The 57,671-nt window shown below is 44.7% G+C and carries 50 protein-coding genes (2 of these 50 running past the window's edge); 23 read left to right on the top strand and 27 right to left on the bottom strand.

All coding sequences use genetic code 11. The features are described from left to right. The 4 genes in view from ACVA53_RS10815 to ACVA53_RS10800 are tightly spaced (at most 38 nt apart) and all read right to left on the bottom strand, a layout consistent with a single transcriptional unit that may run on beyond the window. A protein-coding gene (locus ACVA53_RS10815; RefSeq protein ID WP_255043718.1) for an enoyl-CoA hydratase-related protein crosses the window boundary here: on the bottom strand, positions 1-568 show its 5' portion. 275 nt of this gene lie to the left of the window's left edge; the window shows 568 of its 843 coding nt (coding positions 1-568); its start codon is at positions 566-568; its stop codon lies off the left edge, out of view. Between the two features lie 33 nt (positions 569-601). Next, entirely contained in the window at positions 602-2,206 is a 1,605-nt protein-coding gene (locus ACVA53_RS10810) for a carboxyl transferase domain-containing protein (protein ID WP_255043717.1), read from the bottom strand. 9 nt (positions 2,207-2,215) lie between these two features. After that, positions 2,216-3,385, bottom strand: coding sequence for an isovaleryl-CoA dehydrogenase (locus ACVA53_RS10805; protein ID WP_446505096.1), 1,170 nt, complete (start codon positions 3,383-3,385; stop codon positions 2,216-2,218). A 38-nt stretch (positions 3,386-3,423) separates the two neighbouring features. Continuing rightward, positions 3,424-3,816, bottom strand: coding sequence for a MerR family transcriptional regulator (locus tag ACVA53_RS10800; protein WP_255043715.1), 393 nt, complete (start codon positions 3,814-3,816; stop codon positions 3,424-3,426). A 167-nt stretch (positions 3,817-3,983) separates the two neighbouring features. Between ACVA53_RS10800 and ACVA53_RS10795 the strand changes: the two genes are divergently transcribed. From ACVA53_RS10795 to ACVA53_RS10765, 7 genes are read left to right on the top strand one after another with little or no spacing between them, the layout of a single operon-like run. Continuing rightward, entirely contained in the window at positions 3,984-5,186 is a 1,203-nt protein-coding gene (locus ACVA53_RS10795; RefSeq protein ID WP_255043714.1) for a thiolase family protein, read from the top strand. Positions 5,187-5,199: 13 nt separating this feature from the next. Then, on the top strand, positions 5,200-6,708 hold the full coding sequence (locus tag ACVA53_RS10790; RefSeq protein WP_255043713.1) for a CoA-acylating methylmalonate-semialdehyde dehydrogenase: 1,509 nt from the start codon (positions 5,200-5,202) through the stop codon (positions 6,706-6,708). Between the two features lie 31 nt (positions 6,709-6,739). Further along, positions 6,740-7,900 carry an acyl-CoA dehydrogenase family protein gene (locus ACVA53_RS10785; protein WP_255043712.1) on the top strand — a complete coding sequence of 387 codons (1,161 nt, stop codon included), beginning with the start codon at positions 6,740-6,742 and terminating at the stop codon, positions 7,898-7,900. Positions 7,901-7,925: 25 nt separating this feature from the next. Next, positions 7,926-8,708, top strand: a complete 783-nt coding sequence (locus ACVA53_RS10780; RefSeq protein ID WP_255043711.1) for an enoyl-CoA hydratase — start codon at positions 7,926-7,928, stop codon at positions 8,706-8,708. Between the two features lie 43 nt (positions 8,709-8,751). Next, the gene (locus ACVA53_RS10775) at positions 8,752-9,930 is read left to right on the top strand and encodes an enoyl-CoA hydratase/isomerase family protein (RefSeq protein WP_255043709.1); all 1,179 of its coding nucleotides are present in this window, start codon (positions 8,752-8,754) and stop codon (positions 9,928-9,930) included. Then, positions 9,930-10,835 carry a 3-hydroxyisobutyrate dehydrogenase gene (mmsB, locus tag ACVA53_RS10770; RefSeq protein WP_446505095.1) on the top strand — a complete coding sequence of 302 codons (906 nt, stop codon included), beginning with the start codon at positions 9,930-9,932 and terminating at the stop codon, positions 10,833-10,835. Before ACVA53_RS10775 ends, mmsB begins: the two co-directional genes overlap by 1 nt. A 39-nt stretch (positions 10,836-10,874) precedes the next feature. After that, a complete protein-coding gene (locus tag ACVA53_RS10765; protein WP_255043706.1) occupies positions 10,875-11,633 on the top strand; it encodes an SDR family oxidoreductase in 759 nt (252 codons plus the stop codon). Positions 11,634-11,880: 247 nt separating this feature from the next. Here the strand turns inward: ACVA53_RS10765 and ACVA53_RS10760 are convergent, their stop codons facing one another. Together ACVA53_RS10760 and ACVA53_RS10755 are read right to left on the bottom strand one after the other, a co-directional pair. After that, positions 11,881-12,405 carry an NUDIX hydrolase gene (locus tag ACVA53_RS10760; RefSeq protein WP_255043724.1) on the bottom strand — a complete coding sequence of 175 codons (525 nt, stop codon included), beginning with the start codon at positions 12,403-12,405 and terminating at the stop codon, positions 11,881-11,883. Positions 12,406-12,429: 24 nt separating this feature from the next. Then, positions 12,430-13,455 (bottom strand): alpha/beta fold hydrolase, encoded by a 1,026-nt coding sequence (locus ACVA53_RS10755; RefSeq protein WP_255043705.1) that lies wholly within the window; start codon positions 13,453-13,455, stop codon positions 12,430-12,432. Between the two features lie 101 nt (positions 13,456-13,556). On the opposite strand from ACVA53_RS10755, the gene galE reads away from it, so the two are divergent. Next, complete coding sequence (galE, locus tag ACVA53_RS10750; protein ID WP_255043704.1) at positions 13,557-14,573, top strand: UDP-glucose 4-epimerase GalE; 1,017 nt, start codon at positions 13,557-13,559, stop codon at positions 14,571-14,573. A gap of 75 nt (positions 14,574-14,648) precedes the next feature. On the opposite strand, the gene ACVA53_RS10745 is transcribed toward galE, so the two are convergent. Beyond that, a complete protein-coding gene (locus ACVA53_RS10745; protein WP_446505094.1) occupies positions 14,649-15,260 on the bottom strand; it encodes a DUF2238 domain-containing protein in 612 nt (203 codons plus the stop codon). Between the two features lie 134 nt (positions 15,261-15,394). Beyond that, complete coding sequence (locus ACVA53_RS10740) at positions 15,395-15,697, bottom strand: hypothetical protein (protein ID WP_255043702.1); 303 nt, start codon at positions 15,695-15,697, stop codon at positions 15,395-15,397. 495 nt (positions 15,698-16,192) lie between these two features. Between ACVA53_RS10740 and ACVA53_RS10735 the strand changes: the two genes are divergently transcribed. Then, complete coding sequence (locus ACVA53_RS10735) at positions 16,193-17,533, top strand: DEAD/DEAH box helicase (RefSeq protein WP_255043701.1); 1,341 nt, start codon at positions 16,193-16,195, stop codon at positions 17,531-17,533. Positions 17,534-17,615: 82 nt separating this feature from the next. Here the strand turns inward: ACVA53_RS10735 and ACVA53_RS10730 are convergent, their stop codons facing one another. Genes ACVA53_RS10730 through pdhA form a run of 3 tightly spaced genes read right to left on the bottom strand, consistent with a single transcriptional unit; the run spans position 17,616 to position 20,825 of the window. Next, the gene (locus ACVA53_RS10730; protein ID WP_255043699.1) at positions 17,616-18,764 is read right to left on the bottom strand and encodes a dihydrolipoamide acetyltransferase family protein; all 1,149 of its coding nucleotides are present in this window, start codon (positions 18,762-18,764) and stop codon (positions 17,616-17,618) included. Then, positions 18,761-19,744: an alpha-ketoacid dehydrogenase subunit beta gene (locus ACVA53_RS10725; RefSeq protein WP_255043697.1), complete on the bottom strand. Its 984-nt coding sequence runs from the start codon at positions 19,742-19,744 to the stop codon at positions 18,761-18,763. The genes ACVA53_RS10730 and ACVA53_RS10725 overlap by 4 nt, the downstream gene beginning before the upstream one ends. Beyond that, positions 19,737-20,825, bottom strand: a complete 1,089-nt coding sequence (gene pdhA, locus ACVA53_RS10720; RefSeq protein WP_255043696.1) for a pyruvate dehydrogenase (acetyl-transferring) E1 component subunit alpha — start codon at positions 20,823-20,825, stop codon at positions 19,737-19,739. Before pdhA ends, ACVA53_RS10725 begins: the two co-directional genes overlap by 8 nt. Before the next feature lie 373 nt (positions 20,826-21,198). Between pdhA and ACVA53_RS10715 the strand changes: the two genes are divergently transcribed. Continuing rightward, positions 21,199-21,651, top strand: coding sequence for a hypothetical protein (locus ACVA53_RS10715; RefSeq protein WP_255043694.1), 453 nt, complete (start codon positions 21,199-21,201; stop codon positions 21,649-21,651). Between the two features lie 346 nt (positions 21,652-21,997). After that, positions 21,998-22,912 (top strand): cation diffusion facilitator family transporter, encoded by a 915-nt coding sequence (locus ACVA53_RS10710; protein WP_255043693.1) that lies wholly within the window; start codon positions 21,998-22,000, stop codon positions 22,910-22,912. Positions 22,913-23,723: 811 nt separating this feature from the next. Here the strand turns inward: ACVA53_RS10710 and nagZ are convergent. Continuing rightward, positions 23,724-24,728: a beta-N-acetylhexosaminidase gene (gene nagZ, locus ACVA53_RS10705; RefSeq protein WP_255040585.1), complete on the bottom strand. Its 1,005-nt coding sequence runs from the start codon at positions 24,726-24,728 to the stop codon at positions 23,724-23,726. Between the two features lie 376 nt (positions 24,729-25,104). Between nagZ and ACVA53_RS10700 the strand changes: the two genes are divergently transcribed. Continuing rightward, the gene (locus tag ACVA53_RS10700; protein ID WP_255040584.1) at positions 25,105-25,584 is read left to right on the top strand and encodes a DUF1097 domain-containing protein; all 480 of its coding nucleotides are present in this window, start codon (positions 25,105-25,107) and stop codon (positions 25,582-25,584) included. Between the two features lie 216 nt (positions 25,585-25,800). On the opposite strand, the gene ACVA53_RS10695 is transcribed toward ACVA53_RS10700, so the two are convergent. After that, entirely contained in the window at positions 25,801-26,742 is a 942-nt protein-coding gene (locus ACVA53_RS10695) for a precorrin-2 dehydrogenase/sirohydrochlorin ferrochelatase family protein (protein WP_255040583.1), read from the bottom strand. Positions 26,743-27,079: 337 nt separating this feature from the next. On the opposite strand from ACVA53_RS10695, the gene ACVA53_RS10690 reads away from it, so the two are divergent. Both ACVA53_RS10690 and ACVA53_RS10685 read left to right on the top strand, forming a co-directional pair. After that, positions 27,080-28,201 carry an efflux RND transporter periplasmic adaptor subunit gene (locus ACVA53_RS10690; RefSeq protein WP_255040582.1) on the top strand — a complete coding sequence of 374 codons (1,122 nt, stop codon included), beginning with the start codon at positions 27,080-27,082 and terminating at the stop codon, positions 28,199-28,201. A gap of 2 nt (positions 28,202-28,203) precedes the next feature. Further along, positions 28,204-31,356: an efflux RND transporter permease subunit gene (locus ACVA53_RS10685; protein ID WP_446505093.1), complete on the top strand. Its 3,153-nt coding sequence runs from the start codon at positions 28,204-28,206 to the stop codon at positions 31,354-31,356. 229 nt (positions 31,357-31,585) lie between these two features. On the opposite strand, the gene ACVA53_RS10680 is transcribed toward ACVA53_RS10685, so the two are convergent. Continuing rightward, positions 31,586-32,716 (bottom strand): S1 family peptidase, encoded by a 1,131-nt coding sequence (locus tag ACVA53_RS10680; protein ID WP_255040580.1) that lies wholly within the window; start codon positions 32,714-32,716, stop codon positions 31,586-31,588. A 331-nt stretch (positions 32,717-33,047) separates the two neighbouring features. Here ACVA53_RS10680 and ACVA53_RS10675 point away from each other — a divergent pair, with 331 nt between their 5' ends. Next, complete coding sequence (locus ACVA53_RS10675) at positions 33,048-33,872, top strand: DUF5718 family protein (protein ID WP_255040579.1); 825 nt, start codon at positions 33,048-33,050, stop codon at positions 33,870-33,872. Between the two features lie 89 nt (positions 33,873-33,961). On the opposite strand, the gene ACVA53_RS10670 is transcribed toward ACVA53_RS10675, so the two are convergent. After that, complete coding sequence (locus ACVA53_RS10670) at positions 33,962-34,954, bottom strand: lipid A deacylase LpxR family protein (protein ID WP_446505092.1); 993 nt, start codon at positions 34,952-34,954, stop codon at positions 33,962-33,964. A 215-nt stretch (positions 34,955-35,169) separates the two neighbouring features. On the opposite strand from ACVA53_RS10670, the gene ACVA53_RS10665 reads away from it, so the two are divergent. Next, positions 35,170-36,018, top strand: coding sequence for a sulfurtransferase (locus tag ACVA53_RS10665; protein ID WP_446505091.1), 849 nt, complete (start codon positions 35,170-35,172; stop codon positions 36,016-36,018). Positions 36,019-36,109: 91 nt separating this feature from the next. Here the strand turns inward: ACVA53_RS10665 and ACVA53_RS10660 are convergent, their stop codons facing one another. The 3 genes from ACVA53_RS10660 to ACVA53_RS10650 form a co-directional block, all read right to left on the bottom strand. Then, the gene (locus ACVA53_RS10660) at positions 36,110-36,928 is read right to left on the bottom strand and encodes a phosphate ABC transporter substrate-binding protein (RefSeq protein WP_255040576.1); all 819 of its coding nucleotides are present in this window, start codon (positions 36,926-36,928) and stop codon (positions 36,110-36,112) included. 713 nt (positions 36,929-37,641) lie between these two features. After that, positions 37,642-38,100, bottom strand: coding sequence for a hypothetical protein (locus tag ACVA53_RS10655; RefSeq protein WP_446505090.1), 459 nt, complete (start codon positions 38,098-38,100; stop codon positions 37,642-37,644). A 9-nt stretch (positions 38,101-38,109) separates the two neighbouring features. Further along, the gene (locus tag ACVA53_RS10650; protein ID WP_255040574.1) at positions 38,110-38,472 is read right to left on the bottom strand and encodes a DUF6152 family protein; all 363 of its coding nucleotides are present in this window, start codon (positions 38,470-38,472) and stop codon (positions 38,110-38,112) included. Between the two features lie 421 nt (positions 38,473-38,893). Here ACVA53_RS10650 and ACVA53_RS10645 point away from each other — a divergent pair, with 421 nt between their 5' ends. The 3 genes from ACVA53_RS10645 to ACVA53_RS10635 all read left to right on the top strand — a co-directional run bounded on the left by ACVA53_RS10645 (position 38,894) and on the right by ACVA53_RS10635 (position 40,229). Then, entirely contained in the window at positions 38,894-39,247 is a 354-nt protein-coding gene (locus ACVA53_RS10645) for a hypothetical protein (protein ID WP_446505089.1), read from the top strand. Positions 39,248-39,285: 38 nt separating this feature from the next. After that, entirely contained in the window at positions 39,286-39,645 is a 360-nt protein-coding gene (locus ACVA53_RS10640) for a hypothetical protein (protein WP_446505088.1), read from the top strand. A 152-nt stretch (positions 39,646-39,797) separates the two neighbouring features. Beyond that, a complete protein-coding gene (locus ACVA53_RS10635) occupies positions 39,798-40,229 on the top strand; it encodes a GNAT family N-acetyltransferase (RefSeq protein ID WP_446505087.1) in 432 nt (143 codons plus the stop codon). A gap of 137 nt (positions 40,230-40,366) precedes the next feature. Here ACVA53_RS10635 and ACVA53_RS10630 read toward each other — a convergent pair whose 3' ends face one another. Both ACVA53_RS10630 and ACVA53_RS10625 read right to left on the bottom strand, forming a co-directional pair. Further along, positions 40,367-41,671: a sulfatase-like hydrolase/transferase gene (locus ACVA53_RS10630; protein WP_446505086.1), complete on the bottom strand. Its 1,305-nt coding sequence runs from the start codon at positions 41,669-41,671 to the stop codon at positions 40,367-40,369. A 62-nt stretch (positions 41,672-41,733) separates the two neighbouring features. Continuing rightward, a complete protein-coding gene (locus ACVA53_RS10625) occupies positions 41,734-42,501 on the bottom strand; it encodes a hypothetical protein (RefSeq protein WP_446505085.1) in 768 nt (255 codons plus the stop codon). Between the two features lie 472 nt (positions 42,502-42,973). Between ACVA53_RS10625 and ACVA53_RS10620 the strand changes: the two genes are divergently transcribed. Both ACVA53_RS10620 and viaA read left to right on the top strand, forming a co-directional pair. Beyond that, positions 42,974-44,629 (top strand): ATPase RavA domain-containing protein, encoded by a 1,656-nt coding sequence (locus tag ACVA53_RS10620; RefSeq protein WP_255040573.1) that lies wholly within the window; start codon positions 42,974-42,976, stop codon positions 44,627-44,629. 13 nt (positions 44,630-44,642) lie between these two features. Continuing rightward, positions 44,643-46,091 (top strand): ATPase RavA stimulator ViaA, encoded by a 1,449-nt coding sequence (gene viaA, locus ACVA53_RS10615; protein WP_255040572.1) that lies wholly within the window; start codon positions 44,643-44,645, stop codon positions 46,089-46,091. A gap of 120 nt (positions 46,092-46,211) precedes the next feature. On the opposite strand, the gene ACVA53_RS10610 is transcribed toward viaA, so the two are convergent. After that, a complete protein-coding gene (locus tag ACVA53_RS10610; protein WP_255040571.1) occupies positions 46,212-47,306 on the bottom strand; it encodes a substrate-binding periplasmic protein in 1,095 nt (364 codons plus the stop codon). Between the two features lie 288 nt (positions 47,307-47,594). Here ACVA53_RS10610 and ACVA53_RS10605 point away from each other — a divergent pair, with 288 nt between their 5' ends. Both ACVA53_RS10605 and ACVA53_RS10600 read left to right on the top strand, forming a co-directional pair. Next, positions 47,595-49,001 carry an NfeD family protein gene (locus ACVA53_RS10605; RefSeq protein WP_255040570.1) on the top strand — a complete coding sequence of 469 codons (1,407 nt, stop codon included), beginning with the start codon at positions 47,595-47,597 and terminating at the stop codon, positions 48,999-49,001. A 72-nt stretch (positions 49,002-49,073) separates the two neighbouring features. Further along, complete coding sequence (locus tag ACVA53_RS10600; protein ID WP_255040569.1) at positions 49,074-49,847, top strand: slipin family protein; 774 nt, start codon at positions 49,074-49,076, stop codon at positions 49,845-49,847. Between the two features lie 136 nt (positions 49,848-49,983). Here ACVA53_RS10600 and pelG read toward each other — a convergent pair whose 3' ends face one another. The 6 genes in view from pelG to ACVA53_RS10570 are tightly spaced (at most 46 nt apart) and all read right to left on the bottom strand, a layout consistent with a single transcriptional unit that may run on beyond the window. Next, positions 49,984-51,357 (bottom strand): exopolysaccharide Pel transporter PelG, encoded by a 1,374-nt coding sequence (pelG, locus tag ACVA53_RS10595; RefSeq protein WP_446505084.1) that lies wholly within the window; start codon positions 51,355-51,357, stop codon positions 49,984-49,986. After that, a complete protein-coding gene (gene pelF / locus ACVA53_RS10590) occupies positions 51,338-52,885 on the bottom strand; it encodes a GT4 family glycosyltransferase PelF (RefSeq protein WP_446505083.1) in 1,548 nt (515 codons plus the stop codon). The genes pelG and pelF overlap by 20 nt, the downstream gene beginning before the upstream one ends. Further along, positions 52,882-53,850, bottom strand: a complete 969-nt coding sequence (locus tag ACVA53_RS10585; protein WP_446505082.1) for a hypothetical protein — start codon at positions 53,848-53,850, stop codon at positions 52,882-52,884. Before ACVA53_RS10585 ends, pelF begins: the two co-directional genes overlap by 4 nt. Further along, on the bottom strand, positions 53,813-55,159 hold the full coding sequence (locus ACVA53_RS10580) for a PelD GGDEF domain-containing protein (protein ID WP_446505081.1): 1,347 nt from the start codon (positions 55,157-55,159) through the stop codon (positions 53,813-53,815). The genes ACVA53_RS10585 and ACVA53_RS10580 overlap by 38 nt, the downstream gene beginning before the upstream one ends. A gap of 46 nt (positions 55,160-55,205) precedes the next feature. After that, on the bottom strand, positions 55,206-55,730 hold the full coding sequence (locus ACVA53_RS10575) for a hypothetical protein (RefSeq protein ID WP_446505080.1): 525 nt from the start codon (positions 55,728-55,730) through the stop codon (positions 55,206-55,208). Positions 55,731-55,761: 31 nt separating this feature from the next. Then, positions 55,762-57,671, bottom strand: partial view of a tetratricopeptide repeat protein gene (locus tag ACVA53_RS10570; protein ID WP_446505079.1) — the 3' portion only. Its footprint extends 1,600 nt past the window's final position; the window shows 1,910 of its 3,510 coding nt (coding positions 1,601-3,510); its start codon lies beyond the right edge, outside the window; it ends in the stop codon at positions 55,762-55,764.

Here is a 57,671-nt window from a genome sequence, read left to right as displayed (position 1 = left end):
TGGCGAGTTCGGCACTGATAAGTTCTGCTGTGAGCATATAACGCCTTGCCTGCCGTGGGCCCATAGCTCGGCAAACATACGGGCTAATGGTTGCAGGTGCTAGCCCAAGTTTGACTTCACTTAGACAAAATTGGCAGTCTTGAGAGGCTATAGCGATATCGCAACAGCAAATCAAGCCAAGCGCGCCGCCGAAAGCTGCTCCCTGAACCACGGCTATGGTAGGGACTGGGAAGGTGTCTAGCTGGTGGAGTAACTCGGCAAGTTTTTCGGCATCCTTTATGTTTTCTTCCATGCTGTAGTCAGCGAGAGATTGCATCCAATTGAGATCAGCCCCAGCACTAAAATGACTGCCATTTGCTCTTAGGACCATAACTCTTATTTTTGAATCGGCCCGGGAAAGCTGCAGTATATTGAGCAGAATCGCAATGCAGCGACTGTCGAAGGCATTTTTTTTATCTGGCCGGTTGAGTGTAATCGTTGCAATGCCTCTACTATCGATATTGAATAGCACGTCTTTGCTTTCAATGTTTAGATTGCTGTTACCATGCTCCGTGGTGATCCGATTCATGTCGCTACCTCATTTGATTGCTCATGTCGTACCTCACATTCGAAATATACCAAACGTACTGGCAGTTTTCGGTGCCCTTTGGCAAGCATGCAGCGCTGTGCCGACAATATGTCTCGTGTCACGGGGATCGATGATGCCATCATCCCAAAGTCGTGCGCTGGCATAGTAGGGTGAGCCTTGCTCTTCGTACAAATCACGAATAGGTTGCTTGAAGGCATCTTCCTCTTCGGCTGACCACTGTTCACCCTGTTGTTTTTTGTTCTCACGATTTACTTGGGCTAATACACCGGCGGCTTGCTCACCACCCATTACCGAGATGCGCGCGTTGGGCCACATCCACATCATTGTTGGGCTGTATGCGCGGCCACACATTCCGTAATTTCCCGCTCCGTAAGAGCCGCCAATAATGACGGTAAATTTAGGTACATCAGCACAAGCAACGGCCATCACCATTTTGGCGCCATGTTTGGCAATCCCTTCCGACTCGCATTTTTTTCCGACCATAAAGCCGGTAATGTTTTGCAGGAACAAAAGAGGAATGTTTCTTTTGCAGCATAATTCAATGAAGTGCGCCCCTTTTTGGGCTGACTCGGAAAATAAAATGCCGTTGTTGGCAACGATACCTACCTGTTGACCGTAGATTTTTGCAAAGCCACATACCAGTGTAGACCCATAAAGCGCTTTAAATTCATCAAACTCAGAATTGTCTACAACCCGGGCAATGACTTCTCGAATGTTGAACGGTGTGCGTAAATCGGTGCCGACAATGCCAAATAACTCCTCTGCAGGGTAATGAGGAGCCGGCGAGTTATGGTTTAAGGGTGCAAATGGTAGAAGGGCACAACTTTCTACGGCTTGTCTTGCTAATTCAATGGCATGTTGTTCATCATTGGCAAAATAGTCAGCCACACCTGATGTTTTGCAATGAACATAAGCTCCACCTAGTTCTTCCGCTGTGACTACTTCACCTGTGGCTGCTTTAACAAGAGGGGGGCCAGCTAAGAAAATGGTTCCTTGTTCTTTGATGATAATAGAGACATCAGCCATGGCCGGAACATAGGCACCACCGGCCGTGCAGGAGCCCATCACCACCGCAATTTGCGGGATCCCTTTGGCTGACATTCTGGCTTGGTTATAAAAAATACGGCCGAAATGATCCCGGTCTGGAAACACATCGGCTTGATGGGGAAGGTTGGCTCCACCTGAGTCGACAAGATAAATGCAGGGTAGGTGGCAACGCTCGGCGATCTCTTGTGCCCGAAGGTGCTTCTTTACAGTTAGTGGGTAGTAGGTGCCGCCTTTAACGGATGGGTCGTTGGCAACGATCATGCATTCAATCCCTTCTACCCGCCCGATACCTGCCACAACCCCCGCGCAGGGGATAGATTCAGTGTAAACATCCCAAGCCGCAAATTGGCCTATTTCAAGAAATTCACTGTCATGATCGAGTAGGGCTTGGATTCTGGTTCTTACCGGTTGTTTGCCTTTCTCTTGTTGCTTTTTATGTGATTTGGCTCCGCCACCGAGCTTGATGGTTTCAACATATGTCTGCAGCTGGTCGACAATAGCGGCCATATTTTGGTAGTTCTTAGCGTAAAAATTATCGTCTCGATTGACTGAAGACTTGAGTATCGCCATCGTCTGTCCCTATTTGGATTCTTCAAAAAGCTCACGGCCGATCAACATTCTGCGTATTTCTGATGTTCCTGCGCCGATTTCGTAGAGCTTGGCATCACGCAATAAACGTCCGGCAGGAAATTCGTTGATATAACCATTTCCGCCCAATAGCTGAATAGCATCTAACGCGACTTGGGTGGCTATTTCTGCTGAATATAAAATGACACCAGCTGCATCTTTGCGGGTGGCTTCACCCCGATCACAGGCCTTGGCAACGGTATAGACATAGGCACGTGCAGCATTGGTGCGGGTATACATGTCAGCGACTTTGGCTTGGACGAGTTGGAACTCACCAATAGATCGGCCGAACTGCTTTCGGTCATGAACATAAGGCACAACGAGGTCTATACTGGCTCTCATGATCCCCAATGGCCCGGCAGCTAAAACAACCCGTTCATAGTCCAGGCCACTCATGAGAACTTGCACGCCTTGGTTTAGCTCTCCCAGCAAGTTAGCGGTCGGTACAACGCAATCAGTAAATACAAGTTCACAGGTATTGGAGCCGCGCATGCCGAGTTTATCGAGTTTCTGAGCATGGCTAAAACCGGGGAATTGCTTTTCAACAATAAATGCGGAAATGCCATGTGAACCTTTGTCGGGGGCCGTTTTAGCATACACAATCACTGTGTCGGCATCAGGACCATTGGTGATCCACATCTTGCTGCCGTTAAGCAGATAATGATCGCCTTGTTTCTTCGCTTTGAGTTGCATGCTGACAACATCCGATCCCGCATTCGGTTCACTCATAGCCAGTGCACCGACATGCTCACCACTAACCAGCTTGGGCAGATATTTGGCTTTTTGCTCCTCCGTACCATGGCGATAGATTTGGTTGACACAGAGGTTGGAATGAGCGCCATAGCTTAGGCCGACAGAAGCGGATGCACGGCTGATTTCTTCCATGGCGACAACATGGGCGAGGTAGCCCATATCAGCACCGCCATATTCTTCGCTGACGGTGACTCCCAACAGGCCCATTTCCCCCATCAATGGCCATAAGTGATTGGGAAACTGATTATTTCTATCTATATCTGCAGCGAGAGGCAGGATAGCTTGCTCAGCAAAACCATTGACTTGCTCACGAAGCATATCAATGGTCTCTCCTAGGCCATAATTTAAAGGGGTGAAGCTGTCTTTCATAAGCGCTCCATGGGTCCATTAGACAAAGTGAAGTGAGGTTAGGGCTCTGGTTGATTATCTGAAGCCTGAATATTCAAAGCCTGTTGGCATTTATTTTTGGCGATTTGCAGTTCGGTCATAACGACATTGATGTCTTCAAGCTGACGCTCGAGTGCGGCTTGTTTAGTATCAATGATGATCAGCATTTTATTGAGCTGCGATGAGCTTTGATTCGTGTCGTACAGATCGAAAAGTTCACGGATTTCGGCCAATGAAAACCCGAGCCTTTTGCCGCGTAAGATTAGCTTGAGCCTGATTTTATCTCGGCGATAGTAAACACGGGTGCTGCCTTGTCTTTTGGGCTGCAGTAACCCTACATCCTCATAGAACCGAATGCTTCGGGTGGTGATGTCAAACTCTTTGGCCATTTCACTTATTTTGAACGTTTCCACCTTGCTTTGCCCCCCAACGTGACCGTACAACAATGGTTAGGTCATGGCTTTAATGCTGCAATGTGTACCGGGTTTGTTTCTTAACGTTTACGTAAATGTTAGTGCTATGCTTACGTAAACGTCAAGAAATCGCCTGCAGAGATAAAGCACACCAAGAGGGCTTTGTTATGAGTAAGGAAGTGTGGGTCATCGCGGCAAATCGAACACCTATCGGTAGTTTTCAAGGGGAGCTATCGTCACTGAGTGCTTCCGAATTGGGTAGTGTCGCCATTAAAGGCGCATTACAGCATTCCGGTCTTTCGGCAGAAATAATTGATGAAGTATTGATGGGGCATGTGCTGCTGGCTGGCTGTGGTCAAGCCCCTGCCAGGCAGGCTGCGTTAAAAGCCGGTATACCAGAAAACATTGGTTGTACCACCATTAATAAAGTCTGTGGTTCTGGCATGAAGAGTGTAATGCTGGGCCATGATGCTATTTTAGCTGGCACCGATCAGACGGTGGTGGCTGGCGGGATGGAGAGCATGAGTAATGCGCCATACCTGCAAAGTAAAATACGTTCGGGCCTTCGTTTAGGTCATAGTACCTTGCACGATCATATGTTCCTTGATGGCCTACAGGATGCTTATGAAGGGGACTTAATGGGTGTCTATGCCCAGAAAGTTGCCGACGAACGCCATTATACGCGTCAAAGCATGGATAAGTGGGCAGTTAAGTCAGTAGAGCGCGCGCTGATTGCTCAAGAACAAGGTTGGTTTGATAGTGAAATTATACCGGTTAAAGTGGCAAACCCTAAGGGTGACGTTGTTGTTAGCCGAGATGAACACCCGAACGAAATCAACCTAACGAAACTACCGGTACTCCGCTCTGCATTTGTCGAGGGAGGCACTGTTACCGCGGGGAATTCCAGCTCAATATCAGATGGGGCTGCGGCTCTCGTTTTAATGGAAGGCAGTCTTGCTAGACAGCAAGGTCACAAGCCATTAGCGATTATATCGGCTCATTCCTGCCATGCCCGTCAACCGGCAGAATTTACGGTTGCTCCTGTTTACGCTATTCGCCAGTTGCTAGACAAACTTGCGTGGTCGCCAGAGCAAGTAGATAGCTGGGAAATTAACGAGGCTTTTGCCGTTGTAACGCAAATAGCGACGAAAGAATTAGGAATCGATCCCGAACGTGTTAATCCTGATGGTGGAGCATGCGCACTGGGGCACCCTATAGGTGCTAGCGGGGCAAGAATTATCGTGACATTAATACATCGTCTTAACCGGTTACACCAAAGTATCGGCCGCCCTGTTCGCGGTATTGCCGCCTGCTGTATTGGTGGGGGGGAAGCCACAGCCATAGCAATTGAAGTGGGTACCACTGAATAAGCGAGGATCGGATATGAACGATACAAGTCCTATTTTTTCTGTGCCGCTATTCATTGATGGAGAATTTAAAGATTCGGCTGCTAAGCAATGGATTGAGGTGACAAACCCTGCAACGAATGCGGTGATTGCCAGTGTCCCCTGTGCGATCTTACCAGAATTGGAAGCGGCCATTGCTAGTGCCGCAGCAACTTTCGATCATTGGCGGGAAGTCCCGGTTCCAGAGCGTGCACGTTTAATGCTTTCGTATCAGCAAATATTGAAAGATCACCATGATGAGTTGGCCGAATTACTTTCGAGTGAAACAGGAAAGAACTTTGCTGATGCTAAAGGCGATGTCTGGCGTGGCATTGAGGTCGTTGAGCAAGCCGCCAATATTGCGAGCTTGATGATGGGGGAAACGGTAGAAAATGTCGCCACTGACATAGACAGTTATTCTCTGATTCAGCCGCTTGGTGTGTGTTGCGGTATTACCCCCTTTAACTTTCCGGCGATGATCCCTTTATGGATGTTTCCAATGGCGATCGCTGCCGGCAATACTTTTGTTCTTAAACCTTCCGAACAAGTACCACTGACCGCAATGCGTTTGGCTGAATTGTTTGAACAAGCTGGAGCGCCGAAAGGGGTACTACAGATAGTTCATGGCGGTAAAGAACAGGTGGATTATCTGTTGGCCCACCCGGAGATCCGCACCATTTCTTTTGTTGGCTCAGTGCCAGTGGCGAAGCATATTTACCAAACAGGGACCCACAATTTAAAACGTGTTCAAGCGTTTGCAGGGGCTAAGAACCATATGGTTGTCATGCCTGATGCCAATATGGGGCAAGTTGTGAATCACCTTGTGGGCTCATCGGTTGGTGCAGCAGGCCAGCGATGTATGGCGATATCAGTGGCGGTGTTGGTGGGCAATGCAAGCAAGATTATTCCAGAGCTCAGAACGGCGATGGAAAAAGTGAAACCGGGGCCGTCAGATGACAGTAACGCCGCTTATGGTCCACTGATAAGCCCTGCCGCTAAACAGCGGGTGTTGCAATTGATTGAGCAAGGCAAACAGCAAGGCGCAATCTGTGAGGTCGATGGCTCAAATTGCACCGTTGAGGGATATCCGGACGGCAATTGGTTGGGGCCTACCTTGTTTAGTGGTGCAACCACTGATATGGCGATTTATCAGCAGGAGATCTTTGGCCCGGTATTGGTATGCATTGCCGTTGATACGCTTGATGAGGCGATCGCTCTTATCAATAACAACCCATATGGCAATGGTACATCTATCTTCACAGCGTGCGGAGCGGCAGCAAGGAAATTCCAACATCGTATTCAAGTTGGGCAAGTTGGGGTCAATGTGCCGATACCCGTCCCGCTACCTTTTTTCTCTTTTACCGGATGGCGTGGCAGTTTTTACGGCGATTTACATGCATATGGTAAGCAAGCGGTAAGGTTTTATACCGAAACCAAAACCGTAACGGCTCGTTGGTTTGATGAAGATATTCCCGATGGGCCGAATATGACCATATATCTGCGCTAAATGTTCGATAGACCTTTAATAAGGAGCTGGTATGGATTTCTTTTTGACAGAAGACCAACGCGCCTTTGCGGATGCCGCGACTCAGTTTGCGAAAGACAAGCTTGCCCCTAATGCTGCCGATTGGGATGAAAAGCAATTATTTCCTAAAGATGTATTGAAAGAAGCGGGTGAAATGGGCTTTTTGAGCCTGTATGTCCCGGAGCAGCAAGGAGGCTTGGGGCTACCTAGGCTTGATGCCTCTATTATTTTTGAACAATTGGCAATGGGTTGCACGTCAACAACCGCGTATATGACTATTCACAATATGGTTGCCTGGATGATAGCAAGCTTTGCTACTGATGACACCAAGGCGCTATTTTGCTCTCAGTTGAACAGTGGCGAGAGCCTTGGTTCTTATTGTTTAACGGAAGCTAATGCCGGTTCTGATGCTGCATCGTTGACAACGACCGCTATAAAACAAGGCGATGAATACATTATCAGCGGGGCGAAGGCTTTTATTTCAGGTGCCGGTGATACAGATGTTTTGGTCGTGATGGCAAGAACTGAACCAAGCCTCAAGGGGGCTTCGGGGATATCAGCCTTTGTGGTGCCAGCGGCTGCAAACGGGATCAGTTATGGCCGAAAAGAGCCTAAAATGGGGTGGAATAGTCAGCCGACCAGAGCAGTTACATTCGATGATGTACGTATACCTTCAAGTTACTTACTGGGAAACGAAGGGGACGGATTTAAGTTTGCCATGAAGGGGTTAGATGGCGGTCGGATAAATATTGCCACATGCTCGTTAGGTACAGCGCAACAAGCGTTGGAAATGGCGAGGCAATATGTTGATGAACGTAAGCAATTTGGAAAAAAACTGGCGGATTTCCAATCCGTTCAATTTAAGCTTGCTGATATGACCACAGAATTGATCGCTGCAAGGCAATTGGTTCGCTATGCCGCTTTTCAATTGGATCAACAAGCGCCAGAAGCAACGGCGTATTGTGCAATGGCGAAGCGGTTTGCAACCGATATAGGCTTTAAAGTCTGTGATGAGGCACTGCAGTTATATGGTGGCTATGGTTACATCAAAGAGTATCCGTTAGAGCGTTATTTTCGCGATGTCAGAGTCCATCAAATTCTAGAGGGTACCAATGAAATCATGCGGTTGATCATTGCCAGGCGGGTTCTCAGTGAAGGCAGTCGTCTGCTGTAACCATTATTTACTAGAGGGGAACCTCATGTCACAAACCAATGCCATTGAAGTCACTTTGGATGGTCACACCGCAGTGTTGACCATGAATAACCCTCCGGCCAACACCTGGACAGAAAGCAGTTTAAAACTCCTGCGCAATATCGTACTCAAACTCAATGAAGATAAAAGTGTCTATGCACTGGTGATTACTGGGCAAGGAGATAAATTCTTCTCGGCTGGGGCCGATTTGAACTTGTTCGCCGATGGCGATAAAGCGGTTGCTCTTGGCATGGCACACGCATTTGGTGAAGCCTTTGAGACGCTCAGTCAGTTTCGAGGTGTATCGATTGCCGCCATCAATGGATACGCAATGGGCGGTGGTTTAGAAGTTGCGCTGGCGTGCGATATTCGTATCGCAGAAGCGCATGCTAGTTTGGCATTGCCCGAGGCAAAAGTTGGGTTGTTACCTTGTGCTGGCGGTACTCAGAACCTGACTTGGTTGGTTGGGGAAGGGTGGGCCAAACGGATCATACTATGCGGCGAAAGGGTGACGGCGTCACAAGCGTTAGATATTGGTCTTGTTGAGCACGTCGTCGCTTCAGGACAATCATTGGAAAATGCAAAACAGTTGGCAAGTGAGGTTGCTAATCAATCGCCTTCATCAGTCGCAGCGTGTAAAGCCTTGATACAAAACTGCCGTCATTCGCCTTTGAACCACGGTCTGATCAGGGAACGCGAGTTATTTATGAAGCTGTTTGATACCGAAGATCAAACCGAAGGGGTTAATGCTTTTTTAGAAAAGCGCCGCCCAGAATGGAAAAATCGCTAAGAAGTTTGGGGCTGATCGTAATCGCTAATTTAAGGGGGAAGAGATGTCAGGCTTGGTCAATATCAGTGAACTAGATTGTGGCGGTGGGTTGAAATTCGGGATTGCAGAATTAAACAATCCTGACTCTTTGAATGCTTTGACCTACGAAATGCTGGTGGTGCTTAATGAAGCGATGAAGCATTGGCAAGATGATCACCATATTGTCGGTGTGGTGATCCACGGTGTTGGGGAGAAAGCCTTCTGCGCCGGAGGAGATGTCAGGGCAATGTATCAGGTCATGCATGAGACAGTCTCCTCAGAGTCCTCTGATAGTACCTGCCAAGCGATGGGTTACTTAACCGATTATTTCACCATTGAGTATGAAACCGATTATCTCATTCATACATACTCCAAGCCTGTTATTGTGTGGGGGCAGGGAATTGTCATGGGCGGCGGCATTGGGCTGTATATTGGTGCAAGCCACCGTATAACAACGCCGACGACAAAGCTAGCAATGCCGGAAATCAGTATTGGTTTGTACCCTGATGTTGGTGGTACATGGTTTCTTAATCATTTGCCACAAGGTGTTGGCCTGTTTCTCGGGTTAACCGGAGCGACTGTCAATGCAACAGATGCCCTTGCGTTATCTATGACTGAGCATATTTTGCTGCCCCAGCAAAAAACATTGATGTTTGAGAAGTTTCAGCAAGTTAATTGGGATGATGTCGAACCCTACCAGGGCGTCACTGAGCTATTGGATAGCTTGGGCAATGATGCAAAATATACCCACCCACAAAATGTGCTGTTACCCCATCTGCAAGCCATTCAAACGGCTTGCCAATATGGCTCGTTGCAAGAGGTGTATGAGCAAATCCAAGCCATGGCCGAGCCTGTAGATGAAAGCGAAGGTCAATGGCTACGAAGGGCGAAGCAAACGTTAAGAGAAGGTAGCCCAATTACCGCCCATATCTGCTATCGCCAGTTAACTCAATTCCACTACGAATCGCTAGCCGATTGCTTTCGCTTAGAGCTTACCCTGTCTGTTCGCTGCGGTGAACTGGGGGAGTTCTATGAAGGTGTAAAAGCGCGGTTGATAGAGAAAACCAACAAGCCAAAGTGGCTATTTTCAGATATAGCCAGTGTGGATCAAACTGTGATCGACACGTTATTTACCCCGCTGTGGGCAGACAATGAACATCCCTTGCAAATGTTGGGGCTCACCGACTTACACGAAGGAGATTAGTGATGAACATTGCTTTTATCGGTCTCGGTAACATGGGTCACCCGATGGTAATTAACTTGCTTAAAGCCGGTTGCCATGTCTCTGTTTATGATATCAATACAGCGGCTGCACAAGCTTTAAAACCAGAGGGAGCAACGGTTGCGAGTTCAATGGATGAATGTGTAAAAGGTGCCGAAACAGTGATGACGATGTTGCCAGCGGGAGAGCATGTTAGGACCGTGTATCTTGGTGATCATCAGGGTGGTGTGGGGTTGCTTAAAATGATTGACGCTGGCACCTTCCTCATCGACTCGTCAACTATCGATCCTGCTTCAGCAAAGCTGGTCGCACAGAAAGCGCATTTGCAAGGCTTTGAATTTGTTGATGCCCCTGTGTCAGGTGGTGTAGCTGGTGCGCAAGCTGGCACGCTGACATTTATTGTGGGTGGTACCGAGGCGGGGTTTAAACAAGCGCAAGCGGTCTTGCAGCATGTGGGTAAGAATATTTTTCATGCCGGCAAAGCCGGTGATGGCCAAATGGCGAAGATCTGCAACAACCTCATGTTAGGAATTCTCATGTCCGGCACGTGTGAGGCGCTGAGCTTGGGCATGGACAATGGCTTGGATCCCAAAGTGCTGTCGGAAATCATGCTGCAAAGTTCAGGACGTAATTGGGCGCTGGAGCTCTATAACCCATGTCCAGGAATTATGGAAAAAGCACCCGCATCAAACCAGTATCAACCCGGCTTTATGGCCAAGTTAATGTTGAAAGATTTAGGGCTTGGGTTGGAAGCGGCAACGAATAGCCAGTCACCGATCCCTATGGGGACGCTTGCCCGTAACTTATATGCTTTCCATAACGTTGAAGGGAATGAACTTCGGGATTTCTCAAGCTTGTTTGAGTTTTACCGCAAGCAATCTAAATAACCAATATGGCCTGAGCGATATTATTGTTGGGGGATAAATATGGACTTGAAACAAAGCGTGATTGCGATTACAGGGGCAGGACAGGGGCTGGGGCAAATGATGGCGATCAGCCTGGCACAATCAGGTGCAGAACTGGCTTTGATCGATTTGAATGAAGAAGGATTGCATGAGACCAAAAAGCAGTGCCAAATGCTCAGTGCCAAGGCGTTAACTTATCTGGCAGATGTGACTCATGAGCAACAAGTTGTCGCGGTTTTTGAAAACATAATGGAAGACTTCGGTCAGCTAAACGGTTTGATCAACAATGCGGGTGTACTTAGGGACGGGCTACTGGTTAAAGCGAAAGGTGATGCAATAGAGAAAATGACGCTGGAGCAATTTTCGACAGTGATGGATGTGAACGTTACAGGTACATTTCTGTGCGGTAGAGAAGCTGCTGCCAATATGGTTTCAGCTGGAAATCATGGAGCGATTATCAATATTTCAAGTGTGGCCCGGGCGGGAAACATCGGTCAAACTAATTACGCTGCGTCTAAAGCTGCTGTCGCAACGATGGCGGTATGTTGGGCCAAAGAGCTTGCCCGTTATGGGATCAGGGCCGCTGCGATTGCCCCTGGTGTGGTAGAAACGGCAATGGCGAAGCAGCTCAAGCCTGAAGCGATAGAAAGGCTGAAGTCAATGATCCCAGTAGGCCGAATGGGCGACGCTAGTGAGATTGCCCATGCGGTAAGGTATATTTTCGAGAATGATTACTTTACCGGGCGTGTACTTGAAGTTGATGGTGGTATGCGTATGTAGCACATACCATTAGTAATAGACACTATTGGTACGTACCCAGAGACTTAATTGCCGTAAAAGAACACAAATAAAGCCATGCCACCACCAGCAACAAACATGAGCATTGCAACGATAGAAGCGAATTTATTAAGAAAAGAAAAAAGTTTATCCATGGCTGATAACGTCACTTATATGGGCTTGGCAGCAAGATGCCACAGTTAGCAGTAAAATGCGATAGGCCGCTTGGCTTCTTAATGTTTCATTACAATTAGTTTAGCTGTAGCAACCCTTTAGCTTGCAGTTTAAGAAATGCGGCTAGCGTTTTGGCATCTTTGATCTTGTTCTGCGCCACCTTGCTAAGAAAGTCTGATGGTGTGAGTGTCACGACTTCAATGACTTCATCTTCATCACATTGGGCTTGGTGAGGTTTAAGATGTGTGGCGAAGAACAGGTACTGTACCTCGTCACAGAACCCGGGAACTGGAAATAGTTCTCCCAAATGATGCCAATGCCGAGCGCTCAACTGGGTTTCTTCTGCTAACTCACGTTGGGCGCAGCCAAGAATATCTTCGTTGCTTTCTAGGGTTCCTGCCGGAAACTCTAATATCCAATCCTTTATGGCTGGCCGGTATTGGTTAATCATCACCAGGTTACCCGCCTCGTCGATAGGAACGATAATCACTGCTCCAGGGTGCTTAACGGTTGTAAATTCAATCTCCCTTCCATCGGGCAGGGTGTGCTGAGACTGTTCAACAGAGAAACATTTCCATTGACAAAGGGTTTTTGTTGTCATCATTTTCCATCCAATATTGTTAACCTAACTAATGAATATTTTCAATAACTTAGTTACGGTGTCTGGCTGCTCATTTGTTACTCCATGTGCCGTCTCAGGTAACACTACGATGGCCGAGTTGAGGTATTGACTTAGCGCAATACCATTTTTCAATGGAAAAATTTTATCACTATCACCCCAAATAAGCATTGTTGGTGGGAAAACAGCTGTGTCTGCTTGTGAAATATGCTCCCTGTCAACTACAAGAGATTGTATTAATTGCTCTTTTTCTTTTTTGAAAGGTGAAAAATAGCCGCTGTATATCTGTTCTGCAACAAAATTGGGCATGCTTTTCGGTTCATAGAACACATTATCAAACAGCCGCTTTACTTCATCGCTATTCGTAGGCACGAACAGTTGCTCTGGCTTCTCGACACCTGCGCGAAGGCACAATTCAGCAAGATCGTCGTCGCTAAAGAGGGGCCCTGGGCTGGCAATGATTACGCCTTTTTTAATTCTGTCAGGCTTCATCATCATGTTGTAGGTAACGAAGCCGCCATAAGAGATACCAGCAACGTTGACCTCATCAATTCCAAGGGCATCAAGCAGTTGCCACATTGTCTCGGTTTGTGTTGTTAGATTCGGGGGGCCCATACTGTAAGACTCACCAAACCAAGCTAAATCGGGTGCGATAACTTGATAGTGTTTGCTGAGCTCAAGCATTTCGTCTTTCCAGGTTGCGACAGCAGTTCCACCAAAACCATGGATCAGCAATAAAGGTTCACCTGTACCGCCGACCCAGTATTTAAGCTGGCCACCTTCTTTTAGGGGGAGGAGGTGCTCCTGGTAACCCTGGGCAAACAGTTGGTCATGATCATGTTTTTCTTTCCATTGCACTATTTCACACCCATTTAGCACAAGGAGGGAGATGAATAAGGCAATAAATTTAGTTAGTTGGCGGCTTAATATAAAGCGCATGAGAATTTCTCCATTCCCAGAATTAAAAACACCAATATTATACACCGTTTTATTGTTGTTGGCAGTAATCAGATTATTGCTCGCATTTTGCATGTTTAATGTGATCGTTACTTTATTTTCCAGTAAGTTATGTTACTTTATGGCCAGATTAACTAAGATTGTTTGAGTAATTCCTCACTCAAAGGGAGATAAGCATGCGAGTTCTCGTCACTGGTGGTATGGGCTACATTGGCAGCCACACTTGTGTTCAGATGATTGAAGCGGGTATGACGCCAATTATTGTTGACAACCTATACAACAGTAAGAAATCAGTATTGGCAAGAATTGAAAAACTGACGGGGGTTACACCTGCATTTTATCAGGGCGATATTCGTGATCGTGCTTTCCTTGACAAGGTGCTAGCGGAAAATGAAGTCGAGTCGGTGATTCACTTTGCTGGCCTTAAAGCCGTAGGTGAGTCAGTAGAAAAGCCTCTTGAGTACTATGACAACAACGTTCACGGTACTTTGGTATTGGTTGAAGCGATGCGAGCAGCGGGTGTTAACAGCCTGATTTTCAGTTCATCTGCTACGGTGTATGGCGACCCGGCAAGCGTACCTATTACCGAGGACTTCCCAACCAGCGCGACGAACCCTTATGGTCGTAGTAAATTGATGGTTGAGGAGTGTCTGGCCGATATTCAAAAAGCCCACCCAGAAATGAGCGTTACGCTATTACGTTACTTCAACCCTGTTGGTTCACACCAAAGTGGTGAGATGGGTGAAGATCCGCAAGGGATCCCGAATAACTTGATGCCATTTATCTCACAGGTTGCTGTGGGTCGTCGCGAATTCCTATCTGTATTTGGCGATGACTACCCAACAGTTGATGGCACTGGGGTTCGCGACTATATCCACGTGCTTGATTTGGCCGATGGCCATTTGGCTGCGCTAACCCACAAAGGGAAACAGGCTGGCCTGCATATCTACAATCTAGGTACAGGCAATGGCTTTAGTGTATTGCAAATGGTGAATGCTTTCGCCAAATCTGCTGGTGTTGAGGTTGCCTATAAAATTGCACCTCGTCGTGCTGGTGACATCGCTGAGTGTTGGGCTGATCCTGCCAAAGCGAAAACTGAATTGCATTGGGAAGCGACGCGTACTATAGATGATATGACTTCAGATACGTGGCGTTGGCAGTCTGCTAACCCGACAGGTTACCCTGATTTGTAATCAAACTCTGAATTTACTTCAGTGTATGAAATAAGCCCGTAATTGTGCGGGCTTAGTTTTGAGCAATGTTAAGCGTTAATTACCTATTTCTAGCTGATAGGGTTTGATGATGTGAAAAAGCACCAAACTGGTGATCGCACCTAATGTATCTGCGAGCATATCTTTTTGAGCATCCCAAATGTCTCCTTGGCTACCAAGGAACTCAATACCGGCATCACCGCCAGCTAAAGCTGCATACCACCATTCGATGATCTCATAACCAGCGGCAATGGCCATAATTGTTGCGAATGCGAAGAGAGTGGCCACGATGGGCTTGCAATGTCCTTTTCGGACCATGAACTCTGCTATTGGAAAGGCGTATAAGCCGATTGAAAAGTGCGCGATACGGTCGAAATTGTTGCGCTGTGACCCTATCAATTCGTTAAACCAGTCAAAAGGAACGTTGGCGAAGGTGTAGTGGGCGCCGATTGTGTGGAGCGACATCCAGATAGCAATAAGAATATAAGCAGTATTAGAAAATTGGAAAAAACGGTAGGTAATGAGCAAGGGGGCTAAAATCAATACGACGGGAATAATTTCGGCTAGCCATACATCCGGGAATACAGGATCAAGCCCCGACCAAATGATAATCAGGGTTACAGAGGTAAAGGCCGTAACTGGTATGGCATGGTTACGAATTTGTATCATAAATTCAAGATCCTACATACTTATTTCTATGCCTGAAGGTTAGCACAAGAAAGATGACGAATACTTAACACACTTAATTTTCTTCCTGGGCTGCTAAATAAAAATAGACACCGGCAAGTAGATCGTCGCTTGGATTATCTGGTCGCTGCGTGGATTGATATCTCGGTCTCTAGACGCTCATTACAATCCTCGTAATACAAGGTGATTTCTTTAATTCCACGGATTTTGGTCGAGTCTTTGAGATGAATATCCGGTTTGCCTCTTTCTAGTACGAGGAAGCGATGCTTATGGGCTAGTTGTCCAAATCGTGATTTAGCTGCAAGTAGACGTCGTTGAGTAAATGCGCTGTTTGCTTTTGTTTTAATACGTTTAATTTTTTGAGCTGGTTTAAGTATTTTCTCTAGGCGAAACTTCGTCCATTTTGCTTCTGGCTTCATCGATATCATTTCTCAAGGGTATGTTGGTCAGTTTGTGACGAAAAGTACGTTATCCCTGGGAAGTTTGGGAGGTCATTTTACGACAATTGTAAGAAAAAGCCCCCTTACGATAAGCAGGTAATCGAAGGGGGAGAACCAAAAATGGTCAATACCCTATTGGAGAGCTTGGGTATAATGCGAAATAGTAGATGTCTATCGTTTTTACATTGCTGACTGAAGTCGTTAGCTCTTTGATAAATTTATACATCTTTATCTCAGATAAGTGCAGGTCATTTTACGACAAGCTCCGATGCTACGAATGCTAAGCTCGTCAGTTGTCAATCAATAGGGTTGCTATCTTTATGAAAAGCCATTAAATCTGCATCAATTAGGTGCTAGCAAATTGAAATGTGGTATAATGCCCAGCTAACCAAATTTAGAGCTGTGTGATTACTGTCACATAGGCTCGTACTGTATTATTCTTGCTCATAGTTGGGCAATTACCGGAGCATCACTTTGCAATTTAACGATCTTGGATTAGACCAGCGCCTACTTAAAAGACTCAATCACTTGGCGTTCGATAAACCAACTGAAATTCAAAAAGCAGCAATTCCTGTTGGCATTCTAGGCAAAGATATCTTGGCCTCATCCAAAACAGGTTCTGGTAAAACACTGGCCTTTTTGTTGCCAGCTATGCAGCGTATGTATCGTAGCAAGCCATTTACTCGCCGTGACCCACGTGTTTTGGTATTAACTCCAACTCGTGAATTAGCAAAACAAGTTTTTGCACAATTACGTACTTTAAACGCGGGTACGCCGTACGATGGTGCCTTGATTGTTGGTGGCGAGAACTTTAACGACCAAGTTAAAGAACTACGCAAAGACCCAATGTTTGTGATTGCAACTCCTGGGCGCTTGGCAGACCATCTTGAACATCGCAGCACCCACCTTGATGGTTTGGAAATGCTGATCTTGGATGAAGCTGACCGTATGCTTGACCTTGGTTTTGAAGACCAACTTCGTCGTATCCATGAAGCTGCCAACCACCGTCGCCGCCAGACAATGATGTTTTCAGCAACGCTTGACCACACAGATGTTGTTAGCGTTGCCAGCGATATGCTGAATGCACCAAAACGTCTCTCGATCGGCCACTCAGCAGAAGAGCACACTGATATTACTCAGCGTTTCTTCCTTTGTGATCACCTAGATCACAAGCAAGCGTTGCTAGATAAGGTTCTGGAAACTGAAAACTATAACCAGCTGATTATCTTCACTGCAACCCGTGCTGACACCGACCGTCTAACCAAAGAGTTGAACGAACGTAAATTAAAAGCGGTTGCGTTGAGTGGTGATATGAACCAGACCCAACGTAATGCGATTATGAGTCAGTTCGAACGTGACTGTCACAAGATCCTTGTTACAACCGATGTTGCATCACGTGGTTTGGATATCGAAAAAGTCTCGCACGTGATTAACTTTGATATGCCAAAACATGCTGAAGAGTACGTTCACCGTATTGGTCGTACAGGTCGTGCCGGTAACAAAGGCGATGCGATTTCCCTTGTTGGCCCTAAAGACTGGAAGAGCTTCAAAAATGTTGAAGCTTTCCTTCAGCAGACTATTAGCTTTACGACTTATGAAGGTCTTGAAGGTAAGTTCAAAGGCTTGAAACCGGCACCGAAGAAGAAATTTGTTAAGAAGAAGCCGACTTCTGATAAGCCTGCAGCGAAGAAGCAGCAAGCCAAGCCTAAGGCCAAGAAGAAGGTTGATAAGCGTTTCTACGACAACGTGGCTGTTGGTGACAGTGTCTTTATTCCTAAGAAGAAAAAACCGGTTAGTCCTTCTTCAGAAGACTAATTGTGTTGTTGAATATCAATGAAAAATGCCAGTCAACTGACTGGCATTTTTATATCTGTTGCATGCTTAAAGTAGAACCGCTTTACAGTTCCGGCCGTTGAAGGTGCCTTACTAGTACGTTTATGAACCTGGCGGCTTCACCACCGGTACATGCTCGATGATCAAATGTCATCGATAGTGGCAGGGTTTTAATTGATTTTACCTCTCCTCGCTCAAGAACGACCTTTTCTATGATCCGTCCCGCACCAACAATGGCAACCTGCGGGGGCGTTACTACGGGTGTGGCAAATATTCCGGCAATAGCACCAAAATTGGATAAAGTGATCGTCGCATGTTGGAGTTGCTCTCTACCAATTTTTCGCTCACGAATACCGGCAACGGTGCTATCTACCCATTGCCTGATCCCTTTGGTGCTGAATTCATCAGCGTGACGTAATACAGGCACATATAGGCCGTGCTTGCTATCAACCGCAATACCAATATTCACCGTGTGGTGCAGACAACGGGTCATGGTTTCCGCATCGAACCAAGCGTTGAGTGCAGGCTCCTGTTGGCAGGCCTCAACGATTGCTTGAACAAGTCGGCAGGTGATGTCCTGTTCAGGTAACCATGCTGCTAGGCTTGCTTCTTCGGTTATCGTAACAGCAGCAATACTATGGTGGGATTCTGACATTGCACTCACCATACTTCGGCGAGCGCCTTTTAGAACTTCGGTTCCAGGTAATTGCTTGTCGCAGGCATTATAGACATCACGATCTAGGATGACGCCGTCTGGGCCGCTGCCTGTAATTGTGCTTAGTTCGACCCCTAGTTTTTGAGCAAGTAGCCGTGCTGATGGCATAGCGCTAAGTGGATGGTTTGTGTTTTGTTGTAGAGAGTTACCAACCCAGAATTCATCCACATTAATATCATGGCTTTCTTGGGCGACTGTACCGACAACAGTGGCGGCATCTGTTTGTGGTGCAGCACTTTTTTCTTTTAGTGTTGCAGATGCCGTGGATTCCTCGATTTCTAATAGCAGACTGCCGATACCTATTACATCACCGGCGTTGCCATGGCGGCTGATAATTTTTCCGCTATACGGGGCAGGGACTTCTACCGTTGCTTTTGCTGTTTCCACGGTTAGAACAACTTGGTCAACTTCAACGTAATCCCCAATATTGACATGCCATTGGACAATCTCTGATTCAGCTAATCCTTCGCCTAAGTCGGGCAAATTAAATGTTTTCATTTCCACCCCTCTACCAGCGCTTTCGCTGCGTCAGTAATATCATCTTTCTGAATCATGAAGTAATCTTCATTGCGGTAGTAGGGCATAATGGTATCTGTCCCCGTTACTCGTTTCGGTGGTGCTTTTAGCAAACACATCGCCTGCTCAGAGACTCGAGCAATGATTTCTGCACCTACACCACATGTTTTGCATGCCTCATGCACAACGAGTAACCGCCCTGTTTTTTCTAGAGACTTGATAATGGTGGCCATATCAATTGGTTTAATCGTTGCCAAGTCGATAACTTCAGCTTCTATACCCATTTCAGACAATGTTTGCGCTGCTTGCAGTGACTCGACAACACATGCCCCCCATGTCACCAAGGTCAAATCACGTCCCTTCCTTAGGGTGAAGCAAGTGTTAAGAGGAAGGGCTTCACCATTATCGACAACGGTCGATTTCACCGTGCGATAAATTCGTTTTGGTTCAAAAAACATGATTGGGTCATTACTTCTGATCGCCGCCAGGAGTAAGCCATAGGCACGCTGCGGTGAAGATGGGATCACGACACTAATACCTGGTATATGAGCAAATAGTGCTTCTACACTTTCTGAATGATGTTCTGGTGCATGGATCCCGCCACCGAACGGCGCACGGAAAACGGCAGGGCAGGTCAAACGGCCGCGTGTACGATTGCGCATCCTTGCTGCGTGGCAAATAAGATGTTCCATAGCAGGGAAGACAAACCCCTGAAACTGAAACTCAGCCACCGGGCGTAATCCTTGTGTCGCCATACCGACAGTGATCCCCCCAATAAGCGCTTCAGCTAATGGAGAGTCGATGACACGCTTGCAGCCGTATTTCTCTTTAAGCCCGACAGTTGCGCGGAACACACCGCCGTTATCGCCAACGTCTTCGCCTAAAATCACAACGCTGTTGTCATGCTTCATCTCGTAATGCAACGCCATATTAACGGCGTCTAGGAGGGTTATTTCAGCCATGGTGACCTCCTTGCATACGCATCGCCTTATTGATGATGTGATCTCTCTGGCTTAGCAAATCCTCGTTAAGCTGCTCATAGAGAAAATCGAAAGCTGACTCTGGCGTTTGTGGTGTGGTCTCTTGGTATTTCTTAACAACTTGCTCTATCGCTTCTTTGCAGTGAGTTTGCCAATCGAGCTCATCTTGTTCAGACCAAGCCCCTTGATCGATAAGGAATGTTTTGAGGCGTGTAACGGGCTCGTATTGCCAAGCTTGCTGAAGTTCATCATCACTGCGATATCGAGATGCATCATCAGCTGTTGTGTGGTCGCTAAGCCGGTAACTTACCGCTTCTATTAGTGTTGCTCCTCTGCCTTTACGAGCGTGATCTAACGCTCGTGCGACAATATCAAACATAGCGACTACATCATTACCATCAACGGTGACGCCATCGATCCCTGCACCTTTGGCTTTGTCAGAAAGCAGTTCGGCACCGCACTGAATCGAACGCGGAACTGAAATTGCCCATTGATTGTTGTTAATGACAAAAACCAGTGGGATGTTCCAGGCACCAGCGCAGTTTAATGATTCCAGGAAGTCGCCTTTCGACGTTGCGCCATCACCACATGTGACGAGTGCTACTTGATGGTTGCCTTGAATTTTTAGTGCAGCAGCAACACCAACAGCATGGGTACATTGGGTTGCGATCGGTACGCAGAAGGGGAGATCTCGGCAGTGGCTCTCGTTGGGGGAAAAGTCACTTCCGCGTTCGTCACCTCCCCAGTATTGAAGGTTTTTTTCCATACCAATCCCACGGGCCCACAAGGCGGGAAGGTCGCGATAATAGGGGATGAATACATCGGATTGTTGTAAAGCTCGGCCTATAGCAATGCCAATTGCCTCGGACCCAAGGTGAGAAGGATAAGTACCCAGTTTACCTGTACGTTGAAGAGCGACAGCTTTGCTATCGTATGTACGGGTTAAAACCATATCGCAATAGAAGCCTTTCAGGGTTGTAAGATCAGCCCATTCAGGGAGTGGATTAACCAACTTACCGCGATGATCGATGAAGCGATGCATCGGCATGGCCAGAACATTCATCGTTAGCTCCTTCTGGTGCTGCCTCAAAAGAGGCGGACAGCAAATTGAAGAACGTGCCTATGGAGAGTGATGAAAATAATCGTTAGCTTGAGCTTGTTGGGCAGCGTTCAATAGTACTAAGTGTAATCAAATTGTTAGTATTCGCCGCTGGCCGGGTTTCGCTGGTTAGTAAACTTATCGGTACACTTGACAAAATTATCAGTAAAGCGAATTCGAGAGTGATGTTTTAGTGTTAAGACCTAGGCTCGTTATTTTCACAATGCTTAGGCTATCGCACATACTTACTCGTGTTGGAAAAAATATATCGCTGCACACGATGTTCATACGGTAATGGTGTGTGAAGTTTGGTAACCTTCTTTGTGAGGGCGTATTAATGAAATGGTACAGTAGCTTCGCTATGGTAGTCGTAATGTCCGCCTGTTCATCGCAAGCCAATGTCAGCGAAATAACCCAGCAAAAAACGCAATACATCAAGGAAGAGTGCTACGTAAACGAAGGTAGTTCACTCAATGATGCGTTTAAGACCTTTATGTCAGATAGGCAGGAGGAGTTAGGTGGCTTGCGTAAATCACTGAGTGATGAAAACTACGAACAACTGGATTATGCATTGAGTCATTTTGTCACTTATTGGGACCAGTTACAGACTGAACGTAATCTGGCCTGTGAACAGCATGCAACCTGTGAATTTATCCAATTTAAAACTCCTGAGTTGCAGAGTAATAATGACTTGTGTGATGGTACTGATTTTGAGTACAGTGTGAGCCGTGCAAAAATCATTAACTTTTATAGTGATATAGAGCGGTTAGAATTACAGAAGTCTCCGTAGTTCTAAATCGTAGTCAAACTAACCTTTGCGCGTACCATTGCCGTCAAGGCGCTAGTCTAGTGCCTCAATCACTATCGATTACCGTTAGGTGTCGTCCCTGTAACGCATTCAAGCTGATAGTTGCCAATATTGCAAAAGAGCAAGCAGTTTTGAATTCGGCCTTACGCAAAAATGAATGTTCTAACTGGTTGCAAGAGTCATTATCAGTTTGATCACAAAAGAGTAACTGTTATAAAGGTATAGTAATATAATAGTGGGTCTAAACAGGCAAACGAACAGAGCATATTGGAAGCTGTTTGTTTGCGTATTTTCAACACGATGTAATTAAATGTATAAGGAGGATTTTATGGCTACTAGCCGTAAAATTAGTAAGGAGCGTTTAGCTCTGAAGTTATCCCTGGCGGGTACTGTGCTTTTGTCTTCGTTAGGTATAGGCTATGGGTTGCATGTTGGATCCAACGCCATTCTTCTCGACGGTATGTTTTCTTTACTCAGCATGGGGATGACAGGTTTAAGTCTGTATACCGCTTACCTCGTTTCTAAGCCAGATGATAAGTATTTCCAATTTGGCTATGCGCACATTGAGCCGTTAATCAACGTCGTCAATGGCTTGCTCATCTTACTTACCTGTATTTTTGCTTTTATTGGTGGTGTGCAAACCATTGTCAATGGTGGCCACGAAATAGTCCTTGAGCATGCAATATTCTATGCTGTTCTTTCTACTATTTGCAGCTTTGCTATCTACTTTACTGAGACTTATATTGCTAAAGCCGAACATTCTGAATTGGTTAAAGTAGATTCACAAGAATGGCTTATTGATGGGATTTTAAGTGCGTCGATTCTGGTTGGGTTTATTGCTGTGATGATCCTTGATCACCATGGATATTCACAATGGAATCGATATGTTGACCCTATCTTAGTGTCTGCTTTATCGCTCGCAGCGGTAGTACTGCCAATTACGGTGTTACGTCGTAACATCAGAGAGGTGCTACTTGTTGCTCCTCAGGATGATGTGCAAGACAATGTAGCTCGCGTTATTGCTAAACTTTCTAAGCAGTACCATTTTGACGATTATACGCATCACTTTGCCAAAACCGGTCGGCAGTATGATCTTGAAGTGAACATCCTTGTTAAAGACGATACTTATTGGACGACTAAGCGACAAGATCAAATTAGACTGATTTTATGGGAAGCGTTATCCGATGAACTCGGTGATACATGGTTATCTGTGAGTTTTACTGGGCAAGCAAGGTGGCTCTGAAGTTTAATTCAACACAATATTTGGCTAAGAAGGGGCATTCATTGCCCTTTTTTCTTCACAAAATAAAATGTCCAATTATCATCATCGCTATAATACCAACCTACATAAATATTTGATCAGTTTTGCTGGTTAAAATCGCTGCTCTCTGCGTTAGATATTTTGTAATTAGAGCCACTCGTTACTGCAATATCTGCCTTGATATCAACGATTTTTCCAGTGCAAATACTTGATCAACGACTTATCCAGATTGGTATAACAATATCGAACCTGGGGCGATAACAAATCTAGCGAAAAAGAGTCTAGTTATTTTATCCTTTACCCGCAATATATTCAGTAATCCGTATTGGTCATGAAAGTACGGTATTTCATGCAACTAGCACGAATATTATGCAAACTTTTTAGTGCATTTTTTGCTCTGGTGAGGTATCTTGACCGCAGTCTAAAAATTGCTTTTAATTTAGTGGTAACCTTTAGAATTACAGACGGAATTTAGATGCTAAATGTACTCACACTCTTGATAAATCATAGGTTTATGTGACTATGGAAACTTTACTGGTTATCGCCTTCATCGTTGGTGCTTTTTATATTATCTGCAAAGAAAAGAAGAAATGCTCCAAAGACGTTGATCACTCTCGTGACTCTTTGTAATTACTACTTTTGTTAGAGTGATCGGCTAGATATTCTGTTGCACCAGTACTATCAGTGGTTGGCTGCGAAAAAATTAATCGCCCTTTTAATATTCTGTGACTCTTCAAGGGAATATTATGGGCGATTTTTTATTGTAAATATAATGGCTTGGTGCGTATGGTTGTTACGCTTGCTTCTCCATCCATTGTTCGCGAAGGCGAGTAATGCGTTTTTCTGTTTCTTGCCACTTTGATGTGTTGATCAAATCTCTATATTCACCCGTTGGCTTTTTGCATAGCGACTCTAAGGAAGGGACTTGCGCCTGAGGCAATCCATCCAGTGCCTCGATTGCACCTTTACGGTTATTACAAAGCATTACCATGTCACAGCCAGCACGCTGAGCTGCAATTGCACGTTCGCTATAGCTGCCAAGAACATCGGCACCTTTCATATTGAGATCGTCAGAAAAAACGACGCCTTTGAAGCCCATTTCCTCACGGAGAACTTGTTTTAGCCAGTATTCAGATCCACTCGCTGGCGACGAATCATAATGATCAAATACCACATGGGCTGGCATCATAGCATCGAGAAGATTGGTATCGATCAACGATTGGAACACCGTCATATCATGTTTTTTAATCATATCGCGTGAATCGATAGGGGTTTCGAGGTGTGAGTCAGCGATTACCCCACCATGGCCTGGAAAATGTTTCCCTGTTGCTGCCATTCCTGCCAATTTCATGCCCTTGATAAATTCAGAAGCATATTGGATTACTTGTTGAGGATCATCAGAGAAAGCTCTATCACCAATCGCTTTACAGTCAAATCCGAGGTCCAGTACAGGGGCAAGACTAAGGTCTATATCCATGGCAAGTAACTCTGCGGCCATTAGCCAACCACCATCATAAGCTAAGGATTTCCCCTCATTGCTTTCAGCAAAGGCTTTTGCTGGCGGGAGCAGTGTAAATTCTTCACGGAAACGTTGTACACGGCCACCTTCTTGATCAACAGCAATAAGAAGAGGGCGCTTTGCTGTATTGCGAATATCTTTTGTTAGCGCACGTAATTGCTCACGGTCATGATAATTTCGTGCGAAAAAAATTATTCCGCCGACGGTCGGGTGTTGGATGATCTCGCGATCTTCTGCGTCTAGCTCATAGCCAGCCACATCAAGCATCAGAGGGCCCATGAATTCTCCTTACGGAATTTATCTAATAATAACAAACAGATAATTATGCCTTATATTGACGGAATACCATAATGAACACGCTTAATTATAGAGAGATTTGACCAATTGTTGGCAATTGAACAAGACATTAATAATGCTCATAGGGCCAACTATTGTTTATCATGGTAAACACTGAGTTGTGTAATGGATTTCATTAATATTGTGAAACATAATGAAGTTGAAATAACTCGCTGATTTAAAAGGGAAGTTAAGTTGCGTTGAACATATGCTTACTGCAATGAGCTTTTGTTGCACTTAAAATGTGATCAAAAGCGCTTTTTTGTGAGATGTTGTCACTTAAACTGTTTCATTGATTGTCCAATTAGGAAAGTGAAATATGTCAACTTTGGTCGCAATTGCAATTACAACCGGAATTCTATCGGGTATTTGGGGATGGGTAGCTGTATCTCTCGGATTGTTAAGCTGGGCTGGCTTCCTCGGTTGTACCGCATACTTTGCTTCTCCTAAAGATGGCGTGAAGGGCTTGCTCCTCAGCTTGGCCACAACAATGAGTGGCGTGTTTTGGGCAATGGTTATTATTCATCTTTCTTCTGAAGTCGGCATTGAGATCATCGGTTACGTTATTACGGCCGTTGTTGCTTTCTTTATGTGTTTTCAAGCTAAACAAGCATGGTTTAGCTTTATTCCGGGCACGTTTATTGGTTCTTGTGCGACATTTGCAGCTGGTGGAGACTGGCAGATTGTCGTTCCATCATTGGTTCTAGGTGTTTTTTTTGGTTATTCAATGAAAGCTTCAGGTCTGTGGTTACAACAGAAGTTGGCAAAAACTGTGAGAACCCTTGCGCCAGTAGAGTAATACCAACCTACATAAATACTTGATCAGTCTTGCTGGTTAAAATCGCTGCTCTCTGCGTAAGATATTTTGTAATTAGAGCCACTAGTTACTGCAATATCTGCCTTGATAACAACGATTTTTCCAGTGCAAATACTTGATCAACGACTTATCCAGATTGGTATAAAACAGTGATAGATTTGAAGAAAAAGCCGCAATTTGCGGCTTTTTTATGTGTGGTTAGAGGCAAGGAATATAGAGTCCAGAGAAAGGTTGCTCAAGGGGTTTCAACACCTCAGGTGCTTTATCTTTCGGAGCAAGGATGCAGACTCGCAACCCTTCATCAAGCATCTGTTGTACTTGTGATATTAGGTTCCCGCCTTCGTAGGGGGCTCTATCGGCGTCCCTTCGACATAAATCAACAAATTCATCATCAGCACCGGCTTCACTTGGGTAGAGAACAAACTCTGCCTGTTGCATTAAACGTAACGCTTTTAAAGTGAGCAGTTCGGTGTCGGATCCTGTTTCTATCAAATACAATGCGCCTGATGCTTCAGCATCGTGATTGAGCAGATCGACAAAGACTTGCTCCAGTTCTTCTTTTGTTTGGGCTTGCTCTACAGCGGAGTGACGGAAGTATAACTCCCAAAATTTACGTCTTTCATCAACCGTTGAAAAATGCTGCTTTATCCGTTCTCTTTGCTCACCTGCATAGCTGGCTAATAGTGATAAATTATGAGGTAGTTGGGTTTCCAGTTTTTCCCGCAGATACCTAACGAGAACAGGGGATGCACCACCGCTTGAGATGGCTACTTGGATTGGGCTTCTATCGACTATGGATGGGGTGATGAAATCACAGTAGTCTTTATCATCGACCACATTAATCCAGATACCGAGAGCTGTTGCATCTTGGTGTACTCGATGATTCAGTGATGGGCAGTTAGTCGTGGCCCAAACTTGATAACTGCCTTCGAGATCACATTTTTCGTAACATTTATTTACCCAATGAATATGTCCACTGTTTGCTAGTGTCGCTAAGTAGTTGTGAAGCTTTGGGGAAACAACGTGAATGGATGCATCAGCTTTACGAAGCAAGTCTACTTTTCTGCAGGCGACTTCACCACCGCCTATTACTGTTACTTTTCTCTGTTTTACAGAAAGAAAAATTGGGAAATAGTCCATATTAGATATTCTTCATGGGTAAATGTGCTGTCTCTAAGTGTCTGACTTGTCGTCATAACTTTTTCTAGTTACTATGAAAGCACAAAATTACAAGGTTTGAAATAAATTGAAATACTTGTTTGGTGAAAATGTTTCATTACTCATGACTGTTCAGCTTGGATTAAAGGCATAATGCTAGTTTATGTGAACTATAATGATAGATTTTTTTTGAAACCTTAAATAACCTTCAAGTCACTAAAATTTAAGCAAAATGATTGTTCGTTTGTTGATTGACCTAGTGATTGAATATAACAAACTTTAAGCGTACTTTTTACATAAATTTAAGATGGTCGGCAATATGAATAAAAAACTTATGATTGCGACACTGATAAGCTCAAGCCTGCTTGTTGGTTGTGGCGATAAGTTGTCTGGTCCTGCTGGGGGAATGGCTCCTTTAGTCGCGGTACAGCCAGTAACTGTGATTGATTATCAACAGGGGAAACAGTTTGTCGGAAGGACTGAAGCAATTGAAGATGTGGCTATCACAGCTCAGGTTTCAGGTTACCTTAAAGCACGTTCGTTCAATGAAGGTGAGGTTGTTGAAAAAGGACAGGTGCTTTTTGAAATTGAACCAGCAGCCTATGAAGCTCGTGTGGCAAGTGCAGCGGCTGCTATCGCACAAGCTGAAGCTACATTAAAGCGTGCCGATTTGGACTGGAAGCGTGGCCAAAATTTGTTGCCAAAAGGCAGTATTAGCCAATCTGAATACGATCGCCTAACAGCAGAAAAACTGAGTGCAGAAGCGCAGCTTAAAGCGGCTGGTGCTCAGTTGAAATCAGCGCAAGTTGATTTGTCATTCACTAAAATTACCGCACCATTTACTGGCCGCATTAGTGATAGTAAGGCCAGTATTGGTGATCTTGTTTCGCCAAGTTCCGGTGTACTAACGACATTGGTTAGTCTAGACCCGATTCAAGCTTCTTTTAATGTGAGCGAGCGAGAGCGTTTGAATCTTGGTATTGATAGCCTTGACGGTGCAGGTGAAGGGCAGGGTGATGTAGAAGTTGTTCTTACTCTTACAAATGGTAAAGAGTACGGTGAGTTAGGTACGGTTGATTTCATTGGCAACCGCATTGATTTGAACACTGGTACGATTGCAATGCGTGCAAGCTTTGCAAACCCAGCGCAATCCCTGCTTCCTGGTCAACATGTTCAAGTCTTCCTGCGTGAAAGAGAGCCTGTAAAACGTATCGTGATTCCACGTCGTGCTGTTCAAAGTGACTTGGAAGGTGACTTTGTCATGGTACTTGCGGATAACAATGTTGCCGAACGCCGCAATGTGGTTCTAGGGCCTCAGACCGAGCATGGCATCATCATTGCCGAAGGTATTGACAGCGAAGATGTTGTTATGACGAAAGGCCTTCAGCGTGTGCGTAACGGTGTAACAGTACGACTTGAAGAAACAGGGGCGCAAGAGTAATCATGCTAAGTCGCTTTTTTATCCAGCGCCCTAAGTTCGCGCTGGTTATTTCAATTATTCTAACGCTGGCGGGGGCGATTGCCGTCCTGAACTTGCCCGTGGCGGAATATCCTAAAATCAGTCCGCCATCAGTTGGCGTTACAGCATACTATTCTGGTGCAAGTGCGGAAACAGTCGAAGAGGCAATTGCCGACCCGATAGAGGCGTCAGTCAACGGCGTTGAAAACATGATTTACATGTCTTCAAAAAGTGCGAACGATGGTTCGTATAGCCTGAACGTGACGTTTGATATTGGTACTGATCCTGACATGGCTCAGGTAAATGTTCAGAACCGTGTTTCTCAGATTGAGTCTAAATTACCTGCCGAAGTGCGTATGGTGGGGGTTACGGTTAAGAAGCGCTCTCCTGACTTGTTGATGGTTCTTAACTTCTATTCACCAGACGGTAACTATGACGATCAGTTCCTGATTAATTACATTAACCTTAATGTGAAAGATCAGCTGGCGCGTGTTAAAGGTATCAGTGAGGTTAACGTTATTGGTGGTGGTGAATACGCAATGCGTGTTTGGCTAAACCCTGAGAAAATGGCCAACCTGAACCTGACCACTTCTGATATCAATGCCGCTTTGTCTGAGCAGAATGTGCAGGTTGCAGCTGGCCAAGTCGGTGCCGCACCATATAACAACCCGCAAGAAGTTCAGTTCAACCTAGTAACAAAAGGTCGCCTACAAACTGTTGAAGAGTTCCAGAATGTAGTTCTTCGTGCGAACAATGACGGTTCGATGGTTTACCTGAAGGATGTTGCTCGTGTTGAACTGGGTAAGAAGTTCTACAGTGGTAACGGCATGTTCCGTAATCAACCGGCTTCGATTGTTGCATTGAACCTCCAGTCAGATGCTAACGCACTTGAAAGTGGTCAGGCAGTAATGGATCTGCTTGAGGGTATGAGTGCGGATTTCCCTGAAGGGATGGAATATGAAACCAGTTATGATACAACCTTGTTTGTTTCTGAGTCTATCAAAGGGGTAGTTATTACCTTGATTCAGGCAATCTTGCTGGTAATCGCTGTAACTTATATGTTCCTAGGTAGTGTGCGTTCAACGTTGATCCCGGTTGTGGCGATTCCAGTATCTTTAATCGGTACTTTCGCCATCATGTTGGCGGCTGGTTTTACCATCAATACAGTAACCTTGTTCGGTCTGATCTTGGCTATCGGTATCGTGGTGGATGATGCGATTCTGGTTATCGAGCAAGTTGATACCAATATGAAACGTGATCCAAGCCTGACACCGGCAAAAGCAACCTTAATCGCGATGAAAGAGGTTACGGGTCCGATTGTGACTTCAACGATGGTACTGCTGGCAGTATTCATCCCAGTTGCAATGTTGCCTGGTATCACCGGTATTATGTATCGTCAGTTTGCCCTGACAATCTGTATCTCGGTTGTGATCTCCTCGATCAATGCATTGACGCTTTCACCGGCACTGTGTTCGCTAGTCCTAAAGCAAGGTGGTGGCAACACAGCACGTTGGTTCGAAATCTTTAACCGTGGCCTTGATAAGGTGACGTTGAAGTACGGCTCCATCGCAGGTTTCATGGTGCGCAAAGCCGCGTTGCTTGTTGCTTTCTTTGTTCTTGCTGTAGGTGCCGTTACTTTCCTATCGAAAACAACGTCAACTGCATTTGTACCGACGGAAGATAAAGGTATCTTGCTGGTTAACGTTCAGCTTCCAGACTCCGCTTCTCTGTCTCGTACTGAAGAAACAACTGAAAAGCTACAGGAAATCCTTGCGGATGAGCCGGGTATTGAGGGTATTACCGTTGCGAACGGTTATGCATTCCTAACGGGGGCCGCAGCGTCAAACGGTGCATCTTTGTTCATCAAATTAAAAGATTGGGATGAACGAAATGCAATGGACGGCGAGCACTCATCCTTTGCAATTTCGAACCGTGTAAATGGTCGGGCTGCAATGGAATTGCCAGAAGCAATTGTTTTCGCTATGGGGGCACCAGCGGTACCTGGCATGGGTGCGGCGGATGGCTTTGAGTTTGTACTTGAAGATACGTTGGGTCGAAGCCGAACTGACCTAGCCAATGTCATGGGTGAAATGATTCAGGCGGCTAATCAGCAACCTGAAATTCAGTTTACCTTTAGTACATTCCGCGCCAATGTACCTCACTACTACATTGATGTTGACCGAGTGAAAGCGAAGCAACTGGGTATTCCGCTGACGGAAATTTTCCAAACGCTGCAAGGTAACCTTGGTTCAATGTATGTGAATGACTTCACGATGTACGGTAAGAATTTCCGTGTAACCGTGCAGGCAGACAGTGATTACCGTGATGGCCTAGAGGCGTTAGAGCGATTCCACGTGCGTTCATCTTCTGGTGATATGATCCCACTAAGTACTATTACGTCGGTAGAGCAGGTATTTGAACCTGATGTAGCGTGGCGTTACAACATGTACCGCTCAGCTGTTATCCAAGGGAGTCCAGCACCAGGTTACTCAAGTGGTGATGCAATCGCAGCCATGGAACGTGTTGCTGCTGATATCCTACCTCAAGGTTATCAGTATGAGTGGACGGGTATGGCTTACCAAGAAGTAAAAGCCGGTAACCAAGCTATTTACGCCTTTGCACTCGCACTTGTATTTATCTACCTGTTCATGGTGGCGCAGTACGAGAGTTGGAGTATTCCGTTGGCCATTATCCTTGTTGTTCCTGTGGCGACATTGGGTTCATTCTTGGCACTTGCTTTGACGGGGACACCGTTGAACTTGTATGCTCAGATAGGTTTGGTTCTCTTGATTGCACTTGCGGCGAAAAACGCCATCTTGATTGTAGAATTTGCCAAGGTTGAGCGTGAAGAGAAAGAGTTGGATATCGAACAAGCAGCGGTTCGTGGTGGTAAGCTACGTTTCCGTGCGGTAAACATGACTTCTTGGTCGTTTATCTTGGGTATTCTGCCTTTGATCTTCGCAAACGGTGCAGGCCATATCAGTCAGAACTCACTAGGTATTTCACTGACTGGTGGTCTACTGTGCGTGTTGTTGGCAGGTACCTTCCTGATCCCTGGCTTCTTCGCGCTGGTTCAGCGTCGTCGTGAGAAATTCCACGGTGGTTCAACCAAGTTGATTCCATTGGATGATGAATAACTCTCTCGCTGAATATTGAGTAAAGCTTGAACCAAAAAGCTCCCTTTGATGGGAGCTTTTTTATGGTTGTAAGACAATTTATGCCAAATTTTTAGAAAACAATGAGTAATACCAATCTGGATAAGTCGTTGATCAAGCATTTGCACTGGAAAAATCGTTGTTATCAAGGCTGATATTGCAGTAACTAGTGGCTCTAATTACAAAATATCTAACGCAGAAAACAGCGATTTTAACCAGCAAGACTGATCAAATATTTATGTAGGTTGGTATAAGCTTTCCGGCGAGCAAGGGCGAGGGCAGCCAGGCCGATCAAACCAGAGAGTGGAAGACTACCACCGCCACCTGAACCACTTGGGCTTGTTCCCGTTTTGTTTTCTGGGTCACTGACTTTAACAAATGGATCCACACTAAAAGTCGGTGTGACTTGCGATGCGAGGTCTAAGTTCGTTTTAGCCTCAATCCATGCATAATAGTGTGCAAGTTCGGTATAAAGACCGTTCTTCTGCGCTGCTGCATCTCCATTTTCTTTTAGGTGGCAGTATGGACCGTTACTGGTTACACCAATAACACGAAGACCAAAATCACTATCTCCTGATTTATCTGAAATCTGCCAAACTAGCGGGCCACCTGAATCACCTCGACATACATCTTTCTTTATTTCGGGGGTGTTACTGTCAGCACAAACAAAGTGAGATTCTTCACTGAGTGGATAGTCAGCATCACAATCAGTCATTGGAATACCGCCTAATTTCACAACCATTAATTCATCAGGTTGGTCAAATTTAGGTTCGGTGTAACCCCATCCAGAGGCGATGAGGTTAGCCTTAGAGTAACCGATTGGGTTCCAAGTATTGGCAAATTGGTTATTGGCGGCTTCTTGTTCTTGCTGGGTGGCTATTTTAATTGGTTGAGCGACTTCAAGCATTGAACGATTGACCTTGAGCAGTGCGATATCATGATCCAATGCCAGGCTGGAATCGTAACCACTGTGTACAATCTTGTCGGTGATCTCAAATTTATATTTTCCATCGATACTGTCGGCAGTCCCCACTTTGTTTTTAATAATATTTGTACCTGCTATTAGAGTGTTACTCATAAACGACTCTATACAATGAGCAGCAGTAACAGCCCAAAAATCGCTGATAACAACAGCTCCACAGCCGGAAGTGATATAAGTACCGTCATTGAGTTGTGGCTCTGTAAGGAATGCTGCCTGCCACGGTAAAAGTAAATCAGATGATAGTTTACTGGCTTCTTCACCGTTCAGTACACGTGCTTGAATATTGGGTTCATTAGCGAAACTAGGAGCAACGGACAAGCAAGCTAGTGCGACAGCAACGGGGGTATATTTTAATTTCATAACATCCTTTGTTTGTTCTTGAGCTAAATAAAAAAGTTGGCCATCAATAGATGGAAGTTGTTAAACACATCGGCCAACAATGCTCTTGCTAGTAAATGTACGCTGTTTTTATGGAGGGTATGGTAAAGACTGTGATTAACATTTCCAGTCAAAAAAGTGCTTTATGTGACAGGGTTACCAGTTATTCACTGGGTCAATGCATTTTTGGGGTTTTAGAGGTAAGGGATGAATGTTGATTTAATGCAAACCGTTGAGATCTTCTGATCGAGATTGTTGCACTAGCACGTTATAATACAATCTGATATTTAGTAATAACAAAGAGTTGCAGAGTATGACTTACAAGCACGTCATTGGTTTTGGTGTTGCAGGCAATTTTGCCGGGCACTTAGAGCAAGCAGGTGAAGACAAAGATTTTTTAGCGGTCGAGGTTAAAGAAGCGGTACAGCCTAAAGCGATTTTCCCTTTCTATGTGCCATCAGAAAAGGCTGGGTTCCTTTCTACTTACCCATTATCATCCGATACCATTATTCCTCCAAACGATGCTGATAACTTGCAAATCGAACCTGAAGTGGCATTGGTTTGTGATATTGAATATCAGGACAATAAGGTCGTTGCCATTAAACCACATGGTTTCGCTGCATATAATGATTGTTCTATTCGTAAACCTAATGCGAAGAAAATCAGTGAAAAGAAAAACTGGGGTGTAAATACCAAAGGGATTTCATCACAGGTTATTGACATTGATCATCTTCGGGAAGGAGGCAAGTTGGATAACTTCCGTATCGCCAGCTTCCATAAACGTGGTGAGACGGTATCGCGCTACGGTGAAGACAGCCCAGTAGTGGGCTACAGCTACTTTCATGAAAAGCTGTTGAACTGGATTGTTGATCGTATGAACAATCAACAAGATATAGGCCCAACAGAAAATATTGCCGATTTTCTGGAAAATGCAGGTTACCCATCACAGGCCGTGATCAGTATAGGTGCCACTCGCTACACTGAATTTGGTGAAACGACGTTCCTGAAATCAGGCGATACCAGCATGGTGGTCGTTTACGATGGTACGGTTTATACTCCTGAGGATATTACAGCGATGGCGGAAAAGCAGTCGTTTGCCGAGCAGGGTATTTCGGCGTTGGTTCAATCCGTCGCTTAAGATAATTAAAAAGCACTGTGAAAACAGTGCTTTTTCTATACAAACATTACAGTGTGACGTTTGGTTGCGAGCGTATGTCGATTGATTATTTATAGTCGCCAGAAAACCTCTAAAGAGCCATTTGAATTGGAACGGTGTTTAGCTTCTTTAAATTCTGCTGTATTGGTTGCGAAGCTCAGACTGACACCCCATTTGGGTTGGTAGAACACGCCACCAAATACCGCAGTGGCTTGCCAGTGTTCAACATTGGTATCAGGAACTTCACTTGGGCGATCACCGTCAATGGTTATATCGTTTAAGCGGTAACGCCCTTCGATGCCGGCAAATAGGAAATACCCAGATCGGCTTGAAGATAACACACCGACATCAACAAAGTTGCCCGGAGAGAAGCCAGTTGTACCGAAATTATCTGCCAGATTGTTACCCCAACGAGCAACACCACCAATAGCAAGCTCACTTTGATAGTTACCTACATTGATTCGCCCCGTACCACTGAGATCATAATCGTCCATCAAATAAGCCTGTTGACGGGTAAGCAAGCGGTGGCCTTGATAGCCTAGGTTGAAGACAAGAGTATTCTCTATCTGGTAATCCCATCCCATAGGCTCATCGGATCCAACGATCGCATGAATGAACTTTTGACCCTGTTCGGCAAACGAGTTGGGGCCAATCATTCCGACCATAAAGCTGTATTTATCCACGAAGGTAGGCGAATACTGGTATGCACTGGTTTCTAAGAAGAGTAAGCCTGCATAAGGGCGCTCATTTTCAGGTGGTTCAAGGGCCTCAATATCTTCTGGTGTCCACATCTGCTGCCCGAGCGTTAAGCTCCAACCTTGTTTCGTGTCTTCTGCCAATGGCAAATATTGACTGATCTGACGGATCGGTGTTGGCGCCGTCTGTGTCAGATCTGCTGAATAGGGTGAGTTGTATTCAAGGAAAATACCATTGGTGTAATTCTGATCTGTGCCGACGATTCCGTCATTGTCCATCGAAAACGAAAAACTTCCCGAGTTGTATGCGAGGGCATTGGGAGCGAGAGCAGAAAGACAAGCGAAAAGTACGGGTGAAAATTGTTTCATTGCTAATCCTTTGGTACAACAAACAGGATGAGATTCAATAGTGAATGCGTTAATCGTACTTTTAGTTTTTATTAAACAGCGACTAAATTGAATTGTGTATACAAACTGGTTCATCCATTAATGTCTTCATCATATCGAAAGGAAGTGATTTATCGCTAGTTTTTTTAGTGAATAAGCGTAAATCTTTGTGAATGTCCGATTTATAAGGAAAAGGAATGTCAGTGCCCAAAATTACATCGCCATTAGTATCGGTTTCTTGGCTGGTTGAACATTTGTCGGATCCTGAAATAGTCGTACTTGATGCTAGCTGGTTTTTACCTGGTTCAGATAGAAATGCTCTACAGGAATGGCGAGATAGACGCATACCTAATGCCCGTTTTTTTGATTTTGATAAAAAAATTGCTCATCCCGCAGCGTTATTTCCTCATATGTTACCTGAGCCGTCGCATTTTGCTGACGAAGTTGAAAAACTGGGCATATCCAATCGCAGTCAAGTTGTGGTTTATGACAGCCAAGGTGTTTTTTCTGCACCGAGAGTGTGGTGGATGTTCCGTGCAATGGGGCATGACAATGTTGCTGTACTCGACGGTGGGCTGCCTGCATGGGAAATTGCCGGAAACCGTCTTGAGACTGGCGAGCCTGTTTCGCCGGTAGCTGGTGACTTTGACGCACAATACCAACCACAATGGGTCATCGATGGTGACAGCTTGTATGAGAAACTCAATACTCCGGACGTTCAAGTCTTGGATGCTAGGGCGGCAGCGAGATTTTATGGAACCCAGAAAGAGCCGAGGGAAGGGGTCAGAAGTGGTCATATGCCAAGTGCGAAGAGTCTACCATTCGGCCAGTTACTCAAGGACGGATATTTCTTACCATCAGATCAATTGAAGAAGCGGTTTGATGCGGTGAGTAACGTTGATCAACGGCTAATTTTCAGTTGCGGCTCTGGTGTTACGGCTTGTATTTTGGCGCTGGCAGCAGAGCTATCGGGGCGGGAGAGGCTTACCGTATATGATGGGTCTTGGACGGAGTGGGGGTCAACTTACAAATACCCTATTGTTTAATGATATACCCAAGTAAACATGATTTTTGGTATAAAGGCACAGTTTTAATGCACTGTGCCTGTTGTTAACTTATTGATTAGGAATACGTAATTTAGTTGATAACAGATACGTATCCACGTTGTTCAATAAGGCTTTGGCCCGATGTAGACATCACAAAATCAACAAATTGCTGTGCATCTTCGTTTAGCTGCTTTTCTTTATATAGCATCAAGAAAGGGCGAGAGATTTTGTATTTGCCGGACTCAAGATTTTCTAGAGATGGGGACACACCGTCAAAGTCGAGTGCTTTGATAGAGTCGTCGACAGAGCCTAGAGAGACATAGCCTAGTGCGTGTTTGTTACGAGAAACCAAACTCTTAACAGTACCATTGGTATTAACGATTAGTACCTGTGGGTTTATATCCGATACCGTATGGCCTTTGATTTGCTGAGTTAGCCCCATAAAGTCTTCAAAAGAAAAACGCGATCCCGACGCGTTTTCACGGCTAACAACAGCAATTTTTAGATCTGGACCGCCAACTTCATTCCAGTTGGTGATTTCACCGTGATAGATCTTTTCGACTTGAGCTTTATTGAGGTTTGCTACTGGGTTTTCTTTATGTACAACCAGTGCAATACCGTCATGGGCGATGGTCACGGTTGAGATATCAGGCTTGATCTCCTCGGGCTTCAGGTAACGGGAACTCATACCTAAATCAGCAACGTTCTGCTTTACGGCATTGATTCCAGCAGAAGATCCAATACCCTGTACTTCAATCTGTGTTTCTTTATTTTCACTTGAGTAAGTCTCGGCCAGTACCTCAACAATATGACTTGCAGACGTTGAGCCTGTAACAGTGACCGTTTCTTTCGCTTGAACCGAAAAAGCCATGCTAACAATAAGGGCGCAAAGAGTTGTTCTGGTAAGCATTTCTATTCTCCAAAGGACACCAGAAAAGGTTTGCGATAATCTTATTACGGGTTTATGACACTAATGTGAAAAGTACAGGCGAATAGAATAGTAATGTTGTGCTTTCCAGTCCCACATGAAATCCTTTCCGGGTGAATGAGACTGATAAGAAGTAGTTAGCGAACTGAATATTAAGTGTTTATTTTAAAAGGCAGATTTTATCTGAATTCGGGTTTCCGGTAGATGCAGATTTCTTTGGTACATTTCTGAACATTGATAGTGAGATGTTGTGTTACGACATGTATGCCAGGTATACGGTACGGTTGATGTGAGTTCCCTATCTAATAGTAAATAGATGCTATTTTAGAACAGCTTGCTTGGTAATGACCTAGGGCAAACATGCCATCGGATGAGACGGGTTGGCCATATGATTTTTGATTTCTGTTTTCAATCAAGTGAACAGTAAGGTATTAGAAGCGATACCTTAGTGTCTACTTAATAGTTCTGTTGTAGCAGCAGTGAGGATATCTGTGTTGTAAACAGGTTCAATATGAAAGTCACATCGACATGTCGTAGGTGGTCAAGAGCTGCTATGTAATAACAGCAGCTAAATCAGTTCAGCCCCAAAATTAGTTGTAGCTGATGCAAAATCGATTGGTAAAGTTTGGGACTTAGGAAACTTCAGCTAATGGGGGCAAAAGGCAAGACCTGACCCCGCTACTTGTTCGCAACCATTAGACATAAGCGATAAATCGACCTGCTACTAATGCGCAAAGCCACAGTATTAACGACACAAAACCGACGAGGCGCTGCTGGTTGAACGGGACAGCATAACTCATACGCCAATGAAAGTTGACCGCATTTGCCACCGCGAAAGCGATGCACAGCAACTTGAATAGAAAAATACTTAGCGCGAAGTAATCGCTTGGACCAGCCATAAAAAGCAACACACCTGAGATAACCGCAATAACGAAACCGCTAACAGCGACAGGAACGAGCACATGAGCAAGCTGTTCGAGTGTTATACTGCGCCACAGGCCGATGCGTTTTAAATCTAACGGGATGATCGCGCCTACTAACAGCGCGATACCAAGAACATGCAGGGTATTGATTACCGCATAACTCCAACGAGAAAACCGAACCCACTGGGCGACAGGCGTTAGCGCTAAGGCTTCGAGCCAGGCTTCCAACATCGCGCTGCTCTAATCGCGGTTTGGATAAAGATCGTAGAGCACACCGTCAATCCAAATACGCTCCGCCTTCATTAATTTTTGTTCTATATCGGCTGAAGGTTCCCCCTCAATTTTTACCTCAACATCTTTGGCCAAATCGCCCGGCATTAAACCAGCACGATCATTGCGGTAAGGTTGGCCAACTTCTACCGTCCAGATATCGTCTTCAGACTTTACCGTTAACTCCCCATGCGGGTTGCCCAGCTTAAGCTCGACGATAATGCCGGTTAGTTCAATGTTATTACCCGTCGTCCAACGCCAGCCATGATGCGCCGCCGCGAAAGACACCAACACAAAAGATATAAGAGTAAAAAAGAAAGTACGCTTTAACATATTCCCTCCTAGGAGTGGGTTAACCGAAGTAATCCTTCAATACTACTAGAGTCAGTGAGTCACCTTTTTGTTACAGCGAACAATCAATAATTTTTTATTTATTAGCTGTAGTCGCTCAAATCTAAGCTGACAAAGCACCCTAAAAACGGGTAGCTGTCAGATCAAGTTTGAGCCACTACAAATTATAGTTAATAATTTTTGCTTCTTAACGTGGTGTTAGGGAAAGAGGGCATTAAGCCACCTAATTATAGACATTATAAATATAAAGCAGCAAGAAAAAGAGCAGATAGACTGTCCCAACTACCTGATGGTAGACTGGGTGAAAGCGTTTAATGTTGTTCAACTTTGGCACTGTCGATAACTGTTAAGTTGATATAGAGAACTGACTTAAAAGTGATGGATATGTAATAAGAGGGTTGGGATGTTTGGTCTTGATAGGAATATAATAATTGCAGCCTTGATAACTGCTGGAATACCATCAATGGTCACATACTTTTCAGTTTCCAGTATAGAAAAAACAATCCAGCAAACTGACTCCAGATATAAGGCACTACAGCTTTATAGTCAGTTGACTCCTAACGTTACAGTGAGAGTTGAAGGTGGAGATTTCCGCTTCCTAACAACGGGCTCTGTTAATGATGCGGAGCAGTTGCAATATTTAATGGATGAATTTCAACCCATATGGAATAACGATGATTTAGGTATTCATGAGAAGCTTACTGCATTTGAGGAAGTTAGTGGTGAGAAAGGGTTAAACCTTTCTCACCAGTCGTGACATTTAAGTATTGCGTAGTTAACCACGGTAATATCGAAGTGTATGTTGATACACCAGATATTTGGTTTGCGCTTAGTCCTAATCTCTTTGATGATGGAGCTAAATCCTCGACGTTCAAAGGTATCCCATTAGGCACTCTATTACCAAAGCAAACAAATTGTTCAGAGTTTGAAGTTGCTTATGCTGACTTCCCAACTGGAGGGGTTTACTACAAGATACGCTTTCGTTTTGAGCCCACTCACAGGAGTCTAAGTTTTATCTTCGACACAGAAAATGATGAAAAACTTAAAGCTCTTGCTGATAAGTTTAGTTTTACCAACAACATTACAGATAATGTTCCTAATAACGGCTTAAAGTCAGACTTTAAGGCACTTCTTAACACTACTGAAGATAAATAGTTGTCCTTGTTGTGAATGATAAAAACTGGCCACTCGATTAGAGGTTTTGCCACAAAAGTAATGTCGATGCTAAATGGACGGACATATACTTTTTCGGTAAAGTACGCCTTCGCGGCTGCACATGAATTTCAGTCAACTTTAGAGAAAACCCAATGATTGTAGAAAATGTGCTTCCTGAAAATTACGCAGAAATGCTTAATGTTTGGGAAAATTCAGTCCGAGCAACTCATGACTTTATAACAGAAGAAGATATTGAGTTTTTTAAGCCAATTATTATTGAGCTGGCTTTTCCTGCTGTCACGTTAAGATGTGTGAAAAATGAAAGTGGTGTAATTCAAGGTTTCGTGGGTATCCACGATTCAAAGATTGAGATGCTTTTCATCTTAAACGAGGCAAGAGGGCAAGGAGTTGGTAAGTTACTACTGCAATACGCAATAGAGCAGTTAAGCGCAACCAAAGTCGATGTAAACGAACAAAACCCACAGGCAGTAAGCTTCTACGAGCATATGGGGTTCAAAGTCGTTTCGCGCTCGCCACTTGATGATATGGGAAAACCTTTTCCAATTCTGCATATGACACTTTAAAGCTCGGTTTGTCGTAACCAAGTTTGTTAGAAGAAATGCCCAAAGCTAATAACTTTGGGCGTTTCCGTATTTTCCGAATAAGTTTAGTCTTTTTATGCCAGCGTAGCTAATGCTACATAGGTGACGAAATGTACTAACTACTGAGCGTGTAAGCTGTTGTAACGTTCGCGCAGTTTATTCAGAACCACTGATTCATTATCCGATACACCATCTGCTAATAAGTCATTGTTTTCTAGAGGATCGGCAGTTAAGTCAAATAGCATCGCGTCGTCACCTTCAATTTGCACTAACTTGTAATTTCCTTCACGTACTGCCCAGCCGAAGACATCACTCGGCTTGGAATCAGATTTATCCTCTTGAAAGTGCTCTACATAGATATAGTCACGCTCTGTTTCTCCTCCATACAATACTGGTGAAAAATCAAAAGAGTCCGGTGTATTCTCTGCCACTCCGGTGATATTGGTGATAGTGCTAAAGAAATCGACAGTCATGACGAACGCATCACTTCTTCCTGGTTTGATGCCTGGGCCAGTAACGATTAAAGGTACATGCGTGCCACTGTCATAAATGGTGCCTTTGGAAGCGTGGTTGCCATAAAGGTCTTTGGTTACTTGATTCGGCGATCCATTGTCACCCACAAACATAACTATGGTGTTGTTTCTAGTGCTTTCATTCATGGAGTCAAATAGTCGACCAATCTCTGAGTCTAGCGCTTCAAGCATCGCATTATAGTATGGCAAAGGATTGTCTTTGATTGTTTTGGGAGCTGTGGGTAGTTTCCCAGCAGTATGCAGTTCATCAGGAGGAAGATGGAATGGCGTATGAGGAGCGTTGTAGGCTAGCCACAAAAACCAAGGTTGTTTTTGCTTCTCAATCCAACTGATAGCTTGATCAGTAATCTCTGTAGTAGAGTAGTTAGTAACATTAACGCTTTCTCCACCTTTATCCACCGCACCCCACTTGTAGTAGTCTCGAACGCCACCTTTAAACAGACCAAAATAGTCTGGAACGCCTAAACGGGCAGGGTGATCGAGACTTTCACCACTGCTCGCCAAATGCCACTTGCCGAGTAAATTGTTGCTGTAGTCGCTTTTTTCCAAAACATCAAAAAGACTCGTTGTATCAGCAGATAAACCATTCGTTCCTTCTTTAGGAATCGCAGCACCAACACCCGTTCTAAATCCATACTGTCCTGTCATAATGGTGGCTCGGGTAGGCGAGCAAACGGGTGCAGAGTAGCTATTTTCAAATACGATACCTTGCTCACACATCGCTTCAATATTGGGCATGTTTGCTTGCTGAGACCCTAAGGAATAACAGCTTGAGGCATCAATGCCCATGTCATCAGCTATTACGAGTAAAACATTAGGAGAGTTATTTGCCAAAGATGTGATAGGCAATAAAGATGCAAGTGTTGCAGCTAAAGTGGTTAACAATCTCATGTTTTATCCTTTGTAAATTTTGGTTTGTAGCTCAAGCAAATGTTTAAATTCGTAATCAGAAATCACTCAGGCATCGATTCATATTCGATGATAAATGCGTACGAACGACCGGGTAGCCGCTCACGACCATATGTGCCGACATCATCCATATAGTCCCCCCACGTCGGGACAGGCACATTCATTTCCCCAAAGCCCATAACCCGCTGATTGCCATCACCAGAGTCATTGGGTTGCGTGTTATCTCTTGGATCTTTATCAATAACGCCATCATCGAGATTTTGTGCCCAGTTGGTGTATTCAAACTCTTCACCGCTTAACCACTGCCAGCCACCCACAGGTTCTTCGGAACCATCAGGTTGATATCCACCTAAGAAAGGACCAATGGTAATTTCATAGTGGTTATGCTGACTCTCCCCTTCAACATATGCAGGAAAACGCCAAAAGTATTTATCATCATTAACTTGGTCAAATACAAAAGCATTTTCTTCGGGAGAAGTAATAGAGGCTAGATACCCACCCGCAGCCTCGGCCATATAGGCAGCTTGATACCAGTTAAGGTTGCCGTCTGGAAGGTGTACGACTTGATAATAATGTGTGTCACCGTTGGGATTGGTGAAACTCTTTACGGGGAGTTTTTCGTATTTAAAGTCGTCCGGAGCACTTTCCCAATCAAAGAACTGATAGCTTTCTGATACATTAAATGCGACACCATTGATAATAATCTCTTGCTGGACTGTACTTCCCTGTGGAGGGGGCGGGGGATTGGCTGCTGCGGAAGTTGCTACTAAACCAAATGTAGCAACCGAAAGACTAAACATTATTTTATTCATAATCTCACCAGTTTGTTTTCTAGGTTGTTATTCAGAATAGAATAGTCAGCAGAAAGATACACATTTACTTACAGAGTGAAGTTGAGATGGCTAGAGTTGAATCCGGAACACTCAGGTTATCGGGGTAATATGGTGCTTGTATCGTACGTATATTCAGTGTTAGAAACCAATAAAAAGCTAATTTGAGGCAGTATTTTTATTAACGGAATATATAAAAAACAATGCTAATACAGAAAGTCTGAATTTCTATTCGGTTTGTCAGTTTTTAGATCATTCCCTCAGTATCAGTTGTGTTAACTCGGTCGCATTTCTGCAAACAAAGATTGAGCTCTGGTAGCAAGCTGAACTCTTTGATATATAAAGAGTGTAACGAAATATTTCGGTTTACAATATTGTAACATTTGATGGTTTGTGTCTATCCTCATTATGTGTATGAAAGTACATGGATATGACAACTTAAGAGGTCGGAAATATGCTGACAATGGCAAGAAGAGCGCAGCCTAACAAAGCGCTTGTTTCTGAAAGGATTCAGAAACTTATCAAAGCGTTATCAAATGGCGTATATGAGCGGGAAGAAACGATTAAGTTATGTCTTCTTGCGGCGCTTGCTGGAGAGAGTGTGTTTCTATTGGGGCCTCCCGGTATTGCAAAAAGTTTGATCGCAAAACGGTTAATTCAGGCTTTCGATAACAGCCAGTTTTTCGATTACTTAATGACCCGCTTTTCCACCCCTGAAGAGGTATTTGGTCCGCTTTCAATTCAGGAGCTGAAGGATAATGGAAAATACGTTCGTTTAGTTGATGGTTATATGCCAACGGCTCAAGTGGTGTTCCTTGATGAAATCTGGAAAGCTGGGCCGGCGATTCTTAATACGTTATTGACGGTCGTGAATGAGAGAACCTTCAAGAATGGCCAAGACGTTCTGCCTGTGCCTATGCGTCTGTTGGTTACAGCCTCCAATGAATTGCCTGAAGTCGACAGTGGCCTAGAGGCTTTGTATGACAGGATGCTGGTTAGGGTGTTTGTTAATCGTATTCAGGAAAAACAAAACTTTAAAGCCATGTTGATGGGAGAGGGTCCGTCCATACAGGAGCTAGAGCCTGGCTTGGCAATCACTGATGAAGAGTACGATGATTGGCAGTTACACATTGAAGACATCACGTTGTCTGAAGATATTTTCGAGAAAATATATCAGCTTAAAACAATGATCGAGCAGCGTGCAGAAGGTGTCGAAACGATTGATGAGCATGAAAGTGAGCTATACATCTCTGACCGACGCTGGAAGAAATCTGTTCGGTTATTGAAGGCCAGTGCCTTCTACAATGGTCGCGATGCCATTAACCCACTTGATTTACTGTTGCTACAAGACTGTATGTGGCATAGCCCCGAATCTCGAAATGTGATTAGGGATATTGTTAGTGATTTCGCCATTGAAAAAGCATTCAATCAGGAATCAGCACAAATCAATGCTGCAGATGCACAGTCGATTATAGATGACGTGAATGCCGAAGTGGCCACTGAATTGGCTGTTAACTTGAGCCGCGAAACCATGATGCGTAAAGAATGGTTCAAGTGTGATCTCAGCGGGGCAACGCGTTATACCGTTAATCACAACGCACGAATGATCAAATTGGTTATGCTGCAACATAATCCCTCTGTTTCCGAACAAGAGAAAGGCGATAGCCGTTGGGTTTATGTTGATGGTGATGATTTTGAGAAAAAAATTAAAACCGGACAATGTGATATTTATGGATTTGTAAATAAGAATACTCACCTTTGCCGACTGCAGTTTGAGGTGAATGCTCAGCAACAACTGGTTATTAAAGATATTGCTAATCGTTCGGTGTTGGTGGGTATTGCCGGTGTTAATGGGATCTCTCAGGAGCAACAAAAGCACTGGGTAACGATGGCGGAAAAAGCGTCCTCGAAAGTGCTGGATGCGGATCACAACCTTAAAGTTTCACGCAGTAGCTTCCATGGTGCTTTACCTCATAACTTTATCGCCCCTCAATTACCCGAGCATATTGAGCAGAGCTTATTGCAAGCAACGGCTTCAGTGCATGACCTGAAAGTAACGGTTGATAAGAGTGTATTCCGTATTAGTCACTTGACTGAATACTTTGCTTAGCGGGAGTGTCGTTATGCCGGTTTCTGAAGGTATAAATTTTGCGATGATGCTAGTTGAATCAGGCATCGTCGATAATGCAGTACAGGAATTGATGATGCAGCAACAGTTAATTGTTGCTGCGGAATCTAATCCTGGTATTAAGTCTGCGATGAAAAAGCAGATCATGAAGTGGCGTGGTCATGTGCAAAAGCGAATGACGAATGTCAGTGTTGAAGAGCGCTTTCATCAGGAGATAGAACTCTATCAGCAGGCATGCCAATGGGAGGCAAAGTATTTCTTCGAGCACGTTGATGATGTAGTTAAACAATTAGAAGGGCACTCGGCTTTTTACTTCAAAGCAAAAACGTTGACAGAGCGGGATCATCAAAAGCACAACCCGATGTTCCAGAGCTATTTTTGTAGCCAGTGGCACAAGTACCTAACGCTTGCGTTGACAGAGGCCCAACAGGTTGAGTTGGAGCAGCATAAAGAAAAACTGTTGGCAGATCTTTACCAGCGCATCGAAACCATGCAGAACATGGAATCGGTGACTGAAGCCGGTGATGAGAAAAAAGCAGGTCGTTTATGGGATATGGCCAAAGCAAAACTGACCAAAAGTGATGTCAGCACACTCAAAGAGATGGCGCACTTTCTGAAGAAGAATAGCGGATTGAAAGAGATTGCTGAAAAGTTAGGACGGATGGCCAATGAAGTGGATGATCCGAATAAAGAGCGTGTGCGCTCTGAAGATTTGAAAATGGTCGAAGAGCAAAGTGATAACGTTACGGATGATATCGTTGGTATCCATGAAAGTGATGACTTATCTAAATTGTTACCGAATGAAGCCATGTTTTTGGCTTATCCAGAATTAGAGGTGGTCTTTTATAAACATTTAGTCGATAAGCGCCTATTGAATTACAAGGTGCAAGGTACACAGAGAAAGCTTCGACGGGTGAAAGCGTACAAGCGCCAAACTAAACAGGTAGAGCAAGAGAAAGGCCCATTTATTGTCTGTATTGATGCATCAGGTTCAATGAATGGTTTTCCGGAGCAATGTGCCAAAGCATTGGCTTACGGCTTGATGCAAATCGCCTTGGCAGAAGATAGAGACTGTTACGTCATTATGTTCTCGACACAACAGATAACTTATGAGCTGACTAAGCAAGATGGACTGAGTGAAGTGCTTAATTTTCTCTCGTATTCATTTCACGGCGGTACTGATTTAGGGCCAGTACTTGATCAGTCAATTGAACTAATGCTGGGTGGTAAGTATAAGAATGCCGACCTGATCGTGTTATCTGATTTTATAGCACCGTCACAGCCAGGAAAAATGATGAAGCGAATCAATAAGCTAAAAGAAAGCCGAAATCGTTTTCATGCTGTTAATTTATCGAAGTATGGTAACCCTGAGCTAATGACTATTTTTGATCATTGCTGGTCTTATCATCCCTCTAAACTCGGGCGATTGCTGAAGTGGAAATAACCTCAAGCACTTTGACGAGGCTTGGGTATCTAATTGTTTTTGATTATTAAATGAAACTATAGGTTTATAGTTGTCTTGCCTTAGGCGCTCACATGAGCGCCATTTTTTTATGGTCATTGTTCATTTATCGGCAAAGTATTTATTGAGGGTTTGATGCCAGCCCGGACTTTGACGAATCTTGAGTAGCGCCCGGTTGAGCTTTTCTCGATGAGGGCTGTTATTCTCTAACACTAAACCGTAGTTTTGCTTTTCAAATTGATATGGCAGAACTGACAGTGATTCATAATTTCCCGATTCTTTAGCCATTTTAATCAAATATTTTAAGACGGCATCATCAGCAACAATGGCCTCTACCTGCTCATTGTCCAGTGCTTTTAATAAGTCATTGGTTGATTCAAAGCTTTGGTGGACAATACTGTGGCTGGTCAAAAATAATGATGAGGTTGATTCAGCCTTGGCTCCGACTCGGAGATTCGCTAAATCGTTTGGCCCTTTTATATCACTGTTTAATAAACCAAGGGTAAAAGTACTGGCTAAAATTGCGGTAATGCTAGCAATGAAGAAGGTGGTAAATATTGCCAATAACACGGTTAGTACACGACCTGTCAGTGTTTTAAATTCATAGTAATTAAACGGCCCTTTAGTGATAAAAAGCAAACCAAGAATAAATCCCTCAATCATTTTTGCTCTTTTCGAACGCATTGAATATAACTTGTCATTGACCCTGTGCTCTAATAAGTAATAAATTCCTCCGACCACACCTGCTGCAACAAAGGCAATACCGAGCACTATCAGTAGTTTTTTATTTGTGAGTATGTTCTTGAGTGAGGAGAGGTAACCTTGTTGCTTCACTGCAATCGCCAGGTGAGTTTCATAAAAAGAATGGGAAAAATCGAGGATTTCTTCTCGCTCTGGGGTAATAGAAATACATGAAACCCCGATATTGAGTGTATTGGTGCTGACTTGTTCCAGTAATTCACCTAGCTCATGATGGCTGATTTCAAACTCGACGCCGAGTTCGGCTGCAATCTGCTCCCAAAGATAAATACTGAGCCCCGATGGCTTTTCTGTTTCACTTTCAATGACGAAGGGAGGGCAATGATAGCTACCCACTTTTACATTTACATCATTGGCGGCATAGGCTGTTGAGGGACCTGCAAGCAGATAAATAAAAGACAGATAGGCAAATAGCAAAGTGTGGTGTACTGCTCTCATAGGGGGGTCATACTCCAGTAGAAGGCTGTAAGTTGGCCATGAGTTAAGTATAAACATCGTGACAATTTCACAAGTCTGTCATCCATACCTCTTTTTTGGGTAATGAGTTACCTTTATTCACTGTCAACAAACCTTGCCAATTTTTAGGGAATCGATAGAGAAGTTGCATAGTCAATGAAGTCAATGAGCTATGCTTATTAACAAATTGGATATTCGCTTGATGGGTACCAGTGGTGAGCTGAAATGTATGGAAATCTGTATTTTTTGCTGCCATGGCGAGGAGGGCGTATGAAAGTGTTGGCTATTTTAGCGGCACTGAGCATCTGGTTTTTTAGTCAGCCTGCATTGGCGCAAAATGTATGGGTGATTGAAATTTCCGGTGGTATAGGGCCAGCTACCAGTGATTATGTCTCACGAGAAATCGTGCAGGCACATAAAGAGCAAGCCAGTTTCATTGTGTTAAAAGTGGATACGCCCGGAGGTCTCGATACCTCCATGCGGGATATTATCCGTGCAATTACGACATCACCTTTACCGGTCGCGACTTGGGTTGGCCCTGCCGGATCCCGGGCTGCGAGTGCCGGGACGTATATCCTTCTTGCTAGTCATGTTGCAGCGATGGCCCCTGGTACTAACCTTGGGGCGGCTACGCCGGTTTCGCTTACTGCGCCTGTAGGAAAAGATGATGATTCAGGTGGTAACCCATTTGCACCAAAAAAAGAGAAAGAACCAGATGCACCTGATGATGACGCCGATCAAGCCAAAGAAGAAGATGCCGCTGACAGTGATAAAGTCACTGCTAAAACCGCGATGGAAAAAAAAGTGATTAATGATGCCCGTGCCTACATCCGCGGCTTGGCTAAACTACACGGCCGGAATGAAGAGTGGGCAGAAACCGCGGTAACAGAAGCAGCAAGCATCGACGCAGAGAAAGCGCTGGAGCTGAATGTTATCGATTTTCTTGCGTCGGATCTGGATAGTCTAGTCACTCAATCTAATGGTCGTACCGTTATCATTAATGGGCTTGAAGCAAAGATCGAATTGGCGGATGTGGCTTATATTGAGCGAGAACAAGACTGGCGATTCAAGCTGTTGTCGGTAATTACCAATCCCAATGTTGCTTATATCCTAATGCTTATTGGGATTTATGGCTTATTGCTTGAGTTCTATAATCCAGGGGTTGGGCTTCCGGGAGTCTTGGGTGGGATTTGCTTGTTGCTAGCGATGTATTCATTGCAAATGCTACCGGTGAGCTATGCAGGTTTGGCTTTGCTATTGCTGGGAATCGCCCTCATGGTTGCGGAAGCTTTCAGTCCTAGCTTTGGCATCCTTGGGCTTGGTGGCATTGTAGCCTTTGCGCTTGGCTCAGTCATGTTGATGGATACAGAAACGCCGGGATACCAAATTGCCATTCCATTGATTGCTGGCCTGACAGTGGTATCGGCTTTGTTCACCTTCGTCATTTTGAGCTTGCTGCTCAAAACAAGGCGTAAGCCTGTCACTACCGGTGTTGAAGTCCTACTGGGTCAAGAGGCTATTGTGGTGGGCGGTTTTCCTGGTAGTGGCCGCGTATTGGTGGATGGAGAAATTTGGCAAGCCAATTGTGACGCTGCACTAGTGAAAGGTGACAAGGTAACGGTGGTGCAGATACACGGCCTTTGCCTGGAAGTCGAAGTCAACCAACAGGCAAAATGAATCCAATGTGCGGATATACCCAGGTGATTTCAAGGTGCTTGGGTATGTAACCTTTTTAAAAGGACCAATGATATGATCACATACTCAATAGCAACGATTATTGTACTGGTGTTTGTGCTTATTGTAAGCATGTTCAAAGTACTTCGTGAGTACGAGCGTGCCGTTGTGTTTTTACTGGGACGTTTTTATGAGGTGAAAGGGCCCGGCCTGATCATCATCATCCCAATTATCCAACAAATGGTTCGGGTCGATCTGCGAACTATTGTATTGGATGTGCCTACTCAGGATTTGATCACCCGTGATAATGTGTCGGTGAAAGTGAATGCCGTCGTTTATTTTCGGGTTGTTGACCCAAAAATGGCGATTAATAACGTGGAAAATTATCTTGAAGCCACCAGCCAGCTTTCACAGACAACGCTGCGCTCTGTGTTAGGTCAGCATGAACTCGATGAGCTGTTGTCAGCCCGTGAAGAGCTTAATAAAGATCTACAGGTGATCTTGGATCAGCACACAGACAACTGGGGGATAAAAATTGCTAATGTTGAAATCAAACATGTTGATCTTGATGACAGTATGGTTCGCGCACTTGCACGTCAGGCAGAAGCAGAGCGTTCACGCCGAGCAAAAGTGATACATGCCACGGGTGAGCTTGAAGCGTCAGCCAAATTGCAGGAAGCGGCAGATGTGCTCAATCGGTCACCCAATGCGGTTCAGTTGCGTTATATGCAAACATTAACCGAAATATCCAATGATAGAACAACAACCATAGTGTTCCCGATGCCGATAGACTTGGTTGAAAATGTTACTCAATTGATGGCGGCAGCCAAGAAGAAAGAAGAGCCGTAATACCAACCTACATAAATATTTGATCAGTCTTGCAGGTTAAAATCGCTGTTCTCTGCCTTGATAACAGCGATTTTTCCAGTGCAAATACTTGATCAACAACTTATCCTGATTGGTATTATGTCTTCAGTTTGATGTCCTACGAACGCTGCAGCATGAATGTTTGGTATTCGAGATCATCGAACTGGCTATCAAGCATGATCAATCCAATGATGGTTGTGGCCAGCATGGTTACCGCGAAGCCATAACCATAAAAAACAGGGCCAAGGTTGATACTCACGTGCGCTAACACGAAGTTTCCGACCGCCATCAATAATGTCAGAAAAAGCGCTGAATAGCGTTTATCCAAGTAATACATAACATTGAGTATTGCCATGACTAACACCTGTAGACTTACACCCACTAAGTCGACATAGAGAAGGTGTAAGTATGACAGGTCAATGTTTAAGAAATTAAGAATATCCTCAGCCCAAAGGATCAAGAGTGCTAGCGTTAGACCTTGTACCTTGAAGATCTCATAGATGCTTTGTTGACACGCGAGTACCATCTTATCCTTGAGTAGATAAATCGAATCTAATGTTGCCCCTTCCCGCACAGCATCGTAGTACTTCAGGCAAGCATCAGCAAAGTCTGTTTCCATACGTAGCATGAAAACCGCCATTCCAGGCACAATGGCTAAGTAAGCAATGAAGATTGGAAGGTCATAGATATAGGATGCCCTGAAAACATCGATGACCTGATGTGAGGTTTCATCGCGAAACCAGAATACAAATTTATCCAACCAGACGCCCAGGTTGTAGAGAAAACCACAAAAAATGAGTGAGAAGAAGGTCTTTTTGTGATTCAAAAATTCAAATGAGACCAGCTCATTGGCAGGGAAGTCACGAATAACATGGTACAAAAAAGAAAAAGTTAGGATAGCTTGGCAAAAGCCAAAGATTATCATCAACCCAAGTAGACCAAATGGCGGTAAGAAGATACTTAAAATCACCATTAAGCCATAGCTGAACATCATAGTGAAAAAGATACGGTAATACTCTTTCATCCCGCTCAAGAAGATGATGATAAGCCATTGGTTACACATCAATATAAATGAGGTAAAAATCGCTATTTTTTCTGCTGGGGTGATTGTCTCACTCAGAGCAAGAACCGGAATACCAACCATAGCGGCAATAATGCTGGTTACCAGCATTGAGCCTAATAGGTTTGGTACAATGCGATTATCATGTTCAGCGAACAATAAATCGGAGATAAAACGAGTAAGCAATAACTGGAATAATCCACTGATAATCAGGGAGCCTGCCATCAAATAGGTGACAATCACCAGAAACTGCACAATCACATGGGTTGGAAAGACAACTCCTATGCTGATAATACCGATGGTCAATAATGCGAGGATCGATAATACCCAGGGACCAGAGCTGATAAGCCCTGCCAAGCCATACGCTTCAAGCATGGATAGGAGTGAGTTTCTTTTCAGGATCTTTCTTAATTCAAATCCGATGCCGGCCACTGATAGCCTCCTTGTATAAACTACGATAAGCACCGTACATCATGGGTTCGTCGTAATAGCGTTTAACTCTTACTCGGCCATTATCACCGGCCTGCAGCCATTTTTTGGTATCACTGAGTACGTTGACGATAGCATTCGCCCCCTCGGTTGGGCTGGCGATGGGAATGATTTCACCGGCAGAGCCAATTGCGGCATCTTCCCCTCCGGCACCATCAATAATCTCACGGCAAGCTCCCACTTCCGTCGCTATACACGGTATGCCGGCTGCCATGGCTTCGAGTAGTACCAAGGGCTGAGCTTCACTGATTGAGGTCAGCATCATCACACCAAGCTCTGGCATGATTTCAGCTACATTTTTACTACCCAGCATTTTGACGTTGTCTTTTAAACCCAAGCTTTCTATGAGTAGTTCACACTCTCGGACGTATTCCTTGTCTTCTTCGGTAGGCCCGATAATCCAACCTTCAAGATTGGGCAGGGTTTCAATGGCCCCTCGAATGGTTCGGATAAAGGTTTTAATGTCCTTGATTGGTACCACGCGGCCGACGAGACCGACGACCATTGGTGGTCTGTCCGGACGGCGCTTATAGGCATCTTCAAAGCGTTCGGTACTGATTCCATTGACAATAACTCGGGTCTTATCCGTAGGGGCCCCGTCAGTATGCTGTCGTTGCCTGTTCCCTTCAAATAAAGCAACAATATGATCAGCCTGATGATAGGCTGAAAGTCCTAATTGCTCGAAAAACTGAATCCAGGTTTTACGGGTTGTATCCATGCCTTTATGCATGGAAATGTCAATTTGGCTGTGATTATCTTTAATCCAAGTAGCCTGAGAGAGGTCGATTTTTCGTTCTTTGGTGTAAATACCGTGCTCGGTCAAAATAAATGGGGTTTGGGTCTTTTCTCTGCTTAGTGCACCTAAAAAGCCGGCATAACCGGTCGAAACACTATGAAATAGCTTCGCCTTCGGGAGGTTTTGCGATATGCGTGATAGCACAAACAGGGGCTGATAAATATTGCGGTAAGTCCAGAAAAAATCAACAAATGACTGTCTTGGCACTGATTCCAAATACCTTTCTGTCAGTACCTCCCACGACGCACGGCTGTAGAGAAAATCGATGAGAGTCAGCTTGTTGTTGCTATCAAGAAACTCAGATACTTCTGAGAGTAACTGCCCTGGAATGGGTTCACCTTTTTTTTCAAAGTACGAGAGAAAGCGATTCCAGACATTAAATAATGTTCTCTTACCAGAGCGTGTTGAAGGTTTAAGGTGGCCCTTATCAGATAAAAGATAGTGGACTTCAAATCCGACAACGTTTTCAGGGAACTCATAGGCTGGCTCATCATAAAAATCAGGGTGTCCGCCGAGAAAAATCAAATGAAAGCGGTATTCCGGTAAGCCGCTGATAATTTGGTGTACCCAACTGGAAACGCCACCACGCACATACGGGTAAGTCCCTTCAAGAAGTAGGCATACATCTACCTCTACGCTGTTTTCAACGTCAGATTTGCTGCTAAACCATTTCATCCCCAATACTCCTTTATCTGACTCAATTTGTTACCTTTCTGTTCGGGGAAGTAAGAAATATATTCGCGGGCAGCTTGGAAGTCACCGGAGATAAAAGAGGCTTCTGCTAGATAAGGGGCAACTTGCTTGAGTAATAAGCCACCGTCCATAGCCGCTTTTAATACCGGTACCGCTTCGGTAGGGCGCTTTTGTTCGAGTAGCACTCGTCCTAACAGGAGATTTGTAGAAGCAGATAGCTTAATACTATTTGACTGGTTGAGATAGTTTTCAGCCTGTTCCAAGTAATGGTTACGTAATATGCCTTCGGCAATACCAAGATAACACAGCTCCCAATATTGCTGCGCAATATCAAAAGCTTTTGAAGCTGAAGGTTTGTATTCAAACTGTTTTTTGGTCAGAGAAATGGATTCGTTAATTTGTGTTTCGATGTTCTCGAGGCTTGCGTAGGCAAGCAACCGTACATCATCGGTTAAGTCCTTTAATGCTAGCTGTAGTAATGGAACAGCATGCTGGCGAGGTAAGTTACGTATTGCGCTGACTGCCAGTAACCGACGTTCTGGGTCTTGGTTGTGTAGTAATATTTCTCTCAATGCCCCTGCACCAAATTGGGTGCTAATCACTTCGCCAGGGCTTTGTGGTAATTCACTTTTCTCGCACTCTTGCCAAGTAATATTAGATTTTTCTCTTGGCAAGTACAGCGCAATTAACAGTGAGCAGCTTGTACCGATCATTCCCACAACCGGTAATAGGTAGTTGAAGATAAACAGGAACGAAAAAGAACTGATGATCGGTGATTTATACTTCCTTGGCAGTACCAGCCAGCAGAAGACAGAAAAGCTCAGGCATGAGATAGCATGGGTTCCGGCGAAAGCCAGCCACATACTGAGCGTCATAGGTTGGGTGGTTATAATGTACAGGCCAGAGCTCTCAAAGGCTATGGTCTGAAGAAGTAGCCATGTCTTCATCGTATGCTCCAAGCTCGTTCATTAGCTTTCTGATTTCAGACCGGTCAGTCGACATCGACAAAGGACCAAGGATATCTATATCTTTGGCATCCCCGCCAAGTTGGTCTTTTAATAGCTCTTTAAGCCTGACAATATATTGCTGGGCATCGTAGGCTGTTGTTAACGGTAGCAGTACAGCAAGCGCGGCATTGCCTTGAGACGTTCTACAAGACCAGTAAACATCAGCCCCCCGACGGTAACTGATCGTGTTATCGAGCACCTGCTGATGTTTACCATTACTATCTATACAGACAATCACTGAGCTATCAGCACCATAATGGCGTTTGTTGTAACTGGCGCGCTTAAGGTAGTCGATAAATAGGTCGCTCTGATGTGGGCGTAAAATGGGCGTGATGATTTCGTCACTGAGTAAGTCTGCAGCATAGTTAGCAACGAGTGAAAGTAGTGCCACATTAGCAGGGGTGAGCATAAAAAACTTGGCGTTTTCAGCAATGATTGCTGCCTGTAGTACACCACGTGTATCGACTAATGGGATACACAATTGATAGCGTGATTGATGGACTTGGTTCGCTTCTAGTTTTGCAGGAGATAGTAACTTCTGGGTCTCCAGCATATCGAGTAGCATAGGATCCGAGTCTATCAAACGATGGTGATCGCCAAGGGTTGCGGCTGCGGTTGGATTAATCTTGCCGTTGGAGACTTGATAGATCCCGGCGACTTCCAGACCACCAATATCTGCCATTAAATTCAGGTAGGGTTGGCCAAGGTATTCCAAGCGATGTTCAGCGTGTTTGGCGGCAATTTGATGTAATGCGTTGATGCTTGCCCGTAGACTAACGGTTTGTCCGGCGGTACGTTGCTCTAGTTGATCATGTGACACTTTCAGCAAATGGTAGTTCTGGGTAAAGCTATCCAGTTTTTGTGCCATGTATTGATGGTCAAGGATGTGTTTTTGGTTAATGTTGTGCCAATAATCGTGAAATTCACCAGCGATCATAGCGACCATGATGGTGCCAATCGCTAATGAAAGTGGATAGTTACTCAACATGCCCGAGGCATTCATTATGGTCGCAAGACCGGCTGTAGTGACCAAGGAACACACAAAGCCTTTAGCAAAGCCATAGCGCAGGGCAATAAGCAGGGGGCCGAATAATGGCCAAAAAAAGTTATGATCAGTCGAATTGGGGACTAAGGAGGGAGACTCAACCCAAATATAGATAGAAGTGATGGCAACGAGCAGTACCTCGAACCATGCATAGCTTTTTTTTGAAAAACCAAGAAAGGTTTTGTTGTTGTATTTTTTATCCATATAAAGCAACCATCATATTTAAATCTATATATCAAGCTATCGCTTTTTAATCATCATTTGTGGCTACATTTAGGCCGCTAAGTAATTCTTCAATGACAATATGTCCAGTACCGCTGACACTTTCACGCCCCCAGCCTCCACGACTCCCAGAAGCTTGCCAGTAGGTTTGACCACTTTTTGCGGACCTGATCTCAAGCGTAATGCCGACTGCGGGCTCACCGTCAAGCCCACTTTTGTAATGCCATTCTTCTACTGATCCTGTGATTACATAATCGACAGGCTGGGTAGTCAGCCAAGCTTGGGCTTGCTTCTGTTTGGCTGAGTCATCAAGAATACTTTGTAGATCATTGACCGCAGATGGTGGGTATTTCACTGCAACGATACCTTTGGCAAAGAGTTGCGAACTTAAAATTTGTTCAGCCTTTTCAGCCGCCAGAGGAGTACTTGAATGGTTGTACATAGGCATGATCGCCCAACGACTATCAGCAGGGAATTGATTACTGTCTGTGACTTGATAGCTACTGCAAGCACTCAATGTTAATAGGCTGGCGATAGTAAGTATCTTTTTCATCATGGTCATCCTTGTAATGATTCGGTTGTGGCTAGAATCCGTAGTAATAGCCAAGTGTTAGTTTTAGTGACTCATCACCATTTCGGTCTTGGCTTTGCCAGTCTGTACTGAAATAGAGCTCATCATTGCCGAATATACGCCAGCCCAATCCCGCGCTTAAAGTGACATCAACTTGTGAGCTTGAGAAGTTGTACCCCAGCGAGGTATCAAGCCAATATCTTGGTGATGGCACCGTTGCACCTGGTTGACCTGGCTCACCGTGCCAAACGCGCTGGCCGATACCTACGCGCTGGTAACTGTCTTCGATAAAGTCACTGCTTGTCAACGGGATTGCTTCATTGTGCCAGCGGTTGATCCCGTTTAATGGGTCATCACTGAGACTAACATCCTGCATGGTGACATCGGCGTAGATTTGCCAAGCTGGGTCAGCAAAGAAAAACTGTTCGGCGACGCGCAAGCTGAGATCCCAGCCTTGACCGATATCATCGCCAAAGCGAGTTGAGAGGTCGTGTAGGTTGAATTGAAACGCTAATGACTCTCTTGCTGTTGGTTGGTAGGCTAGATTGAAGCCAAGCAAGTTATCTTGGCCCGCGATATTGAGTAATTCGCTGGCCTCGATATGGTTATTTAGGCCGAATTGGAAACCTAGACGCAGATAATCGTCGACTGCGAATTGGTATTCTCCTTTTAGACCAAGCCGTTGGTCACCAATACCATCTGCTAAGTCAATGCCTAACGCCCAATAGCTTTCGCTCATTTGGTATTGGTATCGGCCCCGCAGACGGAATTCATCATCAATATCAGTGTTGCTCAGTTGGTCAGGGGAGCCTGAACGTTGGTTATCAAGGCCAAGCCGCCAGTTTCCGTGATAATGAGGCGAGTAATAATCAAGACTGGTGCGGTCTATATCCCAATGGGTGATCTGTGAATGCTGCGCTCGGATACTATGAGTCTTAGCGGGGTGTTGAAGAACATGAATACGGCGAAGTTGGTTTTCCGCATTTTGATCTGCCATTTGGCCAATGTTCGTCTGACCTTGTTGCCATGCTTCTTGGTGCTTACCGATCAACTGCAAAGCGACGTTTTCATCCGCTTTGGGTAAGTTGATGCCTTTGGCCAAAATTGCTTCGACTGCTACCCGATCTTTTTTCTGTAGCGCGAGTGAAAGTTGCTGCCATTCAGGAATAGTATGACGGCCTAGGGCTGTCCTTTGGTGCCAGAACAGTATTTTTTCACCGTGGTTTTGCGCCAGAAGGTCGGCAAATAGTTCACTGACGTTATTATCAGTGGGTTTATCAAGGGTGTTATCTTCTATTAATTGACTCGCAATTTGTTCGCCGATGAATAGCCGTACTAAGGACCGGTAGCTAATATCGCCATCGGGTGACGCCAGTAATTCAGTTGACTGTTTATCTAGCAAGTAACGGCGCAATTGATAGGCTTTTTCACCATTGCCTTGTTGCTCTAGTAACTGGGCATAATTGAGTAAAATAGAAGGTTCAGGGTTATTATCATTGAGTAATAATTGGCGATACCAAAGATCGGCTTCATGATTGAGCCCTAGTTGTTGGCTAGCGCTGGCAAAAGCCAACCAGAGATCACTGTCTGTTGCTAAAATAGGCTTATAGCGACGGTATATTTGCTCAAGTGTTTCTAAGTCGCCTTCACTGAGGGCAAACCATATCAAATTACCGACAGCCGACGAGTTGGTTGGCTCCAACTGTAAAATAGCAAAATACAGTTGCTTAGCTTGTTTGGGGTCGCCTTCCCATTCAGCCAAAAGTGCCTGGTATGTCAGCATTTCAACATGCTGATCAAAGGTTGGGTTTTGCTTAGCTTTCTCGATGAGTTCAGCAAGCAACTTTGTATTTTTCGTTTGTACGGCGTGTCGAACTGCGGCTAGCAGCAGCTCTGGATTACTGTTTTTGCCATATAGCGTAA

The organism is Photobacterium sp. DNB23_23_1 (genome assembly GCF_052873815.1).
Note: the sequence above shows the minus strand (reverse complement) of the source record. Positions and strands in the feature narration are given on the sequence as shown.

Excerpts from the sequence above, each read along its gene's own strand:
- ACVA53_RS10775 (WP_255043709.1), top strand. The coding sequence starts at position 8,752 with ATGTCAGGCTTGGTCAATATCAGTGAACTAGATTGTGGCGGTGGGTTG.
- pdhA (WP_255043696.1), bottom strand. The coding sequence starts at position 20,825 with ATGAATGTTCTGGCCATGCCGATGCATCGCTTCATCGATCATCGCGGT.
- ACVA53_RS10665 (WP_446505091.1), top strand. The coding sequence starts at position 35,170 with ATGTCAGTGCCCAAAATTACATCGCCATTAGTATCGGTTTCTTGGCTG.
- ACVA53_RS10755 (WP_255043705.1), bottom strand. The coding sequence starts at position 13,455 with ATGCAAAATGCGAGCAATAATCTGATTACTGCCAACAACAATAAAACG.
- ACVA53_RS10740 (WP_255043702.1), bottom strand. The coding sequence starts at position 15,697 with ATGAAGCCAGAAGCAAAATGGACGAAGTTTCGCCTAGAGAAAATACTT.
- ACVA53_RS10660 (WP_255040576.1), bottom strand. The coding sequence starts at position 36,928 with ATGCTTACCAGAACAACTCTTTGCGCCCTTATTGTTAGCATGGCTTTT.
- ACVA53_RS10780 (WP_255043711.1), top strand. The coding sequence starts at position 7,926 with ATGTCACAAACCAATGCCATTGAAGTCACTTTGGATGGTCACACCGCA.
- ACVA53_RS10675 (WP_255040579.1), top strand. The coding sequence starts at position 33,048 with ATGACTTACAAGCACGTCATTGGTTTTGGTGTTGCAGGCAATTTTGCC.
- ACVA53_RS10790 (WP_255043713.1), top strand. The coding sequence starts at position 5,200 with ATGAACGATACAAGTCCTATTTTTTCTGTGCCGCTATTCATTGATGGA.
- ACVA53_RS10625 (WP_446505085.1), bottom strand. The coding sequence starts at position 42,501 with ATGAATAAAATAATGTTTAGTCTTTCGGTTGCTACATTTGGTTTAGTA.
- ACVA53_RS10730 (WP_255043699.1), bottom strand. The coding sequence starts at position 18,764 with ATGAAAACATTTAATTTGCCCGACTTAGGCGAAGGATTAGCTGAATCA.
- pelF (WP_446505083.1), bottom strand. The coding sequence starts at position 52,885 with ATGAAATGGTTTAGCAGCAAATCTGACGTTGAAAACAGCGTAGAGGTA.
- galE (WP_255043704.1), top strand. The coding sequence starts at position 13,557 with ATGCGAGTTCTCGTCACTGGTGGTATGGGCTACATTGGCAGCCACACT.
- ACVA53_RS10655 (WP_446505090.1), bottom strand. The coding sequence starts at position 38,100 with ATGTTGGAAGCCTGGCTCGAAGCCTTAGCGCTAACGCCTGTCGCCCAG.
- ACVA53_RS10710 (WP_255043693.1), top strand. The coding sequence starts at position 21,998 with ATGGCTACTAGCCGTAAAATTAGTAAGGAGCGTTTAGCTCTGAAGTTA.
- ACVA53_RS10620 (WP_255040573.1), top strand. The coding sequence starts at position 42,974 with ATGCTGACAATGGCAAGAAGAGCGCAGCCTAACAAAGCGCTTGTTTCT.
- ACVA53_RS10795 (WP_255043714.1), top strand. The coding sequence starts at position 3,984 with ATGAGTAAGGAAGTGTGGGTCATCGCGGCAAATCGAACACCTATCGGT.
- ACVA53_RS10600 (WP_255040569.1), top strand. The coding sequence starts at position 49,074 with ATGATCACATACTCAATAGCAACGATTATTGTACTGGTGTTTGTGCTT.
- viaA (WP_255040572.1), top strand. The coding sequence starts at position 44,643 with ATGCCGGTTTCTGAAGGTATAAATTTTGCGATGATGCTAGTTGAATCA.
- ACVA53_RS10745 (WP_446505094.1), bottom strand. The coding sequence starts at position 15,260 with ATGATACAAATTCGTAACCATGCCATACCAGTTACGGCCTTTACCTCT.
- ACVA53_RS10575 (WP_446505080.1), bottom strand. The coding sequence starts at position 55,730 with ATGAAAAAGATACTTACTATCGCCAGCCTATTAACATTGAGTGCTTGC.
- ACVA53_RS10810 (WP_255043717.1), bottom strand. The coding sequence starts at position 2,206 with ATGGCGATACTCAAGTCTTCAGTCAATCGAGACGATAATTTTTACGCT.
- ACVA53_RS10685 (WP_446505093.1), top strand. The coding sequence starts at position 28,204 with ATGCTAAGTCGCTTTTTTATCCAGCGCCCTAAGTTCGCGCTGGTTATT.
- ACVA53_RS10580 (WP_446505081.1), bottom strand. The coding sequence starts at position 55,159 with ATGGATAAAAAATACAACAACAAAACCTTTCTTGGTTTTTCAAAAAAA.
- ACVA53_RS10680 (WP_255040580.1), bottom strand. The coding sequence starts at position 32,716 with ATGAAATTAAAATATACCCCCGTTGCTGTCGCACTAGCTTGCTTGTCC.
- ACVA53_RS10695 (WP_255040583.1), bottom strand. The coding sequence starts at position 26,742 with ATGGACTATTTCCCAATTTTTCTTTCTGTAAAACAGAGAAAAGTAACA.
- ACVA53_RS10725 (WP_255043697.1), bottom strand. The coding sequence starts at position 19,744 with ATGGCTGAAATAACCCTCCTAGACGCCGTTAATATGGCGTTGCATTAC.
- ACVA53_RS10605 (WP_255040570.1), top strand. The coding sequence starts at position 47,595 with ATGAAAGTGTTGGCTATTTTAGCGGCACTGAGCATCTGGTTTTTTAGT.
- ACVA53_RS10650 (WP_255040574.1), bottom strand. The coding sequence starts at position 38,472 with ATGTTAAAGCGTACTTTCTTTTTTACTCTTATATCTTTTGTGTTGGTG.
- ACVA53_RS10785 (WP_255043712.1), top strand. The coding sequence starts at position 6,740 with ATGGATTTCTTTTTGACAGAAGACCAACGCGCCTTTGCGGATGCCGCG.
- ACVA53_RS10610 (WP_255040571.1), bottom strand. The coding sequence starts at position 47,306 with ATGAGAGCAGTACACCACACTTTGCTATTTGCCTATCTGTCTTTTATT.
- ACVA53_RS10645 (WP_446505089.1), top strand. The coding sequence starts at position 38,894 with ATGTTTGGTCTTGATAGGAATATAATAATTGCAGCCTTGATAACTGCT.
- ACVA53_RS10690 (WP_255040582.1), top strand. The coding sequence starts at position 27,080 with ATGAATAAAAAACTTATGATTGCGACACTGATAAGCTCAAGCCTGCTT.
- ACVA53_RS10635 (WP_446505087.1), top strand. The coding sequence starts at position 39,798 with ATGATTGTAGAAAATGTGCTTCCTGAAAATTACGCAGAAATGCTTAAT.
- ACVA53_RS10805 (WP_446505096.1), bottom strand. The coding sequence starts at position 3,385 with ATGAAAGACAGCTTCACCCCTTTAAATTATGGCCTAGGAGAGACCATT.
- nagZ (WP_255040585.1), bottom strand. The coding sequence starts at position 24,728 with ATGGGCCCTCTGATGCTTGATGTGGCTGGCTATGAGCTAGACGCAGAA.
- ACVA53_RS10715 (WP_255043694.1), top strand. The coding sequence starts at position 21,199 with ATGAAATGGTACAGTAGCTTCGCTATGGTAGTCGTAATGTCCGCCTGT.
- ACVA53_RS10630 (WP_446505086.1), bottom strand. The coding sequence starts at position 41,671 with ATGAGATTGTTAACCACTTTAGCTGCAACACTTGCATCTTTATTGCCT.
- ACVA53_RS10765 (WP_255043706.1), top strand. The coding sequence starts at position 10,875 with ATGGACTTGAAACAAAGCGTGATTGCGATTACAGGGGCAGGACAGGGG.
- ACVA53_RS10670 (WP_446505092.1), bottom strand. The coding sequence starts at position 34,954 with ATGAAACAATTTTCACCCGTACTTTTCGCTTGTCTTTCTGCTCTCGCT.
- ACVA53_RS10760 (WP_255043724.1), bottom strand. The coding sequence starts at position 12,405 with ATGACAACAAAAACCCTTTGTCAATGGAAATGTTTCTCTGTTGAACAG.
- ACVA53_RS10585 (WP_446505082.1), bottom strand. The coding sequence starts at position 53,850 with ATGAAGACATGGCTACTTCTTCAGACCATAGCCTTTGAGAGCTCTGGC.
- ACVA53_RS10700 (WP_255040584.1), top strand. The coding sequence starts at position 25,105 with ATGTCAACTTTGGTCGCAATTGCAATTACAACCGGAATTCTATCGGGT.